At 61.0% G+C, this 50808-nt stretch carries 41 protein-coding genes and 1 pseudogene; 16 read left to right on the top strand and 26 right to left on the bottom strand.

The annotated features are described in order from the left end of the window. Positions 1-643: 643 nt before the first annotated feature. A complete protein-coding gene (locus tag AC629_RS15100) occupies positions 644-1126 on the bottom strand; it encodes an anthrone oxygenase family protein (protein ID WP_084805506.1) in 483 nt (160 codons plus the stop codon). Between the two features lie 95 nt (positions 1127-1221). Between AC629_RS15100 and AC629_RS15095 the strand changes: the two genes are divergently transcribed. The 3 genes from AC629_RS15095 (at position 1222) to AC629_RS15085 (ending at position 3681) form a co-directional block, all read left to right on the top strand. After that, on the top strand, positions 1222-1899 hold the full coding sequence (locus AC629_RS15095) for a TetR/AcrR family transcriptional regulator (protein ID WP_084805505.1): 678 nt from the start codon (positions 1222-1224) through the stop codon (positions 1897-1899). Positions 1900-1971: 72 nt separating this feature from the next. Next, the gene (gene argE / locus AC629_RS15090; RefSeq protein WP_084805504.1) at positions 1972-3144 is read left to right on the top strand and encodes an acetylornithine deacetylase; all 1173 of its coding nucleotides are present in this window, start codon (positions 1972-1974) and stop codon (positions 3142-3144) included. 240 nt (positions 3145-3384) lie between these two features. Further along, positions 3385-3681, top strand: coding sequence for a GIY-YIG nuclease family protein (locus tag AC629_RS15085; protein ID WP_084805503.1), 297 nt, complete (start codon positions 3385-3387; stop codon positions 3679-3681). Positions 3682-3797: 116 nt separating this feature from the next. Here the strand turns inward: AC629_RS15085 and AC629_RS15080 are convergent, their stop codons facing one another. Together AC629_RS15080 and AC629_RS15075 are read right to left on the bottom strand one after the other, a co-directional pair. Beyond that, complete coding sequence (locus tag AC629_RS15080) at positions 3798-4856, bottom strand: phosphotransferase family protein (protein ID WP_084805502.1); 1059 nt, start codon at positions 4854-4856, stop codon at positions 3798-3800. 133 nt (positions 4857-4989) lie between these two features. Next, positions 4990-6225 (bottom strand): acyl-CoA dehydrogenase family protein, encoded by a 1236-nt coding sequence (locus AC629_RS15075; protein WP_084805501.1) that lies wholly within the window; start codon positions 6223-6225, stop codon positions 4990-4992. Between the two features lie 212 nt (positions 6226-6437). Here AC629_RS15075 and AC629_RS15070 point away from each other — a divergent pair, with 212 nt between their 5' ends. Further along, on the top strand, positions 6438-7100 hold the full coding sequence (locus AC629_RS15070) for a TetR/AcrR family transcriptional regulator (protein ID WP_084805500.1): 663 nt from the start codon (positions 6438-6440) through the stop codon (positions 7098-7100). A gap of 75 nt (positions 7101-7175) precedes the next feature. On the opposite strand, the gene AC629_RS15065 is transcribed toward AC629_RS15070, so the two are convergent. From AC629_RS15065 to AC629_RS15055, 3 genes are all read right to left on the bottom strand, one after another. Further along, positions 7176-7568: a RidA family protein gene (locus AC629_RS15065; RefSeq protein WP_084805499.1), complete on the bottom strand. Its 393-nt coding sequence runs from the start codon at positions 7566-7568 to the stop codon at positions 7176-7178. A 96-nt stretch (positions 7569-7664) separates the two neighbouring features. Then, entirely contained in the window at positions 7665-7880 is a 216-nt protein-coding gene (locus AC629_RS15060; RefSeq protein ID WP_084805498.1) for a hypothetical protein, read from the bottom strand. Positions 7881-8004: 124 nt separating this feature from the next. Next, positions 8005-10527 carry an autotransporter outer membrane beta-barrel domain-containing protein gene (locus AC629_RS15055; protein ID WP_084805497.1) on the bottom strand — a complete coding sequence of 841 codons (2523 nt, stop codon included), beginning with the start codon at positions 10525-10527 and terminating at the stop codon, positions 8005-8007. A 331-nt stretch (positions 10528-10858) separates the two neighbouring features. On the opposite strand from AC629_RS15055, the gene AC629_RS15050 reads away from it, so the two are divergent. Beyond that, positions 10859-11782 carry a helix-turn-helix domain-containing protein gene (locus AC629_RS15050; RefSeq protein ID WP_168195494.1) on the top strand — a complete coding sequence of 308 codons (924 nt, stop codon included), beginning with the start codon at positions 10859-10861 and terminating at the stop codon, positions 11780-11782. A gap of 5 nt (positions 11783-11787) precedes the next feature. Here the strand turns inward: AC629_RS15050 and AC629_RS15045 are convergent, their stop codons facing one another. Next, a complete protein-coding gene (locus tag AC629_RS15045) occupies positions 11788-12666 on the bottom strand; it encodes a beta-keto acid cleavage family enzyme (protein ID WP_084805495.1) in 879 nt (292 codons plus the stop codon). Positions 12667-13402: 736 nt separating this feature from the next. On the opposite strand from AC629_RS15045, the gene AC629_RS15035 reads away from it, so the two are divergent. Continuing rightward, on the top strand, positions 13403-16777 hold the full coding sequence (locus AC629_RS15035) for an AAA family ATPase (protein ID WP_084805493.1): 3375 nt from the start codon (positions 13403-13405) through the stop codon (positions 16775-16777). Positions 16778-17113: 336 nt separating this feature from the next. On the opposite strand, the gene AC629_RS15030 is transcribed toward AC629_RS15035, so the two are convergent. From AC629_RS15030 to AC629_RS48675, 6 genes and pseudogenes are all read right to left on the bottom strand, one after another. Further along, on the bottom strand, positions 17114-18343 hold the full coding sequence (locus AC629_RS15030) for a CaiB/BaiF CoA transferase family protein (protein WP_084805507.1): 1230 nt from the start codon (positions 18341-18343) through the stop codon (positions 17114-17116). Positions 18344-18515: 172 nt separating this feature from the next. Next, positions 18516-19721 (bottom strand): MFS transporter, encoded by a 1206-nt coding sequence (locus tag AC629_RS15025; RefSeq protein WP_084805492.1) that lies wholly within the window; start codon positions 19719-19721, stop codon positions 18516-18518. A gap of 119 nt (positions 19722-19840) precedes the next feature. Beyond that, complete coding sequence (locus tag AC629_RS46820) at positions 19841-20011, bottom strand: hypothetical protein (RefSeq protein WP_168195493.1); 171 nt, start codon at positions 20009-20011, stop codon at positions 19841-19843. Between the two features lie 39 nt (positions 20012-20050). Next, positions 20051-20254, bottom strand: coding sequence for a hypothetical protein (locus tag AC629_RS15020; RefSeq protein WP_084805491.1), 204 nt, complete (start codon positions 20252-20254; stop codon positions 20051-20053). 80 nt (positions 20255-20334) lie between these two features. Continuing rightward, complete coding sequence (locus AC629_RS48680) at positions 20335-20619, bottom strand: DUF3626 domain-containing protein (protein ID WP_245331873.1); 285 nt, start codon at positions 20617-20619, stop codon at positions 20335-20337. Between the two features lie 170 nt (positions 20620-20789). Continuing rightward, positions 20790-21065, bottom strand: a pseudogene (locus AC629_RS48675) (DUF3626 domain-containing protein); the annotation flags it as partial. A gap of 412 nt (positions 21066-21477) precedes the next feature. Between AC629_RS48675 and AC629_RS15010 the strand changes: the two are divergent. Beyond that, positions 21478-22179: a phosphatase PAP2 family protein gene (locus AC629_RS15010; RefSeq protein ID WP_084805490.1), complete on the top strand. Its 702-nt coding sequence runs from the start codon at positions 21478-21480 to the stop codon at positions 22177-22179. A 132-nt stretch (positions 22180-22311) separates the two neighbouring features. After that, positions 22312-24147: a polysaccharide biosynthesis tyrosine autokinase gene (locus AC629_RS15005; protein ID WP_084805489.1), complete on the top strand. Its 1836-nt coding sequence runs from the start codon at positions 22312-22314 to the stop codon at positions 24145-24147. A 15-nt stretch (positions 24148-24162) separates the two neighbouring features. Here the strand turns inward: AC629_RS15005 and AC629_RS15000 are convergent, their stop codons facing one another. Continuing rightward, the gene (locus AC629_RS15000; protein WP_084805488.1) at positions 24163-25479 is read right to left on the bottom strand and encodes a polysaccharide biosynthesis/export family protein; all 1317 of its coding nucleotides are present in this window, start codon (positions 25477-25479) and stop codon (positions 24163-24165) included. Positions 25480-25838: 359 nt separating this feature from the next. On the opposite strand from AC629_RS15000, the gene AC629_RS14995 reads away from it, so the two are divergent. After that, positions 25839-27167: a glycosyltransferase family 4 protein gene (locus AC629_RS14995; RefSeq protein WP_168195492.1), complete on the top strand. Its 1329-nt coding sequence runs from the start codon at positions 25839-25841 to the stop codon at positions 27165-27167. Positions 27168-27169: 2 nt separating this feature from the next. Next, positions 27170-28996: an asparagine synthase (glutamine-hydrolyzing) gene (gene asnB, locus AC629_RS14990; RefSeq protein WP_084805486.1), complete on the top strand. Its 1827-nt coding sequence runs from the start codon at positions 27170-27172 to the stop codon at positions 28994-28996. A 62-nt stretch (positions 28997-29058) separates the two neighbouring features. Here asnB and AC629_RS14985 read toward each other — a convergent pair whose 3' ends face one another. Beyond that, the gene (locus AC629_RS14985; protein ID WP_084805485.1) at positions 29059-30306 is read right to left on the bottom strand and encodes a glycoside hydrolase family 5 protein; all 1248 of its coding nucleotides are present in this window, start codon (positions 30304-30306) and stop codon (positions 29059-29061) included. A 246-nt stretch (positions 30307-30552) separates the two neighbouring features. Here AC629_RS14985 and AC629_RS14980 point away from each other — a divergent pair, with 246 nt between their 5' ends. Continuing rightward, positions 30553-31317: an FkbM family methyltransferase gene (locus tag AC629_RS14980; protein ID WP_168195491.1), complete on the top strand. Its 765-nt coding sequence runs from the start codon at positions 30553-30555 to the stop codon at positions 31315-31317. A 146-nt stretch (positions 31318-31463) separates the two neighbouring features. On the opposite strand, the gene AC629_RS14975 is transcribed toward AC629_RS14980, so the two are convergent. The 10 genes from AC629_RS14975 to AC629_RS14930 all read right to left on the bottom strand — a co-directional run bounded on the left by AC629_RS14975 (position 31464) and on the right by AC629_RS14930 (position 44303). Then, a complete protein-coding gene (locus tag AC629_RS14975; RefSeq protein ID WP_143199147.1) occupies positions 31464-32789 on the bottom strand; it encodes an acyl-CoA synthetase family protein in 1326 nt (441 codons plus the stop codon). After that, the gene (locus AC629_RS14970) at positions 32776-33933 is read right to left on the bottom strand and encodes a hypothetical protein (protein WP_143199146.1); all 1158 of its coding nucleotides are present in this window, start codon (positions 33931-33933) and stop codon (positions 32776-32778) included. The genes AC629_RS14975 and AC629_RS14970 overlap by 14 nt, the downstream gene beginning before the upstream one ends. A gap of 105 nt (positions 33934-34038) precedes the next feature. Next, positions 34039-36330, bottom strand: coding sequence for a glycosyltransferase (locus AC629_RS14965; RefSeq protein ID WP_084805481.1), 2292 nt, complete (start codon positions 36328-36330; stop codon positions 34039-34041). Between the two features lie 192 nt (positions 36331-36522). Continuing rightward, positions 36523-37506 carry a glycosyltransferase family 2 protein gene (locus AC629_RS14960; RefSeq protein ID WP_084805480.1) on the bottom strand — a complete coding sequence of 328 codons (984 nt, stop codon included), beginning with the start codon at positions 37504-37506 and terminating at the stop codon, positions 36523-36525. Then, on the bottom strand, positions 37496-38269 hold the full coding sequence (locus AC629_RS14955; protein ID WP_168195490.1) for a class I SAM-dependent methyltransferase: 774 nt from the start codon (positions 38267-38269) through the stop codon (positions 37496-37498). The genes AC629_RS14960 and AC629_RS14955 overlap by 11 nt, the downstream gene beginning before the upstream one ends. Before the next feature lie 9 nt (positions 38270-38278). Continuing rightward, positions 38279-40072, bottom strand: a complete 1794-nt coding sequence (locus AC629_RS14950; RefSeq protein ID WP_168195489.1) for a heparinase II/III family protein — start codon at positions 40070-40072, stop codon at positions 38279-38281. A 237-nt stretch (positions 40073-40309) separates the two neighbouring features. Beyond that, positions 40310-41524: a glycosyltransferase family 4 protein gene (locus tag AC629_RS14945; protein ID WP_245331874.1), complete on the bottom strand. Its 1215-nt coding sequence runs from the start codon at positions 41522-41524 to the stop codon at positions 40310-40312. A 37-nt stretch (positions 41525-41561) separates the two neighbouring features. Next, the gene (locus tag AC629_RS14940; protein ID WP_245331871.1) at positions 41562-43001 is read right to left on the bottom strand and encodes a nucleotide sugar dehydrogenase; all 1440 of its coding nucleotides are present in this window, start codon (positions 42999-43001) and stop codon (positions 41562-41564) included. Beyond that, a complete protein-coding gene (locus AC629_RS14935; RefSeq protein WP_143199145.1) occupies positions 42980-43888 on the bottom strand; it encodes an exopolysaccharide biosynthesis polyprenyl glycosylphosphotransferase in 909 nt (302 codons plus the stop codon). The genes AC629_RS14940 and AC629_RS14935 overlap by 22 nt, the downstream gene beginning before the upstream one ends. After that, positions 43869-44303 carry a Rossmann-fold NAD(P)-binding domain-containing protein gene (locus tag AC629_RS14930; RefSeq protein ID WP_084805474.1) on the bottom strand — a complete coding sequence of 145 codons (435 nt, stop codon included), beginning with the start codon at positions 44301-44303 and terminating at the stop codon, positions 43869-43871. Before AC629_RS14930 ends, AC629_RS14935 begins: the two co-directional genes overlap by 20 nt. 429 nt (positions 44304-44732) lie before the next feature. On the opposite strand from AC629_RS14930, the gene AC629_RS14925 reads away from it, so the two are divergent. Next, a complete protein-coding gene (locus AC629_RS14925) occupies positions 44733-45446 on the top strand; it encodes a Crp/Fnr family transcriptional regulator (RefSeq protein WP_084805473.1) in 714 nt (237 codons plus the stop codon). A 163-nt stretch (positions 45447-45609) separates the two neighbouring features. Here AC629_RS14925 and AC629_RS14920 read toward each other — a convergent pair whose 3' ends face one another. After that, positions 45610-46443, bottom strand: coding sequence for an FkbM family methyltransferase (locus tag AC629_RS14920; RefSeq protein ID WP_084805472.1), 834 nt, complete (start codon positions 46441-46443; stop codon positions 45610-45612). Positions 46444-47014: 571 nt separating this feature from the next. Between AC629_RS14920 and AC629_RS14915 the strand changes: the two genes are divergently transcribed. The 4 genes from AC629_RS14915 (at position 47015) to AC629_RS14900 (ending at position 49997) form a co-directional block, all read left to right on the top strand. Further along, the gene (locus AC629_RS14915; RefSeq protein ID WP_084805471.1) at positions 47015-47413 is read left to right on the top strand and encodes a VanZ family protein; all 399 of its coding nucleotides are present in this window, start codon (positions 47015-47017) and stop codon (positions 47411-47413) included. Between the two features lie 26 nt (positions 47414-47439). Beyond that, on the top strand, positions 47440-47934 hold the full coding sequence (locus tag AC629_RS14910) for a GNAT family N-acetyltransferase (protein WP_084805470.1): 495 nt from the start codon (positions 47440-47442) through the stop codon (positions 47932-47934). Between the two features lie 408 nt (positions 47935-48342). After that, entirely contained in the window at positions 48343-48621 is a 279-nt protein-coding gene (locus tag AC629_RS14905) for a hypothetical protein (protein ID WP_084805469.1), read from the top strand. A 722-nt stretch (positions 48622-49343) separates the two neighbouring features. Further along, positions 49344-49997, top strand: a complete 654-nt coding sequence (locus AC629_RS14900; protein ID WP_084805468.1) for a recombinase family protein — start codon at positions 49344-49346, stop codon at positions 49995-49997. Positions 49998-50808 lie beyond the last annotated feature (811 nt).

The raw sequence follows: 50808 nt of genomic DNA, 5'->3' as shown, positions 1-50808 counted from the left end.
GCCCGTTCGCACATTCTGGCAGATTTTCAGGACACAAGGGCGCAGGGAAGACCGGGAGCCGGCTGGCTCCCATGGACCGCCATGCCAAGAGCAGATTGCGCTACAATGCACGGTGGGAAACAGGGCAACCGGAGACATCCCGGCCTTCCCTGCGCGGATGGTTGGAACGGCTTATGTCGCGCTCTCCCCGGAGAGCGATGCACTATTGCCCCCGTCACCTCGCGGATGGCTGACGCGCGCGGTCCGGTCGGGCCGCAACATCACCGCAAGACTTGACGCACAGACTCCGGGCGCCAGGACCACACGATTTTGGCCGTACGCGGATCACACCGGTCGTGCGCGCGAGGTCTCCGCTCACAGTCGCCTGCCCTGCGAAGCCAATCGCGCCGATATGGCCCACGTCCACCGCCGTCCGGCCCGCGTGTCGTGACGATCGCGATACGCCCCTCCTCCTCGGGCCGGAGTGAGGCGACAGATACGCCATTTCCGAAATTCGGTAAAGCGGAATATATTTGGTGAGGTGCGTTGACCGATGGTTTGGGTGTTTTGCCCGTCGGGCAACGCAAGGTGTTGTAGCCCGGTGAGCGAAGCGATATCCGGGATTCCTGTCGCGGCTGTCCCGGGTATCGCTTCGCTCACCCGGCTACGAAGTGAGCGCCGCGATAAACAGCGCGCTCGCCACCGCCGACGTGACCGTGCGCACGTGGTTCCAGAACGTCCAGTCCTTCAGATACGTCGCCCACAATGCACTTGCCTCTGGCCCTAACGGCCCCACGGCAGCGAGCGTATTGTTGAGCGGAACATTGAAGACCATCGTCACAACGAACATGCCGATGACGTAGAGTCCGCCGCCGACGATCATGCTCACCGCCCCCGGCTCGCCGACGCGCATCGCGCCCATCACAACCAATACCGCGCCCGCCATTGTCGTGCCGAGGAAGAGCGGCATGAACAGCGAGCGCACGATGTCGACATTGATCGCGTTCATCGCCGCGATGCCGGCGGCCTGATCGAGGCGGCCGAGTGCGATCATGATGAAGGTCGAAAAAGCGAAATAGATGCCGGCCAGGAGGCCGCAGCCGATCGCCGAAAACCAGAGAAGCCCGGTCGTGAAAACCTGACGCATGCCGCACCTCCTCAGAATACGATAATCTCTCGTATTTGATAAATGCGATAAACTCCCTTATTTTAACCGTCAAGCACTATCAGCGGGAACTACGGATGCCGGAACGGAAAGGCAGGACGGACAAGAGCACGCGCCCGGCAGCGCGGCGCACGCCGCTGGTGCCGACGCAGGAGCGAAGCCGGGAGCGCTTCGATCGCATCCTGACCGCTGCGGCCGAGATCCTCACCGAGAAGGGCAGCGACGCCTTCCGCATGAGCGACATTGTCGAGCGAACCAGCATCGCCTTCGGCTCGCTCTATCAATATTTCCCGGACAAGAGCGCCGTGATCGGGACGCTGGCCGAGCGCTGCAATGCCATCGGCCGCGACTGCGTCCAGCGCGACCTCGCCGAGATGAAGAGGCTGTCCGACCTGCACGCCACGCTGTGCCGCATCACCGACGGCTATGAGCAGATGTTCCGCGAGCATCCGGTGATGCATCACATCTGGCAGGCGACGCAGGCCGACAGGACGCTGCAGAAGATCGACGAGGACGACGTCGCGTTTCTCGCCGGCCTGCTCTGCGACGCTCTGCGACGCGTCGCGCCAAACGTCCCGGCGGCCGCCCTAGCCTCCTTCTCGCAATTGACGATGGTGCTGATCGCCGCCGCGGTGCGCCACGCGCTCATCCTGCCGCCTTCGGAGGGCCGCCGGTCGCTCGCGCTGTTCAAGCAGATTCTGCCGCATGACCTGGCGGCCGTGGAACAAATCGCAGGCAGCAAGGCCAGGCGCTGACATTTGCCCGTCAGGAGAAGCTGTTGCTATGCTGCACGCGCCGGCAAACCTCCTCTTTTTCCGTGACCTCTGATGCAAAGCTCAAGACCCGACCGTATCCGCAAGCTGCTCGCCGACCTCGTCGGCTTCGACACAGTCAGCGACCGCACCAACTTGCCCCTGATCGCCCATATCGAGGGCTATCTCGCCTCGCTCGGCGTCAACGGCGAACGCATTGTCGACGAGACCGGGCAAAAGGCTTCGCTTTGGGTGACGATCGGACCCGAGGATCGCCCCGGCCTCGTACTGTCGGGCCACACCGACGTGGTGCCCGTCGCGGGCCAGGAGTGGAGCCATGATCCGTTCGAGCTCGTCGAGCGCGACGGCAAGCTCTATGGCCGCGGCACCACCGACATGAAGGGTTTTGTGGCGGTGTGCCTCGCCATGGTTCCGGAGATGCTGGAGGCGAAGCTCGCAACGCCGATTCATCTGGCGATCTCCTATGACGAGGAGATCGGCTGCGTCGGGGTGCGGCCGATGCTCCGCGAGGTCGCGAAAAAGCGCGTGAAGCCGCTCGGCTGCTTCGTCGGCGAGCCCACGCAGATGCAGGTCATCATCGGCCACAAGGGCAAGCACGGCGTGCGCGCGACCTTCAGGGGGCTCGCCCGCCACTCCTCGATCGCGCCCGATGGCGTCAACGCCATCGAATACGCCGCCGAGATGATCACCGAGATCCGCCGCCGCGCGGTAAGGCTTGCGGCCGCGGCGTCGCAGGACAGCCTCTACGACGTTCCGCACTCGACGCTGCTGACCAGCATCGTGCACGGCGGTGCGGCGCTGAACATCGTGCCGGATACCTGCACGGTGGATTTCGAATGCCGCGGCATCGGCATCACCGAGTCCCGGCAGGTGACGGATGCGATCATCGCCTGGACCAAGGCCGAACTCGAGCCGGCGATGAAAGCGAAGCATCCGGAGTGCGGCATCGATTTCGAGGAGATACTCGATTATCCCGCGCTCGACACAAAGCCCGACGCCGCCATCGTCACGCTGGCCAAGAGTCTCGCCGGCCGCAACGACCACGCAAAAGTCGCCTTCGGCACCGAGGCCGGCCTGTTCGTCAGCATGGCCGGCGTGCCGTCCGTGGTCATCGGCCCCGGCTCGATCGCGCAGGCGCATACGCCGGACGAGTTTGTGGAGATGGCGGAGCTGGAGAAGTGTGCGGGGTTCGTGGAGAGGCTGATCGCGTATTGTGCGGCGTCGTGATTGGAGTTCGCAATTGATTGGGTCCCGGCTCTGCGCAGCAGCGTTGCACGCTGCAGCGCGTCCGGGACACGAGACGAACCTACGACTACGGAATTGGCCGCGGAGGAAACACCGGTCTCATGTCCCGGACGCAGTGCGGCACGAAGTGACGCGCTGCAGAGCCGGGACCCAGAGCGCTTGGCGACAGCATCGAAACATGCCGCCCTAGGTGGTGTCGCTATCAGCGCTGGTTGCAGAGCCATGTCGTTCTTCGTTTACATCCTTGCGAGCAGACGAAACGGGACCCTCTATGTCGGAGTCACCAACGACCTCGCTCGCAGAATGACGGAGCACAAGGCCAAACTCATACCCGGCTTCACGCGGCAGTATGGAGTAAGCTTGCTCGTCTATTTCGAAACCTTCGAGTCAGTACTCGAAGCTCGCGCGCGCGAACATACGCTGAAGCGCTGGCGACGCGATTGGAAGCTTAAGCTGATCGAAGATCTCAATCCGGACTGGCGCGATCTCACGGACGAGCTGAATACCTTGGCGACGTAACTGGGTCCCGGCTCTGCGGAGCAGCACTTCGTGCTGCACCGCGTCCGGGACACGAGAGACGCGCAAGCACCACAAAGAAAAAAGGCGCGGCCTCGACAGCCGTGCCTTCGTTATTCCTAAACCGCGCCTGCCTTCTGCGCGTATTCCCATGAGGCCTTTGACAGCGGCACGGTGCGCTTGGCGGATTCGAGCGCCTTGGCATTCGCCGCGGTGCCGTCGCGGACGCGGCCGGCGATGCCCTGGGTGATGCCCGCGAGGCGGAATAGATTGTAGGCGAAGTACCAGTTGAGATCCGGCACCGTCATCTTGGTGACATTGCAATAGATCTGCGCGGCTTCCTCCACGCTCGGGATGTTGAGCGCCTTGAGGTCGGCGCCCTCCAGGCCCGGCATGATCCACTGCATCAAGAGATAGGTGAAGTCGGCCATGGGATCGCCGAGCGTCGACAGCTCCCAGTCCAGCACGGCCTGCACGCGAGGTTCCGTCGCGTGGAAAATCATGTTGTCGAGTCGATAGTCGCCATGGACGATGGAGACGCGCGCCTGATCCGGCACGGTCTTCGGCAGCCATTCGGCGACCTTCTCGAACTCCGGAATGTGTTGCGTTTCGGAGGCGCGATACTGCTTGGTCCAGCGGTCGATCTGGCGCGCGAAATAGTTGCCGGGCTTGCCGAAATCGCCAAGGCCGATCGCGACGGGATCGTACATGTGGAGCTTGGCCAGCGTCTCGATCTTGCTGGTGAAGATCTTTCGGCGCGCGTCGGCATCCTGGCTTGGCAGCGTCGGATCCCAGAACACGCGGCCCTCCTCCATCGACATGATGTAGAAGGCGGCGCCGATGATGCCATCGTCCTGGCAAAGCGCATAGGCGCGCGCGACCGGAAAGCCCTGCTTTCCAAGCGCTGCGATCACGCGGTATTCGCGATCAACCGCATGCGCCGACGGCAGCAACTTGCCGAACGGCTTTCTGCGCATCACGTAGGAGCGCTTCGGCGTGTTGAGCCGATAGGTCGGGTTGGACTGGCCGCCCTTGAACTGCAGGACGACCAGCGGGCCTTCAAAGCCTTCGACGTTGTCGCGCATCCAGGCCTCGAGCCGCAGCTCGTCGAAACGATGCCGCTCCTCGACCGGCTTGGTGCCCGAGAATTCTTCGTCTTTCCTGACGCCGTCAGCCACGGTGACGCTCCCTCTTCAGTCTGAGCATGATCCTAATCGGTAACCGCTGGCGCACTTGCGTCAAGCGGTCATTCCGAATGCGGATCATGCCCTGTCGTTTCTTCAAATCGGGAGCGCCGCAGGACTCTCCCTCTTAATGCTTGGGAGAATTTGCATACTTCCGAACTTCGAGCCTTGCAATGGCGCGATTGTGCACCTCGTCCGGACCGTCGGCGAGCCGCAGCGTGCGGATGCCGGCATAGTCCTTGGCAAGTCCCGCCTCGTCGGACACGCCCGCGCCGCCGAAGGCCTGGATCGCTTCGTCGATGATCTTCAGCGCCATGTTCGGCGCTGCGACCTTGATCATGGCGATCTCGGCCTGCGCGGTCTTGTTGCCGACCTTGTCCATCATGTCGGCAGCCTTGAGGCACAAGAGGCGCGTCATCTCGATGTTGGTGCGGGCTTCGCCGATGCGCTGCTCCCAGACCGAATGCTCGACGATCTTCTTGCCGAAGGCGGTGCGCGACATCAGCCGCTTCACCATCTTCTCAAGCGCTTCCTCGGCCTTGCCGATGGTGCGCATGCAGTGATGGATACGGCCCGGTCCGAGACGGCCCTGCGCGATCTCGAAGCCGCGGCCTTCGCCGAGCAGGATGTTCTCCTTCGGCACCCGCACGTTTTCGAGCAGCACCTGGGCGTGGCCGTGCGGCGCGTCGTCGAAGCCGAACACCGGGAGCATCTTCTCGACCTTGATGCCGGGGGTGTCGAGCGGAACCAGGATCTGCGACTGCTGCTGATGCTTGGCCGCGTTGAAATCGGTCTTGCCCATCAGGATCGCGATCTTGCAGCGGGGATCGCCGACGCCGGACGACCACCATTTGCGGCCGTTGATGACGTAGTGATCGCCGTCCTTCTCGATGCGGGTCTCGATGTTGGTGGCGTCGGACGAGGCGACTGCCGGTTCCGTCATCAGGAAGGCCGAGCGGATCTCGCCGTCCATCAGCGGACGCAGCCATTTGCGCTTCTGCTCCTTGGAGCCGTAGCGGATGAACACTTCCATGTTGCCGGTGTCGGGCGCCGAACAGTTGAACACTTCCGAGGCCCAGGAGATGTGGCCCATCTGCTCCGACAGCAGCGCGTATTCGAGATTGGTCAATCCCGCTCCGCGGAATTCGTCGTCCTCATGCTCGCTCGGCGGCATGAACATGTTCCAGAGGCCTTCGGCCTTCGCCTTCTTCTTGAGGTCTTCCAGGATCGGGATGACCTTCCAGCGGTCGCCGCTCTTGTCCTGCTCGTTGTAAACAGGCACGGCCGGACGCACGTGCTTGTTCATGAAGGACTGCACGCGGTCGAGCCATTCCTTCTGCTTGGGCGACATATCGAAGTCCATGGGACGCTCCTCGGTCTCGCTTTGAAAGCCTGTTTTGCGCCGGACTGTCCTCCCGCATCGCGCGGCCCGCAAGCGCGAATGCGTGCTTTGCGAGCCCCGGAACCCGTTCGCGAATTGCGAACGAGTCTCGATTGCGGATTGACTTTCTCCGGCCTTCAAACGATAGTTTCATACAAGTGTTTGAATTGCAACTCCCTCCCCTGAGGGCACCCATGGCCAGCGATCATACCCGGTCTGCCATTCTCGCCGCCGCCGAACGGCTCTACGCCGATCGCGGCTTTGGCGACGTGACGATGCGCGACATCGTCGCGGAGGCCAATGTCAACCTTGCGGCGGTGAACTATCATTTCGGCTCGAAGGACGAGTTGATCGCGGAGCTGTTCGTCACCCGCTCGATCGCGACCAACCGCGAACGTCTGCACGAATTGAAGGCGGCGGAAGAGCAAGGCGGCGGCCGCGCACCGATCGAGGTGATCCTGCGCGCGCTCGTCGGCCCGACATTGCGCGGCTGCCTGGGACCTGAGAACCAGCGCTCCACCGCGGCACGCTTCATGATCCGGGCGTCGATCGAATCCGTGCCGCCGATCCGCCGCATCAAGAACCGCGAGATCGATCACTTGCGGAAGTTCGTCGGCGCGATGCGCCGCTCCCTGCCCGACCGCAGCGACGTCGATATCTACTGGGGGCTGAATTTCGCGCTCGCGATGGCGCACCACACCATCCGCGAGAGCGAGCGGCTGACGAAACTGTCGGAAGGCAAATGCGATCTCGACGACGTCGAGGACGTCGTCGCGCGCGTGGTCAGCGTGGCGACGATGGCGCTGACGGCGGGACGGACGGAGACAAAGGCGCCGTCAAGGCTTGCTGCGCGTTAGCGCAAGTCCGTCGCCACGCCGACGCTACGCTCCCTCGCCCGTTCTTACGGGGCGAGGTAAAGTAACTGACAGCCCTCACGTCATCGCGATGCAGTCGATCTCGACGTCGAACGGGCCGAACCATTCCGGCGTGCAAACGAAGATCCGCGCCGGCGGATCATGCGGGAAGTAGCGCGCATAAACCGCATTGAACGCGGCGAAATGTCTTGTGGAGGTGCAGTAGACGTTGCACTTCATGACGTTGTCGAGGCTCGCGCCCGCCGCCTCCAGGCACAGCTCCATCTGCTCCATCACGATCTCGCTCTGCCGCTCGATCGGCACAGACGCGATCTCGCCCGTGTCCGGGTCGAACGGCGGCAGGCCGGACACAAAAATCATGTTGCCGGCGCGCGTCACTGGCGAGGCCGGCGCCTTCCACCGATCGAGAAATGTCGAGATCGGTTCGACGCGGAGCGCTTGGCGTTTCATGGGCGGCCACCATCGGTTCGAGCGAGAGTGGCGCCTTGCTACATCATCTTGCAGCCGGCATGTTTCGCTTCTGACCGAAGTGTGCGCGCCAGCGGGCTAAGCCCGCTGCGGCATCTCCTCGGCCTCTTCTTTGGCGAGCAGCAGCAGCATCTCGATGCCCATGTCGCCTTCCTGCGGCGAGCGGATGAATTTTATTTCGTCGGCGCTTTGCCGCAGCGCGGCAATGATGGCGACAGCCTGATTGGCCGTTGCCGCCTCGGTCGCCAGAATTGCCTTCTGGTCCTTGGCCTGAAACCCGATCGTGTAGGACATGCGCTTCCCTCCCAAACCCAGTGGAGGGATGGAATCAGAGTCGCGCGCGGAGCGGAAGCCTGTGCGAGTACGGATCGGGATTCCGCGCAAGCCTCGGGAAAGCCGCGCGGGCGTCACGCTGACGTCACCAACTTATCCGCAACGATCCGGTTCCGGCATAGCTCTGGCTCACATTCGAGAACTCACCGGTGAAGCGCGCGGACAGTTCCGACCAGGCGTTCAGCACGAGGCGCGAGCCGAGCTCAACGCGGCCCGCGTCGCTTGCCGCACGCGCGCCCTCGACGTTGAAGCCGGCAACCGGCAACGATATCAGCGCTGCGGTGACGCTGCGGGTCGGCGAGAACTCGTGCACCCAGGCGACGTTGGCGAACGGCATCCACATCAGGCCGCCTCCGAGGTCGTAGCGCGCATCGAACTTGCTGCCGAGGAACAGCGGCAGCGACGACACGTTGCGCGCGGTATAGCTGAGGCCGAGCACGCCGGGCCCTGCGCCGGTGACGCTGGTCTCGGTATAGCCCGCCTGCCATAGCCTTGCGGCCTGCATCGCGGCGAACGGCGTCACCGCGACTGTGTTGAAATCGTAGGTGTGGCCGATCTCCACCCGTCCGCCGAACTGGTCGCTACCGAACGATCCCTTGGCGATCTCATCAGGGCCGACGCCGGCAATGGTGCGCGTCGTCGAATTGTTGAAATGGCTGTAGGCGAGCTGCGCGGACACGTAGGTCGCGCCAAGACGCTGCATCGCATAGGCACCGACATGGGCGCCGTCGAGCCGGCCCGAGGTGGCGCGATCGTCAACATTGAAGGTGGCGCTGGAGCCGCCGGCGGCGATGCCGACCAGAAGGTCAGGATTGACGAGGCGATCGACGCCGACCGCGCCGCCGCCGATCCGGTCGCTGAAACCGGCACTGCCGGTCGCCGCATCGCCCGTAAGCGACTGCCCCGCGCCGAAACCGGAGGCCCAGGCGTGCCATTGCGGCTGCACGAGCGGCGGTGCCTTCAGGGCGTTGAACGCCGAGGTCACCGGCCGGGCCTCGGCATAGCCGAGCGCGCCCGATCCCGCCGCACCGCCGCGGCTGCCGGTGCGCCAGGCGTTCATCTGACCGTCCATGGTCTGGCCGAACATGGCGGCAGCGGCAAAGGCGGTGTTCTGGGTGCCGCTGGTGCCCTCGCCCGAAAGCTTGTCGAGCACGCCCACCGATCCGGCTGCCAGCAGCTGCGAATAGAACGCTGCCGCCGTGCCGGTGAGCGCCGGCGAATAGCCGGCCTCGAGTGCGTTGCCGACCGCGCGCTGGTTGGCCGTTTCCCCTGCAACCGCACCAAATCCCTGGCGCGCCAGGGTCACATCGACGGAGTTGGCGTTGTAGGTCGCAGCTGCCGTGAAGAACGCGGACGATGAGGTGACATTCGAGAACTGCCCCGTCACCGCGCCTCCGCTCAGGACCACGTTCGTATAGGTCGTCGTCGACTGATAAAGGCCCGCCTGCACCACGGCACGGAAGGTGCCGCCAAGCTGGGCGGCATCCACGGCGTAGAGGCCGTCCCGATTGCCGGCACTGTCGACGCGGAGGGCGAGAACGCCCTGCCCGTTCTGGATGAACGTGCCGCCGAAACCGATATTGGCCGGAAATAGCGGCGTCGCCGGATCGGTAATGATGATGAGCCCGTTGTTGGTCAGGCTGTTGCCGGTGCCGATCACGGTCATGGCGCCGTCGAGCGTCCCGTTGTTGGTGATGACGTTGCCCGTCGTGCCGAAGGAGAACAGGGAAGAGCCGTTAGCGGTGGCCTTTATGAGGCCGCTGTTGACGATCGTATTGCCGCTGCCGGCGAGGCCGACCGCGATGCCGTTAATGCCGGTCGCGATGATGGTGCCGCTGTTGGTCACGGTATTGCCGGTGTCCCACACACTGAGGCCGACGCTATTGATGCCGACGGCAGTGACGGTTCCGCTATTGGCGAACGAGTTGCCGGTCATCAGGAAGACGGCCTGACCATTGGTGCCGGTGGCGCTGCCCACCGTGATCGTCCCGGAGTTCTGGATGGTGTTGCCGATGCCGTTGCCGGCGATGCCGGTCGAGCCAGTGCCGGTCATGGTGATCGAGCCGGAGTTGGTCACCACGTTGCCGGCGCCGAGAACGTCGATACCGACGCCCGTGTTCGTCGCGCCGCTGATCGAACCCGTGTTCGACACCGTGCTGTTGCTGCCTTGCATGAACATACCGGCGGCATTGGAGCCGATCGCGATCGTGCCGGTATTGGTGAAGACGTTGTTGTCGGTCCCCGCCATGCCGAACGCGTTGTCGCCGACCGAAATCGCACCGTTGTTGGTCGCGGTGTTGCCGCTGCCGAGATTGATCGCGTTGACGTTCGAGGGGACCGTGATCGAGGCGCCGGACTGAACGGTCACGGCCAGGTTGGTCTCGACGCCAGTGCCGAAGCCGGTGCCGCTCGCCCCGCTACAGGTGACGACATTGCCTGCCTGCAAGCAGGCGGCCATGGCCGGCGCCGGCGCCAGGCTGGCGAAGGCGACCACCGACAGGGACGCAGCGATCGTCAGCCCTGCCCAAGATCGGCTCAAGGACTGCCGCGCGTCAAATGTCGCCTGTGGCCGCAGCCCATGGCGCGTCCGGCCGATCGTCGTTTTCATCAGTCATTCCCGAGTCTTGCAGCTCAAAGTCTTGCAGCCGAAGCAGCCGCGCGGCCCACTTGACCCGGGGAGGTTCTGACTGTCTTGGCCTCGGCGGCACCGCATCAGCTCATGCGGCACAGCTGTGAGTTTTCTTCAAATACCTGTGGCCTTCGCGCCACCATCTCGCGGAAAATATCGTCCTAGACGGAACGGCTTCGAACGCAAAGACGCGACGGCGCGTCCAAGGGCTCGACGCGATGTTTTCTGGCGGGGGCCAATGCAGAACACGGGATCGCTTCGGCGCGCACGAATCTCTACTGACGCTTTTCCGGAAGCAAGGCGGCTTCAGATGTGGCGCGAAGTCTATGGGCGCGGCATCGCCACCGTCGATATCGAGCCGATCGGAGACACCCCGTTCCACGCGGACGTGACCTTCAGCCAGCTCTACGGCGTCAGCATCGCCTCCGGCTCGCGCTCGCCGGCGCATTACCGCGCCTCCAGGGAGCTCGCGACGAGAGCCAAGGATCTCATCGTCGTGAGCGTGCTGCGCTCAGGCCGTGCCAGCGCCACCCAGTTCGGCAGGGAGCTGATCTCCGGCGTCGGCAGCGCCAGCGTGATCGCCCCGCTCGATCCCTCGACCAGCACCATGCTGACGGAAGGCAGCTTCGTCACCTTGCTGTTGCCTCTGCCGACGATCGCGCGCCGTGCTCCGCACTATACACAGGCGTTCGGCCGGCCGATTCCGAGCTCCAACGCCGCGCTGCGCCTTCTGACCCGCTACGTCGACATCGTCGCCGCCGACGGCTCGGCGACCGATCCGGCGATCGCGCGCAGCGTATCCGAGCACACGCTCGACCTCGCCGCGCTCGCGCTCGGCGCCCATGGCGACCATGCGGAGTTCGCACGCTCGCGCGGCGGCACCGCCGCACGGCTGACCGCGATCAAGTCGGACATCCTGAAGGCGCTCGGCGACAGCGGGCTTTCGACGGAAGCCATCGCGATCCGCCACGGCATCTCGCCGCGCTACGTGCGCAAATTGTTCGAGCAGGACGGCTCGTCGTTCTCGGCCTTCGTGCTCGCCGAGCGGCTGGCAAAGGCCCACCGCATGCTGGTCGACCAAAGTTTTGGCCATCTCAACATCGCGCAGATCGCCCATGAGAGCGGCTTTGGCGACGTCTCATACTTCAACCGCGCCTTCCGCCGCCATTTCGGCAGCCGCCCTTCCGATTTTCGCGAGGCGGCGAAATGCGTGTGGCGCGAGCAGCGCGAGTAGCAGCCTTACGCCAGCCCCAGCATGGCGCGCGCGTCCTCTGCTGTCGCGACCGTCGCGCCGAGGCTCCTGAGGATGCCTGCGGCATGGGCGACCAGCTCGGCATTGGTCTTCGCCAGCACGCCCTTCGACATATAGAGATTGTCCTCCATGCCGACGCGGACGTGGCCGCCGAGCAGCCAGGCCTGCGCCACCATCGGGAATTCGGCGCGTCCAATGCCGAAACCGGACCAGATCGCGCCTGATGGCAACAGGCTGCGGGCATAGAACATCGTCTCCGGCGTGGCGGAGAAGCCGTACTTCACCCCGAGCACGAGGGAGAACAGGCCCGGCCCCTTCAGCGTGCCGTCGGCGAACATGTCGCGCGCGAGATGGCAGTCGCCGGAATCAAACAGCTCGATCTCGGGCAGCACGCCGGCGGCCTTCATCCGCTCGGCCATGATGCGGACGTTGCGCGGCGTGTTGATCACGACCTCGCCGCCGGAATTCATGGTGTTGAGGTCGAGCGTGCAGATGTCGGGCTTGAGCAACTCGATATGCTCGACGCGCTTTTCCGGCTGGATCAGCGTGGTTCCGGGACCGGCAACGCGGGGATCCTCGACCGAGGGCACGAAGCGCCCGCCGGGACCGGTCGTGAGGTTGATGACGAGGCTCTTGTTGCGGGCGCGGATCTTCTCCACCACCTCGCGGTAGAGGTCGATCGACATCGAGGGCCGGCCGGTCGCGGGGTCGCGCACATGGATGTGGGCGATGGCAGCGCCGGCCTCGGCCGCTTCCAGCGCGGATGTCGCGATCTGCTCTGGCGTGATCGGCAAGTAAGGCGACTGCTCGGGCTTTGTCAGGTTGCCCGTGATCGCGCAGGTGATGATGGTCTTACCAGTAGTCATGTGAAGTGCCCCTTGCCCGTATACTCAACGCGACCGCTGCCCTCTTCCTTCTCCCCTTCCGGGAAAGTGTTCAGCGGAAATAATCTAGCTGATGCGTCGTCATAAACGCCTGAAGAATCTCAAGTAGAATGCTGCGAACACCAAGACAATGCCAACATTCACCATCAGTCGTTCCCAGAAGCGGTTTCTGAAGAACGCTAGATCTACACTGACTATCACGCTGCCATCACCACGGCGTAGAGCGCGCCAGCTACTGGTCTGCCCATTTTCGTACCCTTCGGCGGCGTCCCTCGTTGAGCCTGCCGCACCGTCGCGGTGACGGCAAGTGAACATCAGATGGCGCGGCGCCGAAGGGCATTCCTCGGCACGCGCTGGCTCGGGCGGCACGCGGACGCGGCGTTTGCCGGGATTGCCCTTGAGCAGGCGGAGATGTGGGTGTTCAGGCGGCGGACCGGGCACGAGAGCCTCCTTTCCGGCCGCAGCGGGACGAAATCTACCGCAGTTTTCGTCAGATCGGGCGAGGTCCGTGTGTGAGGTCATAGCGGAAGTTGAGCTCAGCGCGGGCATATCGCATTTTGACTATGTCCAGGAGAATGGCGACCCGGTCATGCTCGTGCACCCGCTTACCGCCGACCATGCAAGCTAGCATCGCGACCTCGGCGACTGCAGCCGATGACTTGAACCATTTCGCCAGCCAAAACCACAAACATAGCGGAGACGCTCGTGGGCAGAGCCAATGCAGCAGATTGCGGACTGGCTCGACGAACTTGGGCTTGGGCAATACGCGCAGCGTTTTGCCGAGAATGGGATCGATGTTAGCGTCCTTCCCGAACTGACGGACGACGACCTCGACAGGCTCGGGGTCCTGCTCGGCCATCGCCGTAAAATGCTGCGCGTGATCGCCGAAATCAATCGGGCCGAATTGGTCGCCGAGCGGGCGCGCCGACACGATGCCGAACGCCGTCATCTCACGATGCTGATCTGCGATCTGGTCGGCTCGACAGCCCTGACGGCCCGACTTGATCCAGAGGACATGAGCGCCGTGATCGACGCCTATCATGCCGCCTGTGCCCGTATCACGCTATCCTATGACGGTTTTATTGCTGATTTCCGCGGAGACGGGATATTGGCCTATTTTGGCTATCCCCGCGCGCACGAGGACGACGCCGAGCGAACCGTTCGAGCAGGGCTCGATATCATTGCCGCTGTTGCGCGGCTCGAAACGCGCGCTCGAGAACCTCTCTCGGTGCGCATTGGCATCGCTACCGGCCTGGTCGTGGTGGGCGACGTTGGTGGCGAAGGCAAGCTGCGGGAGCACGCTGTGGTCGGCGACGCGCCGAACCTTGCGGCTCGCCTGCAAACGTTAGTCGAACCGAATACCGTCGTCGTCGCGGAGTCCACGCGCCGGCTGCTGGGCGACCTTTTCTGTCTGCGCGACCTTGGCCAGCACGAGCTTAAGGGTATTGGCGAACCTGTCAGGGCATGGGCGGTCGAGGGCCCGTCGGCTCCCGATAGCCGCTTCGAGGCGGTCCGTCCGACCAGCCTGTCCGATCTCATCGGTCGCGAGGCCGAGATGGCTTTCCTGCTGGAACGCCAACGCCTGGCCTGGAAGGGCGAAGGGCAAATCATTTTGATCTCAGGCGAACCTGGAATCGGCAAGTCCCGTCTTGCAGCAGCTCTCGCCGATCGTCTCGCCCGGCAGACGCACACGCGCTTTCGTTACCAGTGCTCACCCTACCATGCCAATAGCGCGCTTCGTCCAGTCATTGACCAGTTGGAACGAGCGGCGGAGTTTAAAGCAGAGGATGCGCCCGGGGTACGCCTCGACAAGCTGGAAGCCCTACTCGCCTCAGGCACAACGCAGGTTCAGGCTGTGGCTCCGCTTTTTGCCGCATTGCTGTCAATCCCCTTCGGCGACCGATATCCCCAACTGATGTTCAGCCCCGCGCAACAGCGCCGCCGGACGCTCGCAGCGCTGCTCGATCAGTTCGAATTTCATGCGCGCCGGCAACCCGTCCTGTTGCTGATCGAAGACGCGCAATGGGCCGACGATACCTCACTGGAGCTGCTCGATCTCATCGTCGAGCGAGCACGCCAATTGCCGATCCTTGCACTGGTCACCTCCCGATCCGAGTTTGAGCCACCTTGGGCTGGTCTCGCCAATGTCGGTACCTTGGTGCTCGATCGGCTCAACCGTGAGAACGTCGAACGTATAGTTACACAGGTGGCCAACGGCCGCGCGCTCCCCACCGAAGTGCTGACACAGATCGTAGCAAAGACCGATGGAAATCCGCTGTTCGTCGAGGAACTCACCAAGGCTGTTCTCGAAGCGGACATCCTGGTTGAGCTCCCCGACGGCTATCGACTCGATACGCCGCTTCCGCCTCTGGCGATCCCGGAAACCCTTCAGGATTCCTTGATGGCGCGGCTCGACCGCCTGCATTCGGTGAAGCAGATCGCCCAAGTTGGTGCCACCATCGGGCGCGAGTTTTCATATTCGTTGATCCGTGCGGTGATCCCACGCGACGAGACCGTGTTGAAGCATGCACTCACCGAGCTGGAGCAGGCGGAACTGGTGTACCGCCACGGCGAGCCGCCGGAGGCCGTCTACAGCTTCAAGCACGCATTGGTACGCGATGCGGCGTATGAGAGTTTGCTCAAGAGACGGCGGCAGCAACTGCATGGTCAAATTGCGCGCACACTCGAGGAAAAGTTTTCGGATGTCGTGATGAACGAGCCGGAAATCCTGGCGTACCATTTCACTGAAGCCGGCTTCATTGACCTCGCCACCAACTACTGGCTCAAGGCTGGTAATCGTGCGTTGAGCCGCTCGGCGAACGGTGAAGCCGTCAAGCATCTCAGACGAGGAATAGAGCTGACTCGGCAATCGGCACAATCGCCCGAACGCGTTCGCAAAGAACTGGATTTTTACCTTGCCCTTGGACCGGCAGTGGCGGCAACCGAGGGCGATGCCGCGCACGAAACGTCCAGGGTTTTCTCACGGGCTCGCGAGCTGCTCGGCGACACTGGCACGTTGAAAGAACAGATGACGATCCTCTGGGGCACCTACCTGGCTCACAGCATGCGAGCGGAACATACCGCGGCGCTGGAGGTTGCCCAGCAATGCCTAGCCTTGGCTTCAAAGCATGATCATCCTGGGGTGTCGGCGCTGGCAAACCGGTTCATGGGCCAGACCTTGCATTACATGGGCGCGCTCGTCGATGCACGCGTTCATCTGGAGCGAACGCTCACACTGTGCGCGACCAATCCAGATACGGTCGCGACGTATCGTCGCTTCGGTGTCGACGATCAGGTCAATACCCTGTCGATGCTCGCATCAGTGCTGTTGCTGCTTGGCTGTCCAGAGCAGTCCGCCGCCGCTGCGGAACAAGCCGAGAAGCGTGCCCGAGCGATAGGACGCACTTTCACGACCGCCTTGTCCTTCACTAACATGGCTGTCCTCGGCACGATCGGCGGCGATCCGCAGCGGGCCTTGGCCCACGCTGATGAAGCGATAACCCTCGGCGTCGACAACGAATTCGCTGCTCTCGTTCGAAGAGCACGTTTCTTTCGAGGGTCCCTGTTAGCCCAGGCTGGTGATCTCCAACTTGGCATCGAGCTCATGCGAAGTGCTTTGGCGGCGGCCGATTCGAACTCTGAATGGAACCGGCGCACTCTTTATTTGTGCCATATCGCTTCTGCCCATGCGAGCCTTGGTCAGCCTGAAGTTGGCCTCGCCTTGTTGGACGAAGCCGTTCAACAGACCGAAGCAACAAGCGAACGGTTTTTCGAAGCAGAACTGTATCGTTTGCGAGGAGAGATTCGCTTGAGTTTGGGCGAGAAGCGCGATGCGGAAGCCGAACTGCAGCGGGCATTGACGATTGCGCGGCGGCAGCAGGCCCGTTGGTGGGAACTGCGCGCCGCCACCAGCCTTGCGAGGCATTGGCATGACGACGGCAGATATAGTGAAGCCATTTCCCTTCTGGAGCCGATTTACCTCTGGTTCGTCGAGGGTTTCGACACGCCTGACTTGAAGGATGCCAAACTGCTCTTGGACCGGCTGAACACCGTGTCGCGTACGCAAATCCGATCGGCCGGCGGCACCGGATGAGGGGTCTGTATCCGCAAACTCAGTGAACGGTAGTAGCGGAGCCAGCCCCCTCACCCGTCTCGCCGCTGGGCGGCGAGCCACCCTCTCCGCTTGTAAGGCAGGGCTATCGCACATGGGGAAAAGCGTGGCGGGAAGCTCGCCTGCGGCCATCCTTCGAGACGCCCGCCTACGGCGGGCCCTCAGGATGAGGTCGCGTTTCGCGGCGAGATATCAAACCTCATGGTGAGGAGCCCGCCGAGGCGGGCGTCTCGAACCATGCAGGCCGAGCACGTTCGGCAGCCTCTCAACCGTCATATGCGATAGCCCTGCCTTGTAAGGGGAGAGGGTAAGAACGCGCTAGATGATACCCTGCTTCTTCAGCGTCTCGATCTTGTCGGCATCATAGCCGAGCTTGCCGCCGAGAATTTCCTGCGTGTGCTCACCCAAGAGCGGCGGAGCGCGGTAGGTCTTGATCGGGGTCTCCGAGAAGGTCAGCGCGTTGCGGATCAGCGACAGCTCCGGCTCGAACTTGTGCTCGGTCTTCACCCGCATGCCGCGCGACTCGACGTGGGGATCGCTAAACACCTGCTCGAAATTGTTGATCGGACCAGACGGCACGCCGGCCTCCTCCAGCTTTTCCAGCCAGTAGGCCACCGGCTTCTTCAGGAACAGGCCGGCGAAGATCGCCATGATCTCCTTGCCGTGCACGACGCGGTCGTTGTTCTTGATGAAGCGCTTGTCATTGGCGAGCTCGGGCTCGCCGAGCACCGCACAGGTGCGCTGGAACTGGCCGTCATTGCCGACCACCAGCATCAGCTCGCCGTCGGTGCAGCGGAATACGCCGGCCGGCATGCCGCCGTTGCCCCAGGTGCCGCGGCGCGGCGGGGTCTTGCCGTTGACGAGATAGATCTGGAGCCAGTGGCTGAGCGAGGCAATCACGGTGTCGAACAGGCAGACGTCGAGATGCTGTCCTACGCCACCATTGGCGTCGCGATTGTAGAGTGCCGAGAGAATCCCGATCGAGGTATTCATGCCGGTCATGTAGTCGACGATCGAGGGACCGACCTTCATGGGGCCCTCGCCCGGTTCGCCGTCCATATGGCCGGTGACGCTCATCAGGCCGCCCATCGCCTGCAGGATGGCGTCATAGCCGGCCCGCGGCGCGTAGGGGCCGGTCTGACCGAAGCCGGTCACCGAGCAATAGATGATGCGGGGATTGAGCGCCTTGATCGTCTCGTAATCGAGGCCGTAGCGCTTGAGATCGCCGACCTTGTAGTTCTCCATGAAGACATCGACGTCCTTGGCGAGCTCACGGATGATCGCCTGCCCCTCGGGCTTGGCGATGTTGACGGTGACCGACTTCTTGTTGCGGTTGGCGCAGAGATAGAACGAGTTGTTGTTGTTCGCCTTGCCCTCGGGGTCAGTCAAATAAGGCGGGCCGAACGCGCGCGCGTCGTCGCCGGTGCCCGGCCGCTCGATCTTGATGACCTCCGCACCTAAATCGCCCAGCATCTGGGCCGACAAGGGCCCGGCAAGCACGCGGGTGAGGTCAAGGATCTTGATGCCTGAAAGCGGCAAGGCCGACATGTCGATTTCCTCCGGAAACTGATATTGGCGCGGCGCGCTCGAAGCGGACCGCGCTTCCTGCGGATACACTATTTTGGCCTTCTGAGCACTGCACTCCGGGAATACGGCCATCCTCCGCCGGGCAGCCGCGATCCCCTGGCCGCGAATTTCCGCGCCGTGAATATTACCGTGCTCAGGTCGCGGCCGCCGCGGCGATTTGCGGACGCCGGCGGCCGAGCAGGACCAGGATGAGCACCGTGGCGCAGGAAAAGGCAAAGGTGAGACCGAGCGCCCCGCGGCTGCCGAACTGTGTGAGCAAGCCGACAAGGAGCGGCGGAGAGATCGCGGACGCCAGATTGAGCGGCAGCGCGATCATCGACATCGCCTTGGCGAACTCGGCCTGGTCGTAGAACACGAGCGGGATCGTCGCCCGCGCCACCGCCATCGCACCGCTGCCGGCGCCGTAAAGCAGGATGAAGGCCGCGACCGCCCAGGTCGCGCCGTCGCTCATCATCAGCAGCAGCATGGCCACGGGCAATGCGGTGCCCGCGACGAGCCCGGTCGTGATCCCGTCCCATCGCCCGCCGCCGAGGAAATCCAGCCCGCGGGCGCTGACCTGGATCACGCCCAGCATCGAGCCGAATGCAAGGGCCTGGGCCGGCGCGAGCCCCTCCGCCCTCAACAACTCGATCAGAATGGCGCCGATGCCGAAATTGACGAAGGCATTCATCGTGATCGCGGCAACGACGAGGCTGAAGGTGCTCTTCGGGATCGCAGGCGGCGGCGCGGCCTTGACCGGCTCGTCACCATCATCCGTCGCAATCTTCCGGCGCGGAGCGAGGAACGCATAGAGCGGAAGGTTGATGACGAGCATCATGGCTGCATAGACGAGGCACGTCCCGCGCCAGCCGAGCAGACCGCTCAGGAACGACGTGGTCGGCCAGAAGATGCTGCTGGAGAGGCCCGTCACCAGCATGAGCGCGCCGATGGCGTTCTTGGCCCCCCGCCCGGCGACCTCGTTCAGCATGATATAGGCGCCGGTCGAGAGCGTGGCGCTGCCGGCCATGCCGAGGACGACCCAGGCGGCGAAATAGAGCAATGGTTCGCGGGCGAAAGACAGGAGAACGTAGCCGGGTATGGCGACGACCGTGCCTGATATCATGACGTTTCGTGCGCCAAGCCGCGCAAAGGATTTTGCCAGCCAGGGGGCGCACAGCCCCATCGAGACATAGAGGACCGACGTCCCGGCGAACACCACCGGCAGGCTCATGCCGAGATCGGCCGCGAGATCGCGCCCGACGATGGCGGGAAGCCCGATCGTGCCCCATCCGACCAGTTGGGTAACCGCAAGCACCAGCAGGACACCAATGAGCCTGCTGTCAGATTTCAGAAACCGCATTCCAACCGTCGCCTGCCCGGCAGGCGCGGATCACGCCCGTAAGGCAGTCTTACCCCCGGATGCGACGGCCGGGAATATCGGTTCCGAATGGCACCGCAGCGCCAGCCGCAGACCGGATGTCAGGAAACGTGGCCGGGATCGATATGCTTGGGCGTCTTCTTCTCGCGCTGAGGCGTCATCCTGGCGGGATCAGGCGCACCGGGCACGCCGCGCGGACCGAGTTGATCGCGCTGGATGTCGTCTTCGGACAGAGGCGGCTCGACGCCGTTTTGCTCACGAGGCTTGGTCATCGCGACCTCCTTTCGTGCTCTGCGTGAAGTGCGATCACGCTAGCTGCCGAGCGCGGTCTCGCGCGTTTCGCGGCCGGGCACACTGACATGGACCTCATGACCCTGTCGGAGTGCCAGCGAGGCGGCGGCGACTGCCGATTCGAACGCCGATTCCTTGGTGGCGTATCTACCGTTGACGTTACCGTCGTGCAGCACGCCCCATTCGTCCTGAACCGGCACGACCGCGTATTGAGCAAGGCCCATTGTCGAACTCCTCAAGCTTCACGCGTGTGGATCAGCGCATTGACGATCGACCGGCCAACTCGTGCTTGAAGTGATGGTTCCTATGGTAGAGCTCGCCCGCCGCGCCCACAGGTGGACTTTTTACCAGCAACCGGGCTGCCGAACTTCGCCACGCAGTGCCACACGCGCTTGAGAGACTGCGGGTCGGCTCTGTTGGATTTCAGGGCCAGGCCAATCTCGCGGGGCGTCACATAACCGTCAGTCGAGATGGAGGCTGCCAACTCCGCAAATTCCAGCCCGCGGTAGGCCACGCAGTCCTCAACCCTGCTGACCGGCATACGAAACCCGGTGTGCCATTCGAAGGCACAGGGAAGTGTCGTGGCCACGGCTTCAATCCTGGTGTCGCGATAGCACGGATCGAGCACAATGGCTTCGACGTCATCGGGTGGGCTTCGATGTAATTGTCGAGCACGTCTATCGAAGCTCTTCCCTCCTCTGCCAAGGCAATGAGGCTCATGCGATCAGCCACACCAAAATCGACTGGATCGAGGTAGCTGTCGGGATAGCAGAACGTGGTGCGGGCCAGGACGTGAGGTCGCAGCCGCAGGTGAGCGGAGCCGAAACGCGGCGAACCGCCCGTCACGCGCCGGAGATGGTTCAATGCTCCGTATTTCGGCCGCAGCTTCGCGTCGGCATTGTCATAAGCGGCTCCGAACATACGGCTTTCCCAACGCCAGCGGTCGCCGCCAGGGTGAGCTGTCAGACCGCCATTGCTCGTGCCGGTTTCGAATTGCGAGCGATAGATGCCTTCTTGTGCGAGGACGTCGATCATCAACCGACCCTGATGGAGGGCATCGGGATGGAAGTTCAGAGTCACCGGAAGTCCATCCGGGAGTGGGGTGCCTTCTGATCCGCTGCGAACGTGGCAAATCGCTTCTTCAATGCACGGATCTGTCACTGGATACATTCTCTATGTCAGCGAAGCTGCCTGTTTGCGGATCGCAACCGTCGCAAAGGCAGCCGCAGCCGTGCCGATTCCGAATCTCGTCCCTGATTACCCAAGGATTCAGACCCCGCAATCAATTGCAACTGTACTGGGCTAGAAAGAGCGTCAGGGCCGCACCCAAATGGAACTTTTTGCTCGACGCGCGGGAACCCGGGACTTTGCGAAGTTATTATGACAGGCAGGCCGACCCTTGGTGCGATCGCCACGGGAGACGCGTCCGAGGGAGGGCATTTCAGCCGTGGCGGATTTCCTGGGCGGACTTGATGTTTCAGTTTTTCGGGCCTTGAACGACCTCTGCGGCTCCAGTCCGACGCTCGACCGGATTGCCGTCCATGTCGAAATCATCAAGGGTCCCCTCTTCATGGGGATCATCGGATTGCTCTGGTATCGACCGGGCAAGGAGACGCCGCGACGCCGCGAAACGCTGATCACCATGATCCTGACCGTAGCCCTGTCGCTGATCGTCAGCCGTATCATCTCCATGCTGCTGCCGTTCCGTTCTCGCCCGATGTACAGCATCGGAGCCAACGCACCCAGCCTCGAGTGGCACCCCGACCTTGAGCACTGGAGCAGTTTTCCCAGCGACAACGCAACCTATCTCTTTGCGATCGCTGCAGGCTTGTGGCTGGTATCGAGATGGTGGGGATTGTTATACGGCGCTTTGGCCGGGGTGGTTGCCCTCGCGAGAGTCTATCTTGGCATTCATTATCCAAGCGATGTCCTGGTGGGCGCCCTGGTCGGTGTCGCGACTAGCGTGGCGGTCAACCGCGAAACCATCAGAAGGCGGATCGCGGCCCCCGTCCTCGCATGCGAGCCGCTGTACACGCCCTATTTTTACGGTCTGTTCTTTCTGACGTTAGGCGAGGTATCCGGCGGGTTCCAAACCACACGGCGTATCGCCGTGGCCATCGTCCACTTCTTTACCAGCTACAGCCGATAGCAAACCGCGGGGAATTCAGACGCCGGACCGTACGGATCGTGCACCTTTGGTCGCCAGCTGGTCCGCCCTTCGGAACCTGTGGAACGTGGAAGCGTTAGCGCGGGTACCGCACCCATAAGGCGTTGGTCCCTGATGTTAGAAGCTGGTCATTCGAAGTTCGTCACCACTTCGGAGGAGTTTCCGGCGGCTATTCCGCCTGGGGAAGTCCTTGCTTCCGCCTTGGCATTTGTCCGGCGAAACCGTGGGACGATTCTGACCTGCCTCGCGATAACGTCCGTGGCGTCAATCGTCTATTTGCTGACCGCGACGCCGCGTTTTACGGCCAGGGCAGCGCTGTACATCGACGCTCCAAAGGTTCGAGTCATGGAGCCGGAGCGTCCGATCGAAGGCACGATCGATTCAACGACAATCGAGAGCCAGGTGGAAATTCTGCAATCCGACGCAATCGCCGCGGCCGTGGTGACGAAACAGGGATTGGCAGAAGACGCAGGTTTCCTCGCAGAGGGTCGGAGTATCCTCGGAAGCGTCCTGGGTTTCCTGAACGAAGCCTTAAGTTCGCCGACCCACAGATCAGTTCTCAGCCCGATCCAAAGGGCGATGCGGGTCGTACAAAACAACCTGGGCGTAGCACGAAGCGGCGTTTCTGCCGTCATCAGGGTTGATTACGTCGACTCGGATCCAAATCGGGCCGCCCGGATCGCGAACGCCGTGGCCGAGGCGTACGTGGACAGCCGCATCGACGCGAGGCGAAAAATCGCAGAGAGGGCCAGCGCCTGGCTGCGAACCAATCTCAAGGAGCTTCAGCAGAAGGCGGCGGCGGCTGAGAGCGAACTTCAGGAATTCCGGGCCAAAAACGACATTAGTGCACAGGCGAAGTTTAATGACCTTCAGGCCACTGCAAACACCTACCGGAAGCTCTACGACAGTTCGCTTCAGCGGTATGCCGAGACGGTGCAGCAGGAATCGTTGCAACTGACTGACGCGGATGTTGTCAGTGCGGCGCTGCCTCCTCCGGTCAAGAGCCACCCCAAGCCCTCTCTGGTGCTGCCCATCGGCCTATTCGCGGGGCTCTGCCTCGGGCTCGGAATTGCGCTCTGGAAGGAACTGACCGATCAGACCTTTCGGACGACTGAGCAGATTCGCGAGAATCTGAAGACGGATTGTCTCGCGGTTCCCGAGACAATCACGACATCCTATTGGCGGCGTCGTTCCGCTCTGTTCGGCTTCTTTCGACGGGGAAGTCCGCAGAACATCAGAAATATCGGGATATTCGCGCACGTGCTGTCCAGTCCGGTGTCGCAATTCGCCGAATCCCTCCGCGCCCTCAAGGTGAACTGCGATTGCCAGATGACCCAAGCCGAATCCAAGATCGTCGGGGTTACGTCCGCACTCGAGAAAGAGGGAAAGTCGACGATCGCGGCGAATTTCGCTTTGCTTCTTTCGCGTGCGGGAAGGACGACCCTGCTGGTGGACGCGGACTTTCACACGAGCGCGTTGTCCCGCGTGCTGGCGCCCGACGCCACCAAGGGATTCTGCGAGGCCGTGCTCGGACGCGCCAAGCCGGACGAGGCAATCCGCCGATATTCCAACTGCAGCCTACACTTTCTCCCGGGCGTTCCCCAGCCGCAGCCCTTCGAAACAAGTGAATTTCTCGGATCGGAAGCCTGTCGCGCGTTCCTGGAGACGCTGCGGCAGCAGTACGAGTACATAGTTGTGGACCTGCCACCTCTTGCGCCGGTCGTTGACGTGCAGGCCGGCAGCGCCATTGTGGACGGCCTCATCCTGGTCGTTCAGTGGGGTAAAACGCCGATCCCGACCGTGCAGCGTGCGCTGGAATCGGCGCAATCGGTGCAATACAAGCTGCTGGGCGCGGTCCTCAACAACGTCGATCTTCGCGCAATGCGCAGGTATGGCTACGGCCAGCAGGAAAGCGAGTTCTACGGATCTCGCGCCTCGATAGCCAGATAACCAAGCCTCGTTGGCTTACTCTCGCTGTTCCGTTCCGGTGGTGCCCTCTTGTGCCGGCGAGCTGTCCAGCCGGAGTTTGACATCGACCACATCTCCCGGCATGAGTTCCGTCTGGTCGTTCGCGACTATCGTAGCCGTAGTGTCGTGGTCTTTTCGGAACACTTTGACGTCCGGCTCGCCACCTGGGCCGCGGGTAAGCTGGGATCTCGCCATTCCCGCATACAACAACTTCTCACTGACGGACTTAAGTCGAGCCCGAACATTGTTGAGCCGCACCGTCGCATCCTGCATATTCTGCAGCAGCTCTTTCCGCCTTTTGTCGTCAATGGCTTCCAGGGATCTGGCGAATTCGGAGCGTTTGCGCTCGACGTCCTGGAGCAGTGCAGTTGTCTGAAGTACCCGGGTCGCTGATTCGAGCGTCAGCCGTCGCGTTTCCGACACACGCGTTACAGGCAAGATGCCCTTACGGAAGTTTGACATGACCTCCTTGTAGTCGGCGGCGTCGGCGTCCGCATCCTGCTGTTCCGCCTGCCGTTGCTGACCAAGCACCGCAATCCGCTGATCTTCCTGAGAGATGGCTTCGGACAGATATTTTTTCTCCTTGGCCAAATCCGCAATGTCGACACTAAAGTGTTGTGATTCCAGGTCGATGATCTTCGACGTGACCGGGGTTGGAAGCGGCACGTCACCCAAGCCCGGCGCCTGGAACGCGCTTCTTCCGTCCAATTCAGCCTGGAGCCGCGCGATTTCAGCGCTGACCTTCGCAAACTCGGTCCACAGGTCATAATAGTCGCTGCGGAAATCCGCGGAGTCCAGGAACGGATCTCGAGAGCGGAAGCGCATCGTGTCGTAACCGCCCGCGAGGGCAATGGCCTGGCGTACGGTCATTCCCGGCCGATAAGTCTCCGCGCCCGGTTTTGCCACATCGCCATTGAGATAGACCGGCCGATACTCCGCCACCTCGACGATCACCTCCTCTGGAGAAATCGTGACCACGTCATTGTCATGCGTGGCGAGCGAACGTCCACGCGAGTCCGTCTCGCGCGCGCGAAACGCTTTCGTTGACAGCAGCGACTTTACTTGCTTGCCGAGCTCGGCGACGGTCAGTCCGGCTGCCTGGATGCTGCCAAGCAGAGGAAAAGAGGCACGGCCGTCCACATCGATGGTGGCCCGATGCCGCAGGTCCGGCACACCAACCACCCCAATCTCCACAGCATCTCCGGGTGCCAATATGTACTCGGCGTGCGCGCGAACCGGAACAAGCAGGAAGAAGACAAGTAACAGGAGGGGGTTAGCCTTAAACAATGCACTCCAACTAGCTGAAGCTGGCATGCCTGACTTATCCTTGATGATTGTGAATGCTCAGCATCACAACGAGGCCGCCGGCTTCGAGTTCCCGGGAACGCCGGCAGCATTCCAACTCTGATTCTCGTATCCGCGCGCCTCTGCGCTGGGATCGCTGTATGCGTCAACCAATGGCCGAACGTTGGACCATTGCCACCGTTTTTGGCTTTCGCTGCGCCCGCGCAAGGCGATCGCATCTCGGAACCATTTCAGTACTCCTCTTGTTTGTTGGTGAAGATCGCTCCTGGGCCCAGACATTGCCGGCGAACCGGCAACTTCGGCTCGCTCGGGCGCTCACTTGTGAAGTGGATCGGCAGCACGACAGGCGAGCGAGAGGGGATCGATCGATGGGCGACGGAACCAGCAGGCCGTACTGGATGTCGCAAGACCCTTCCCTGGCGAAGCTCCGACAGGCGGAGCGCGCTTACGAACCGGAGACGCAAAATCCTGCCGGGCCTCCCCGAAATGCCACGGCAGCCACTCTGGTCCCGCCCTTGATCTCCGATGCGGCGGCACCTGAGCGGCGGCCAACCGAGGCGGGCATTGATCCAAAGATGACGCGCGGTATCACCGTGGCCTTTATCGGCCCGATCGCGGACGAAGGTGAACCGGCCAGGGGCGGCTTTGAATCGGCCAATCGACGCACCATCACGTTGCTCAGGCAGCATGGCGTCGAGGTGCTGGAACTACCCTACCCCGTGGCGCGCGGTCCCGCGTGGATCAAGGCACTACTCTATGTCCGAGGTTTCGTGCGGATAGCCTTATCGCTCGTGGAGCACGCCGGCACATTTCAACTGGTCCACTTCACTCCGTTCCGGCGCCAATTCATTCTCCCCGAGACGCTCCTCTGCCGACTGGTGCAGATGCTGAAAAAGCGGCTGTTGCTCGACCTACGAGCTGGAGACCTTGTGATCTCCTATCACGAGCGAGGCATGTTCCATCGAAAATGCCATGCGGTCATGGTTTCGACTGCGGATGTCGTTGGCTCCGAGGGAAATTGTTACGTGCGCTTTCTCGTTGAAACACTGAAGGCATCACGGGTCGTCTATCTACCGAACTTCACGACCATTCCAAGCAAGCGCAACGAGCGTCGGTTCGAGGACCTCGACCACCGGATAAACATCGTGATGCTGGGGCGCGTTGCCCCTGAAAAAGGGACCGGCCTTGGTATCGAGATCGTCCGGCTTCTCTGCAACGCCAACGTTCCGGCCAGACTTACGATCATCGGCACCGGCTCCCCTGCCTACATCGATGTTCTCGTGGAACAAGGAAGGGATCTTCCTGTCCTGTTTGCCGGAAGCCTGAACCCGCTCGAGATCGAGGCTCGACTTTCGAAGGAGCACATCTTTCTCTTTCCCACGCGTCACTTTGGAGAAGGTCACTCAAATGCGTTGACCGAAGCGATGGCTTCCGGGTTGGTTCCTGTCTGCAGCAATCATGGGTTCAACTCGGACGTCGTCGGAGACTGCGGATTCATTGTGCCTGCTGACGCGACCGCCGAGGACTATGCTGCCGTCCTGCTCGCAGTTATCCGCTCTCCGGGTCTCCTGAAGGAGCTGTCGATCCGCGCACGATCACGTACAGAAAGCCTGTTTTCGGATGCGCGCGTCGTTCCATTGATACTCAAGCAATACAGGCTGTTGATCGAGCCTGCCCCTGCAGCATCTGGAGTGTAGTGATGTGCGGAATTGCAGGAATGGTCACTCCTTCGCCGGAGCCTTTGCTGGAGACCTTTTTGTCTCAAGCGAAACTCCATCTGCGAAGCCGGGGTCCCGACCACTTCGATTCCGCGAAGCTCGACCAGGGCGTGCATCTGCTGCACACCCGGCTCTCCATCATCGATTTGACCGGCGGCGTTCAACCAATGCAGGACGAGGACGGCGCCATCGTCTTCAACGGTGAAATATACAACTATCAAGAGCTTCGCGATCGGCGGATCGAGTACAGGACGACCTCGGACACGGAAGTGCTTCTAAAGGGTATGGCTGCAAGGGGTCTCCCATTCCTCAATGACGTCGATGGCATGTTCGCGTTTTGCTATTTTGATCGGCACCGACGACGTCTTACGCTCGCGCGCGATCGGTTTGGGATTAAGCCGCTCTATTACTACCGCAGCGCCCGGTGTTTCGCCTTCTCATCGACGCTTCAGTCCCTCATGGTGTTTTCGCGCAAACGAATCAACGAGCGCGGCCTGGCCGAATACTACTCGTTTCGTGCGTGTTGTGCGCCGAACACGATTTTTGACGATGTATACGAACTCAAGGCCGGGGAAGCCCTTGTGTTCGACATCGCAACCATGAAGATAGAGCAGATTGTCCGGTGGGTTCATCCGAAAACGCATCAGCGACAGATCAAGGACGAAAACGCCGCATTGGAGCTGCTGGACAGCAATCTCCGGCTCGCGATCAAACGTCACCTGGTTTCGGACGTCCCGGTAGCCACGTTGTTGAGCGGCGGCGTCGATTCGAGCATTGTGACGGCGCTGGCCGCGCAATATGCCCCCAGCATCTCCGCGTTTACGATCGGATTCGAAGAGGATGGATTTGACGAGAGCAGATATGCTGCCGCGGTATGCAGGGCGCACGGAATTCGTCACCACGTGGAATACTGTAACGCCGATGCCTTCCTGCAGCACGTCGACGCGTGGCCTGCGGTCATGGACGATGTGGTTGCCGATCCGTCTGCCGTCTTCTTGTACGCGGTGGCGCAATTCGTAAGAGATTCGAGCTACAAGGTCGTACTTTCGGGGGAAGGCGCCGATGAGATGTTCTGTGGCTACAATCAATATTTCCGGTTCAAGTTCGCCAAGCAGTTTTACAAGGCAGGCAAGTACCTTCCCTTATTGCCGAGCCTCATAGGTACAGTACGCGGAAGCAAATCGCGGGAAATACATTTTGCACGACAGCTTTCGCTCATCCCGCACTACTATGGAGCTGGACTGATATTCGAGCCATATCTCATATCCAGTCTTCTGGTTAGGTCCTTCGAAGTCGTTGGAGTTGACACGCTCTCGGCCGCGCTCGATCTCGATGTCGCGCGACGGCTGCCAGACGATATTCTCACAAGGACGGATCGCGCCACGATGCACGCTTCGGTCGAAGCGCGCGTCCCGTTCCTGACGCAGTACGTCTGCGCCGTGGCCGATCGTTGCAGCGAAGATCTGCTCCTGAACGGACGCCAGCGAAAATACATTCTGAAGAAACTGGCTGAACGATACGTTCCGGCTGAATGCCTCTATCGCCGAAAAGTCGGCTTTGACCTTCCGCTCGCGAAATGGTTCCGCAACCAGTTGAAGGAGAGACTGCTCGATAACATGCGCGGGTCCTGGCAATACGACTTCATCAACAAGGACTTCTTCCACGGTATTGTCGAAGACCACATGGCCGGACGCAACGACAATGCCGACAAGCTCTGGGCGTTTCTGCTCCTCGAGCAGAATGTTGAGTTCCTGCGGAGCCTGCCGAGCCAGGCCCACGCCGATAGGTCCATGATGGCCGTCAACTGAAAAGATCGCACTCACGCGCGGCTCGATTCAGCGGCTATGCCAGGCAATGCGGTCAGGCCAGATCAATAAACGTTCATCCCAAGCGCATCAAGAATGATCGGGTCCAACGCGCCCGTGCTACGATCGAGCTCCAGGCCCGTGAACTCCGGCTGCTCCAGGCTCCAGTACGCCCACGGCATCTGCCGCCGCCCAGCCGCCTCGCGGACCGCCTCGAGCCAGTTGTGGCGCGACTTCGGATCGACATTTGGACGCATGACGCCGAATTCTCCGAGGAAGACCCTTTGCGGCGATACGCCGTGAGTTCTCGCCCAATCCAGATTCTTGTCAAACACGCGCACGATGTCGGCAACACTTGAGAATTGCCGCAAGTCGGAAACGGCCACGTCGATTCCGTGCTCGGCCCGCAGCCGGGTTTGCAGGTCACCAATATTCTCGGCCTCCAGCCTCGTACGTGCGCGGCCTTCCACGTCCGCGAGGCCGGCGGGATCCAGTGGAAAGGGCACGTTGTTCACGAACCGGGTCGATGCCAGAAGATCGCTGCGATCGAACGCGCCTTGCTGGGTAAAGGCATGCGGCGCATAGAAATGAAAAGTGAAGTAGACGTTCCGGCCGGGATAATTGGAAGGATCGAGCGCCATCAATTCAAGGCCACAGCAACTGCAACAGCCAGTCACCATCACAGTCAGATCGGGCGCAACGCCGCGGATCGAATCGAAATAGCTCTTCTGCGTGAGCTGCCAAAGAGTGATCTCACTTTCGCCCCAGTTGCGCGTGGTCGGCTCGTTCAGGATTTCGAGGACAACCTTGTCCCGCGGTAGGCGCGACAAGTTCGCGGCGGTCCGCATCAGGACGTCGCGAAAGGCTTCGACGAGCGGCTGGCCCGGGCCGCGCGTGAAAGCCACAGGAGGGAACCGCGGGTCCTGGTTGATCGGATGAAAGTCGACAATGACGGTGAATCCGGCGGCGATCAGTTGCGATACGCGATCGATCGCGATGGCATCGAGCTCAGGACGCTGCTCCGCATTCGCCGACAGAAAGATGCCGAGCCCGACCGTCAGCCTCACGGTATCGAAACCAGCTTGTTTCAACCGGGCCAGCTTATCTTGGCGCGGAGCGTAGGGCGCGGCGGCGAACGGAGGCCAGACGTAAGAGGGCTGTGCCCCCCGCGTCATCTGAGGCCAGTTCATCACTCCGTGAATAGAGATGCCCCGCCCTATTCGGGCCTCCGGCAACAACTCAGCTCCGTATGCCGTTACGGCCGAGATCGCGAACGTAACCAAGCCGGCGAAGAGCCACTTCAGTTTTCGCATTTCCCGTTCTCCCGCTTACCATCGCCGACATCTTGCTACTCCCCCGGAGGATCGACGTAACAAGGCGGATTGGCGATTGGTTCCAAATGGCTGTCGACCGAGCGTCTCCTGCTTTCCACGCCGCCGCCTCAGCGCAAGCACCAACTCTTGATCTAAACACTTCCGTAGTGCACGATCTAAACACTTCCGTGGTGCACGCTTTGAAGCCTCAGCAGAGGTCAGCGCGAAATGGCAGTCAGGAAGCTCTTGATCGACGCCAAGGAGAACATCAAGGATGTTTTCTCGCTTGGTCCGCAGTTCTTGTTTCGCCATCTCAATCACGCGCCGGCACGATGTGTATCGATCGCCGGCTACGGCAATATTCATTTGCGCCCGGGCCAGAGCGACTGTGCGGTGATAAGGCAGGTCTTCCGTGAGCGGCAATATGATGTCGGCACCACCGCGGGAATTAACCAGCGCATTTGGCGCCGCTATACAGAAATTCTGCAACGCGGCGAGATCCCGACAATTGTCGACGCGGGTGCGAACATAGGAGCCGCATCGCTGTGGTTCTTGAGCACATACCCGCGAGCCGCGGTTGTCGCCATAGAACCCGAACCTGACAATCTCGCTATGCTGCAACTGAACGCGCATGGGAAAGAGCGTTTGTCCGTGATTGGCGCGGCGATTGGATCCACCGAAGGCTTTGTTTCAATCAAGAGCGACGGCCTTCACTGGGCCGCACAGACGATCAGAGCACAAACCGGAGTGCCGATCATAACGATGAACAACGCGTTTCGTTCAGTGGAACACGGCGTGCCCTTCATTGCCAAGATCGATATCGAAGGATTCGAAAAGGACCTGTTCTCCGAAAATCTGGAGTGGTTGAACGATGTTTATGTCGTCTATATCGAACCACACGATTGGATGCTGCCAGGCCAAATGACCAGCAAGCCATTTCAGCGCGCGTTGGCACAGCACCCGTTCGAACTCCTGATTAGCGGTGACAATCTAGCGTTCGTTCGCGTATAGCGCGCCGCGACCTGCCAGAAGCAGACTAGATCATTTTCAGTTCTGATTGAATCAGAACTGAAGCCTCGATTCTTGTACTGCGCGTTTTCTTCACACGAACCGTTGGCCACTTCACTCGAAAACGCTCCAGCGCTTCGGATGATTGATCATTGCCCACAAGTCCTCACCACCAGAGGCGCTTTTCCGCGCGCGGTGCGCTGCAGGCGGTCAACTACGACGACGTCGATCTTCATGCTTGCGGGAATCTTCTGCCGGGCCTTCTTCATGATCAACCTCTCCGTCTGCTCCGAATAGGTCGCCAAGGGCACCACATGAATTTCTACTTGAACGCGCGAAGGTTGAAGAACCTGCATTTGCGCCACATCGGGCACGCCGCGCGGTATATGATTTATACCGATCAGATGTCCGCCTTCCGGCGACACCAGATAGTCCGATTGCCGGCCGGAAATGCCGGCATGAGGACGGAGTCCAAGCGCAACGTCTTCGATCTCCACCTCGCTTTCGCCTTTCGGGATGCGAATGAGATCGCCGGTGGCATAGCGCACGAGCGGTTGCGCAGCGTTCCAGTAGGATGTCCCAATGATCTCATGCAGGCCGTACGTCTCGTCATCGTAAGAGTGGCGGAGCTCTACACGCCCGTAGAGAGGCATAAAATAATGGCTCTTGCCATCGACCGAATAGGAAAAGCAAACGCGTTCTGCCTGCCCGTAGTAGTCGAGAACCGGAACCTTGAACGCGCGCGCGGCTTCGGCATGTAGTTCCGGGGTTAGAACCTCGGACGTCAAGACGACAATCTTGAGCCCGGGAATGACCGGCGACGTCGATCCGGCCAGACGGTACAGGGCTTCAAGCGAGCTCGGATATGCCCATAGAATGTCGGGGCGAAATTCCTTGAGGGCCTCGATGTAATCAGCCACCGTGGCCGCATGAAGGTGGTTGGACGAGAGCGCCAGATAATTTCCGCCATGCTGATGCTGCCAAAAAGGCGGCGTCATGTCGGACGGATCCTTGATCGTGTCGCCGCGCAGTACCGCGGTCCGAGCGCTCCGCCAGTCGACGCCTCCATGCCGCTCTACGATATGATCCAGTACGGCCTGCTCGAACACGACGGAGGACCACGAGCGCCGCAGCGCAATCGGAACGCCCGTGCTTCCGCCGGTTTCAGCCCCGATCGTGTGAAGCCAGGCACGTTGGCGCAATGTAGATCCCTCATCTCGCAGAACGTCCTTTTCGAGGATCGGCCACCTCTCGTAGAAACTATCCGCGCCGCGGGTCCGTGCGTAAACCGACGTTCGGGCTTGCCGCAGGGTCCGCGCTGTCAGCCGATCACGGGTTGAGAGGCGCGCGGCTGGTGAAGCGTCCTCCGACCGGGAGAGAAGTCCGCGAAACCGCGGGTAAATCCCCGGCGTGCGGCGGAGCAACACGTCGCCAAACCGAGAGGCCTTCAAACCGAACACGTCATGCCATTTCATTCGGTTTGACTCCTGTTCTTGCTGCCTGGGCACGTCGTCGCCGCTGTTCTACAAACTGGCGCTGGACCCAATAGCCGCACAAAGCAATGGCAGCGGGGATCATGTTCTTTGCGCCAAATCCGAGCGTGGTTGTCGCAATCACGACCAGTATGACGACGAAGGTCAGGCTGTGACGCATGGCGGGCGCGTGCACGATGAGAAGACAGATGGCCATCATCAGAGCCGCCGGGAAGCCAGCCTGCAAGATCACGCTCACAAGGGCATTCTCTATCTGTTGGTCACCAGTCAACTGGGTCGCAAGGAACTTGCCAACGTCATACCCATCGACGCCGTTCCAGAACTGGTGTCCATTCAGCAGATGTATCGTGTCCAAAATGGTATAGCGCGATTGTGCGCTCTGGTCCCAGATCCCCAGTGCGACGATGCGATCGAAAGCGTCGGACGAGAACGCCACCAGAATGGCAACAGGTGCGAGCAAAACGAGACCAAAATCGAGCACGTAGTCGGACATGCGTCTTCTCGGGACGGCAGGGCTGACGATATTCATCAGGAAAATCAGCCCGCCCACCAGTAGCGGCCCGCGCACACGACATAGCGCAATGCCCACCAGAAAGAACAGCATAAGCGCGCGCATTATCCCGGAGGAGACCACGCCGCGCGAGGTCAAGAACATGGCGCAATAGAACAGTGAGCCCGCCATGATCGGATGTGCAAACACACCGGCCGGCCGGAAAAAGGGCTCATAGCCCTCGCGTGGCAGCAGAGCTCTTTGTGAAGCGAACTCAATGGCCACGATGAAAACGTTAAATGCCGCCAGCGCGATGAATAGCTTGAGCAGCGAGCGCACTCGCTCTGTGGGAAGCCTAGACAGTGCCAGTAGCAGGATGGCTGGGACGAGGTAAATGTCGATAAAGGTCGCCGCCAACGCGCCCTTCCCCCGCATCGCCAGCCACAAAATCAAAGAACCCAGGAGACCGATGCCCCAGGTGAGATGTCCAACCGGCACCTGCCATCCGACCGCATAGTCCTCCCAGACGAGCAGGAGCAGAAGAGGTGCCAGCCAACTCGCCGGATGAAATTTTGCCAAGAAATTGCCGCCAGACACAGCGTAGGGCATGAACAGGTCGAGAATCGGCGCACCCAATGTGAAAGTCAGGAGTATCGTTGCGCCGCATAGAAAGGCGATTGGTCCCTCGAGGTCCACAACACGCGCGGGATACGAACGGGGGGGCGGTGGCGATGACCTGCATCAGCTCGCCTCCACAAGCCGCAAGGTCTCAGCGGCCGCGTGGTCCCAGGAATAGAGCCGCGCGTTGGCGGACGCAGCCCGGCTCAACCGCGACCGCAGAGCGGAATCGCTCATCAGCTTTCGCATGGATGCCAGCAGCATGTCTGGATCGTGGGGATCGAAGAAGAGAGCACCTTCGCCTGAAACCTCACGCAGCACTGGAAGATCGGACGCGATCACCGGCACGCCGAACGCGTGAGCTTCGAGCACAGGAAGGCAAAAGCCCTCTTTCCAGGAGGGTACAATGAGTGCCAACGCGCTCCGGTAGGCCCTGCGCAGTTCCGCCTCGGGCAGCGAGCCCAGTGGGTTGAAGCCGTGGGGCGCGCCATGCCGCGCGATCCACTCCTTGACGATGCCTGCCGGGTCCCAGCCGATCCAGTCCACCTCTATGTCTGCGTCGGCACGCCGCAGCGCCTCGAGCAGGCATTCGATGTTCTTGGTCGGCTGGATGTTGGCCACAAACAGGAAACGTGCAGGATCAGCTGATTTCAACGCATCCTCGGGTGTGAACCTGGACGCTTCCTTTATGACGCACATCTTGTCGGCGGCGAACGGCAGCAACATTCGCGCCTCCGTCGCCGTGCTCGCGGACACACAGATAATCCCCCGCGACACCAAAGCCAGCCAGCGCCACAGCGCATGGGCATAGACGACTGTACGCCACGGACGGAAGCGTCTCTCGACATCGTAGAGATCGTGCAAGGTTACGAATTGGTCGAGCACCGGGAACAGCGCGCCCGCCGCCGTCGCACTCACATAGCAGCCGCAGCCTTTCAGGCGCGCACGTGAGCAGGCCACATCATGAATAATCAGGCTGTAGAGCTTGTAGGGGAAGCCGCGCGGACAGGCCGGAAGCATCACCCATTCAACACTGCAATCGCTGGTAATTCTGGCAAAAAGCTCCCGCCGTGCATTCGTCAGCAGCACAAGCGTCGGGCGCTCGCGCGGCCGAGCCATTGCCTCAATCAAGCTTTCCGCGTAGCTGGAGACCCCCGTGACTCGATCGGGGTTTGGCGTGATGAAGGAAATGGCGACGTTGTTGCCCTTCGGTTGCTCCAGGATCAGCGCGAGAAGCAGCGACACTCCCGCTACCAGAACACCAATTGTCGTCAGAACCCCAAGCAGAACAGGACTGGGAAGCACATCCTCCAGAGCCGCCTCGAGGCCTGATCCTACGGCCCAGACGCCGAGGCCCGCGCCCGTTGCCGCGAGGATCGACAGCCAGGGAATCCGAACGGGCATGAGAGACCAGGTCAGCGCAATGCTCACTATCAACGCTGCCATGCTGCCGCTGGCGAACATCACGGCCGCGCCCAAGGCCGGTTTAGACGGGATCAGGAGAAGACCGACGACCGCCGATACGGCAACACTCGCTATGCAGCTTGGAATCTGGCGCAGATTACGCAATTGCATGTGGAAGACATTGTCGTAGACGAAATTCTTGATATTGAGCGTGATCGCCCCGAGCGCGATCCACGGGACTGCGATCACGAAAGTGTCCAGATAGGCGGGCGGAAAGAGAATGCGGGCAATGACGTATCGCGATGCGATCAGAATCCCCGCGGCCGGCAGCGCGATCGCCAGAATGCAGGCCATTTGTCGGGATAGCAGGCGGCCGGCCTCCTGACGCCGACCCGCGTTGAACATCGAGGACAATTGTACGAACGTCCCGATATTGAAAGCCGCCGCGATAACGTCGAATCCGTTCCTCCCGACCGCGTAGGCCGCAGCATAAAAGCCGAGCATGGCCGCGTCGTGATATGATTTCAGCAGAGCCTTATCGAGACTGCCGGCGACCTGCGTCAGGAGAGCAAGCACGACCATGGGAAACGCAAACCAAAACAGGACGCGGGCCGCTGTTTGCTCGGTTCGCGACGCATCGGTACGACGAAAGCCGGTCGCGACCGCGATCCAACCGATCCCAAGATTGACGACGCTTGCGGTGAGCGACGTGATCAGGAAGTCACCGGTTGCAATCATGGCGATGATCACCGTCACAAGCACGAGGACAGCGCGACTGCCTTCGAGAATCGATGCGGTGCGTCCGTTTTCCATTGTTTGGTGAAGCATTACGCCGAAGCGGACCACCGCCGCCGCGGCGATATACACCGCCACTGCCACACCGACCGCCATGACGTTTTCGACAGCGAGCAGCCAAGCCGCGCCTGCCGAAAGCGCGATTCCGACAAACGTGCAAATTGCCGAAAGCCGTGCGACCTTGCTGGCGAAGGCGCGCGGCAGCTTCCCCCCCATGCGCGCCGAACCGCGCCAGCACCAGACGCGTCCAGTTCGTCGTTGTGGTCTCGGCGAACTCGCCAATGATGATGACCAGGGAAAAATATCCGAACTGCTTCGAGGACAGAAGATGGGTGCCTGCGACCATCGTCAGGAATGCGACCGCCCTCATCAGGAAAGTAGACGGCAAGTAAACGAAAAAGGATTTGATCATGGTCGGAGGCGCTGTATCAGGTCGCGGACTTCCCCCAGTTCGCATCCGGCGACTATGAAAAGTATGTTCTTGATCTGCTTCCATGCCCCATGGTGGCGGGCGCGCCAGAACTTCGCCGTGCCCTGGCGACGGCAGAGTGTCCATGAAAACTCTGGATAGGCGCGGTCTACGAGCTTGAAGTAGAGAATGTTTCGCCATCCATACGCACTTATCAGATCGTGCCACGAGGTCGGCGAAACCTGACGCGCGTCCAGCCAGGCATAGAGATGGCGGGCATGATCAAGCGCATAGTTATTGTTGTTGTACAACCTCGCTCGATCGCATCCGCCCGACGTGGACACGTTCCCTCCATGCACACCATAGCAACCGAGCACCGCCTGGAGACTCACGACAGCGTCGGTCGAAGCGGCTGCCCATGACAAATAACCGTCGCAAAAGGAGCTGGAAGCACTCACGAACTGAAAGGCGCTTCTCAGAAAGTCGGTCCGGTAGGCATTGCCAGACGTGGGTGGCGACGGGACATAACCGTGGAGCAGGACAAATTTGGACAGGTCTGCCGTCTGGAACGGTTCGTTTGGGAAAACTCCGACGGCGCGGCCGTTCGCATCGATCATCGCCAGCCGATACATCACCGCATTCGGAGTAGTTCTTGCGGCAGCCTTCGCGACAGTCTCGCACGCGTGCGGGACAAGCCAGTCGTCCGCGTCAAGAATGATGGTGTAGTCGCCCTCGACATAGGGCAAGGCATGCGCAATAGCAGAGTTCTGCCCGCCGTTTTGCTTGCGCAGGAAAAGATAATTAGGGGCGGAATAGCGTTGCGCAACCTCTGCCGAGGAGTCCGTGGATCCGTCGTCAACGACGATGATCTGGACACGCCGCCAAGTCTGACTGAGCGCGGATTCGATCGACCGCGCCAAGAAGGCGGCGTAATTGTAGTTATTGATAAGGACCGTGATTGACAGGGGACGATCAGCCGGCATCTTCCGCCTCCTCTGTTCGCCCACAAACCTGCTCCAGGTCAGCACGCCGCTCGCTCCCCTCACCTAGGTGCGGGCATTTGCGTCCTACAACATAGACGCACGGCAGTATGCGCTCCTTGAGGGCTGGCGCCAACGCGAGTAGTCCGAATAGGCGCCGCTGGCTTGCGTAGACCGCGCTGTAGTAGTCATCACTGACAGCTTGGGCGGCACCAAAGTGAAGCTGGCAGCGGAGCAGAAGTTCGTCTGCATAGTAGCCCGCATGGGCGCCATAGATGTTCTCCCACCGCCCGCGAAGCCGGCACGAGTAGTCGGCAAGATTCCATGCAAGCTTGTTCCGCCAGGAGGTGTCTGATCCGAGGTAGCCGATCAATCGTTTCTTGTTCGGGGTTCCGACGCAGAACGCTCCACCTGGGGCCAAGACACGCGACATCTCTGCTAACGCCTGCTCGGCGTCGGGCATATGCTCAAGTGCGTGAAAGGAGTAGACGAAATCGAACGAACCGTCGCGGAACGCCAATTTCTGCGCATCCATGATCAGGAGTCTCGCGGGCCGCGCACCCGGGTGATCGAGAGCGAACTGACGGCCGATATCGATTCCGATCGTGTAGGAGTTGGGGTAGTGCCTCGCCAGTGTGCCCGCTTCCTGTCCGGTTCCGCAGCCGACAACCAGGATTCTCGACGGATTGGGCGACAGATGCTGTTCGACTACGGAAATAAGCGCTCGCGTCTTCGACTCGGAGATTTCGCTTACGGAATCGCTCACGATGCACTCCTAGATCCAGGCGCCTTGTGCAGCCGCGCCAGGCGCATTTTCATGGCATGTTGTCTCGCTCCCCTCCGGCGCAATACAACAAGCACTGATGACGGTTCTGACGTAAGGCTGCTTGTGCTGTGGCGAGCCGAATGTAGCTCCGACACGAAGCTGCTCGAGCGTCTCATCCCGGCAGTTGAACGCGGGTGAGTGCAGTGCCGGCATTTTTGCCCAACCCAGGTGGGAACTTCCCAAGCAAAAGGATAGCACCCGACCGGACTTCGTCTTTATCTCGGCGCGATGGCCATCGATCCGTATCGCGACATGCGGGGCCAGCAGGAAGCCGATCGACCAGCGCAAGGGTGTCTTGCTTGGACGGCCGACGAGGCGATCCTCGATCACCAGCATGTTGCGCTCGAAGAAGAGAGCACGCCGATGAATAACTCCGAACCGACGGAAGTAGCCGTCATGCTCACCTATGAGGCCGCTTGCGGTTCGCTCGATCACCAGCGCCCGGGCGTGGCTTGACCAATTGAAGGGGCCGGCGATCACGCTCTGGTCGGCACCCTCGACCTCCAGCGTGTTGTGCACGCCCGTCCCGCGGAAGAGGTCACGGTCCACTCCGCCGGAGTGATAGAGATATGTTCCGGCATCGATCAGGATCGGTTCGTCACCCCAGTGCAGCCAGATCGCCAGCGCGTCGGCATGGCCATGCGCTGCGATCGGCCCGAACCCGAGCGGTCCATGGTCGAACACGGTGACGAGCGAGCCGTGCGGCGTGCCGGTACGCGCGATGGTGTAGCCGCCCTGTCCGAATGCTTTGATCTGCGTGGTACTCGTGCCAGGGTCTTCGGCGAGCCTGCACTCCGCCCTGACCGTAGCGCTCGCGTTTGCACGCCTGAGCGGCAATCGGTCCCTCAGGTGTGGATCAGACGCCGGTGGTTGCAGGGTGGGGTCGCCCAGCCAGCGCGCGAGCAGCGCCACGACCGACGCGACGTAGCGGTCCTCGCGCTGCAGGCAGGACGCGAGCACGCGACCTTCGTCGTCATCGCCGATGCGTGGCAGGCGGCCGCCATCGTCCATCATCCAGCGCAGGTGGCTCGCAGCGGCATGCAGGCGCGAGTGAAAAGTTGCGGAAAACGGCGTTCCCCTCTTGTCGGCCGCAAGGCTCGCCAGCGCGAACCATTCCAACGAATAGGCCGCGTAGGTCGGCGACTGCTCCGCGCCAACTCCGTCAGGATGGAACAAGTCGAGCACCGCTTGCTCCAGGTCCCTCCGGCCGTCGGCCAGATAGCGCTTCGCACCCGGCAGACCGGGTGCGCACGTGCCCGCGAGAAACAGCGCCGCAAGCTCGGCAACGCGATGATTGTTTGCCGACGAGTGCAACGACGGATATCGAGCTATCCAGTAGACGTGCGCCGACAGGAAACGGCGTGCCAGCGGATCGAGCCGGCGCCGCAGCTTCGTGTCGACCAAAGCCAGCACGACCAGAAGCGACGCGACCCGCGATGCGGCCTCTATGCCGTTCGTCCAGTTGATCCCCTCGAACGGAGGATTTGCCTGCATCCAGGATTCGATGATGTCTGGCACGGAGCCGTACGCGCCCGCAGCGGCGAGCACCTGGAGAATCTGCAGACGATTAAGCTCCCAGACGAACTTTACGTCCCCCCCGCCGTCGCTCGTGGCGGTACGGGATCTGGAATGAGAACGTCCCGGCACCCGGCCACAGATCGCCTGATACAGGGTCGCGATGCCAGATGCCGTCCTGGGCGTACCATGGGCGATCGCCCGCGGGCAGCCGCCATTGCTGGCCAAGCAGACAGAAGTTCCCGGCTTCAATGCTGGGCACTTCCGGGTGGGCACCGGCGCCTGCCGAAGGCGCGAGCCCGGGCAGTCCATCCAGCGGCCCTTCGAATCCAGAGAACCGATTCCAGCCGAAGCTCCGCCTTGCGTCGCTCAAGCGCTTCGAGAGTTCAACTGCCCGATGCGCGATTTCAGGCGCGGACATGCGCCCGATCCGGTGCGCGTACCACAGGAATTGCGAATGCCCTCTCATTCATTCGTTCCACGAAGCCTGCGCACCGGCGCCAACTCCGTCTCGGGCGCGAAGAGCGCATCATAGGCGGCGAGGAGCTTCGGTGCCTCATGCGACCAGGATAGTTGGCTCAGCACTCGCTTCCGTCCTAGCGCGCCCATTGCACTTCGCCGATCCGGATTGTCCACCAATTCCAGAATCTTCTCGCCGAAATCCGCGACGTCAGTATTGCGCGCGTAGAGCGATGAATCCTGCGCCGAAACGCGCCCCTCCTTGAGGTCGAACTGGACTATGGGCTTGCCCAGCGCCATGTATTCCATGACCTTGTTCATCGTCGACATGTCGTTCATCGGATTAGGGCGATCCGGATTGACGCACACGTCGGCCGTGGACAGGATGGTCATCAGCAGGTCGTCATCGACGCGCCCGGTGAACGTCACGTAGTCCGACAAGCCAAGGTTCTGAGAGAGTTGGCGGACGGAGTCCAGCTGCGGGCCCGCCCCCACGATGACCAGCTGCACATCTCTGCGTCCCAGCTCCCGGACGATGTGATCCATCGACCGGAGCAGGAGATCAACGCCCTCCTGCTCTCCGATCACTCCGACGTACGCCGCCATGTGGGCGCGCCGATTTCGCCATCCTTCGTCGACCGGGCGAGGTCTCGCCCGATCGAGGTCCGGTCCCGATCGAACCGTGAACACGCGGTTCGCCGGCATACGCCCGCGCGTGACAGCGATCCGCCGATATGACTCGTTCGTCGCGATGGAGATGTCGGCGACCGCAAACGTCGATCGCTCCAGGAGCACGAGAAGCCGCCAGAGAATACCGCGCCGCGCGAACTTCGCTTCAAACAGCTCGGGGTTCAGGTCATGATGATCGAACACGAACTTCTTGCCGAACAGGAACTTGAAGACCGCGCCGACGACGAACAGCACGTCAGGCGGGTTGCACGCGTGGATCGCGTCGAACCCCGTCGCACGGAACACCTTGAAGGCATACACGAATTCCCAGAACAGCGAGGCACCGTATTCCACGACGTAGGCCAGCTTCCCGGCCGCCTCGAGCGGCAAAGGGTGGCGATAGATCTGAATGCCGTCGATCACCTCGGCCGGTTCGAGCGCAAACTTGCCCCGGGGGCAGACCACCGTGACTTCATAGCCGGCCGCCCGCAAAGTCCGGGCCTCCGCCCAGACCCGGCGGTCGAACGGCACCGGCAGGTTTTCGACCATCATCAGCACGCGCCGGCCTTCTCTCCAAGATGCATGCATGTCACCAGCACAGTCCCTGGTACGATCCGTTGCTTGAGCGCGAGCGATCGACCCTGACGAGATCGATCACGAGCTTGTCCTCGTTTCCGATCGGATCGCGGATCCGCTGGAATTCACGGCTATTGCCGACAACGATAACTTCGCTCTGGGCGACGAGATCCTCGCAACGTTCAAGCAGGAGATCGGCGATGTGCCGAAGGTGCTCCAAGAGATAGGCGCGGTTCGCGCCGATCAGTGACGAAAGGCGAATGATCGGATCATAGATCTTCACCTGATATCCGCGGCCAATGAGCCGTTCCGCCAATTGGACGAAAGGACTGGACCGCAGATCATCAGTCTCCGGCTTGAAGCTCAGCCCGATGAAACCAATTCGGCGCTGACCGCTCTGCTCGATGACCCGATAGGCGGCCTCGAACTGGTTTTCGTTTGCTCTCCACACCCCGTCCAGAACCGGCGTCTCGACCTCCAGCATGTGCGCACAATAACGCAGCGCGCGCAGGTCCTTCGGAAGGCAGGACCCCCCAAATGCAAATCCGGGCCTCAGATACGCCGCCGAGATGTTCAGCTTCTCGTCGGCGCACAGGGCGTCCATCACGTCGAACGAGTCGACACCAAGGGCTTTCGATACCAAGCCGATCTCGTTGGCGAAGCTGATCTTCAAGGCGTGCCACGCATTATTAACGTACTTGACCGCTTCCGCCGCCCGAATGCTCATGAGCCGTGGCGTGACCGGCATATGCGAGTGAAGCTTCAGCATTCGATCGCACGTGATGGGGTCGTGAATTCCCAACACGACTGCACCAGGGTTGTCGTAGTCGGCGATCGCAGATCCTTCGCGAAGAAATTCCGGGTAATACGCCACACCGAAGCCGCCGCCTGCACTCTTGGTCGAGCACCGTTCGAACTCCGGGATGATCAGACTCTCCATGGTTCCCGGTAGCACCGTCGAGCGCACCACCACGGAATGAAAGTCATTCTTCTTCCTGAGGGCTACGCCGATCTGCTCCGACACATGGGCGACATGACTGGTGTTCAAGGAGCCGTTCGGCCGCGACGGCGTGCCCACGCACACGAACGAGAGTTCCGTGGCGGCAATCGCTTCATCAGCGCTACGAGTTGCGCGTAGTCGGCCGGCGGCCGCCGTCTGCGATATCAGCTCGTCCAGCCGCGGCTCCACGATGGGAGACCGACCGCAAGCAATGTCGTCGACCTTGTCGGGATTGATGTCGACGGCGAAGACCTCATGCCCGTCTCGCGCGAGGCACGCCGCCGCGACCGCACCGACATAGCCGATGCCGAAGATGCTGATGTTCATGCTGTCCTTCCAACGCTTCCAGTTCGCACCACGTTGCAAGAAGGACCCGATCGGCCTGGGCTCGATCAGTGTCCGGCGGGACGCTGCCCGGCTATCAGCTGCTGTCAGTACGCATTCTTCGCCCACACGGCAGTGAAGAAGGTTCGGGCCACGATCAATATGTCCAACCACAGGCTCCAATTGTTAATGTACCAGACGTCGTAATCGACCCTGCGCTTCATCAGCTCGATTTGCGCGGTTTCACCGCGCAGGCCGTTAACCTGCGCCCATCCGGTGAGCCCTGGTTTCACGTGATTGCGGAACGCGTAGTCGGCAATGCACGCCGAGTATTGGTCGTCATGCGCGACGGCATGCGGTCGCGGCCCGACGAGGGACATGTCGCCCAACAGCACATTCAATAGCTGCGGCACCTCATCGATGCTGGTTCTACGAAGGACGCTTCCTACGCGCGTTATTCGACTATCGTTCCGCTCGGCCTGACGGATGTTGGGGCCGTCTTCGAGTACGTTCATTGTGCGGAGCTTGTATATTGTGAACTCGCGACCATTGAACCCACGCCGACGCTGCTTGAAGATCAACGGCCCCGCGGACTCTAGCTTGATCAGTATCGCCACGATAAGGAGCAGTGGCAGCGCGACGATACCCCCGAGGATCGCCAAGATGAGATCGAACCCTCGTTTGACGAACAATTCCACTCGGGACAAGGCCGCGCGTTGGAGCTGGATCGCGGCGCTCCTGCCCATATTCATTAATGGCTGCGTCAGCAACATCTCCGACGACCTGTCGGGCAACAGGAAGATCGGGACTGGCAATATCCTCAGGCGTTCGCAAATAAGATTGCGCCGTCGCTCGTCATTCCAGGCTATTGCTATCAGCACTTTCTCCGCTTCGTGAGTTCGGGCGGCACGTATTGCATCTGCAATAATCTCCGAGTCGCGAGCGCAAACCTCCGCGCCACCGGGATTGCAACAGGAGAGCGGAAAGCGGCCGATATCATGCGCCCCGTAGTTCATTAACAGATTGCGGGGGGGAATGACGGGCGAGCTCCGCTTCATCGCCGATCAGAATGACCCGGCGTCCGTTCACTTGGCCTTCCGCGAGGGCATTCCGAAGCTGTGCGGCCAGAATAACTCGCCAACCAAGCAGAAACGTGACTCCGAGCGTAGCGAAGGTAATCAGCCCTCCGCGTGAATAATAGGCCGTCGACTTGAGCAGAAAGAGGGACCCAACAAGGGTCGCCATCGCCACTAGCCATCCCCCGGCCACTGCACGCAGTTGTCCGCGAGAGAGAAGAATGGATGCCCGGTACAACCCCAGTGAGTTCATCAGCAGCACGAAGAACAGACCTGCATTGCCCCCCTCTCCGAGGTATTCGCTAAGGCTGCCCACCTCGTTGAATGCCAATATGTGATAGGTGACGCCCCCCAACCAGGCTGGCCATCAGGATCAGCATCAGATCCGAGGCCGCCATGAATAATCCGATTTCGGAATAGGGGACAATGCTTGCAAGCAAACGGTCGTGCGGCGCCCGCCCACGCAACTCGACGGTTTGAGGGGAGACCGTCCGATGGAACATTGCTTCGAATCTCCTTTACGCGGCTTGCAGACGCGCAGCCGAGGCACGGGCTTCCAGGAAATTCCAAGACAACAAGAGCCTCAGAGACAAGGCTCAAACTCTATGCACGCGGACATGCACTCGCGGCGCGCCTTGTGTGCTCCTCCCGTTCGTCAAACGCACGTTATGGGTCACAGCATGCCATGCGCTTCCGCCTGCTTCGGTATGCTTCCGTACTTAATTTTGAACGAAAAATGAGACCGGGCGTTTGAAACGCTTCCACACCACTTGCGGGCCGAACGATGCTCTACTCCGGTACCAATCAAGTCATAAGCTGCCTCTCCGCACGGGAACGATCGCTGATCGTTCCTCACTTGCGGTTGTTCGAACTGATCCCTGGACACGCTCTTCACAGCCCGCACGAGCCCGTGAGCCACGTCTACTTCCCGCGAAGCGGCCTGCTTTCCATCGTTGTGGTATTCTCCGATGGCAATTCAGCCGAGGCGGCTGTAGCAGGTTCCAATACGATTGTTGGAGCGATCGCGGCGTTTGGCGATGGGACCGCTTTGAATCAGGTGATGGTTGCGGCCGCAGGAAATGCGGACCGGATCGAGGCTGGTGTCCTGCGGCGGTTGGCACGGGAGAGCGAGGCTCTTCGCGAAGTGTTGATCCGACACTCCCAGGCATTGGCAGCGCAGTCTGTCCAGATCGCCGGATGCAACGCCATACATCCGCTGGAAGCGCGACTCTGCCGGCTGCTTCTGCAATGTAGAGATTTGGCAAGCGCAGATACCCTGCCCTTCACTCAAGATTTGGTGTCTTCCATGTTGGGGGTTTATCGGCCGAGCCTGACGCACGTCTTGCGAAAGTTGGAAACCGCCCGGCTGGTTTCGGTTTCGCGCGGCAAGGTCCGCATCGAGGACGCCGCAGCGCTGGAAGAATGCTCGTGCGAGTGCTACGGCGCGATCAAGGAACAGGTCAAGCAAATCGTCGGCGCGCGCAGTTTGGCCGCCTGACGAGCTGCTTCCAAACTCTCACAAAGTATTCAGGCCAAATGGCTTTATATGCCTGAGGCGATGACCAGGACGAACGGTTTCCCTTCGACCAAGCGGCAATTCAACGTTACGACGACGGCAACCGTAAAGCATGATTCACAGTTCAGCCTAGACAGGCGGCACGCTATAGCCTCGCATGTGTATCGTACCATCCGGGAAACGCCCCGAAGCATGCCATCAGCAACCGGTGAATGAACGTTCCACCTCTTAGACGGAACATCAAGCCATTGTCTCCGAACAGCTTGTACTGGATGAAAATGAAGGCGTATCTCGCAGCGGCTTCGGCAAAGCAGATCCAACGCCCATTCAGATCGTCGCCGAACGCTCCCGATGCATCGTCTTCGAAAACATAGTTGAAGATAGAGCCATTGCGATCGCGCGTGCGGATCGACGAATTCGGAATGTGCACTTGGGGCACAACCTGGAAACGTCGATATCCAAGGTTACGCAGCTTTTGGAGTTCATGGATCAGTTTTCGAAAGTCAATCTTTTCGCTTTCCATGGAGATAAAGGCTGGCCTGCCGGAAAGCTCGGCAAGGGCGTCAATGATGACATCTTCTCGCCCCTCAATGTCGAGCTTGAGATAGTACGGAACGCCCCATCTCTGGAAAGCTTCGCGAATATCGAATATCGGCACTTCGATCTCGTGATGGGTGGACCCGAGGCGCACGTTGCGCGTGGCCCAGTCTGGATCGACCGTCCCCCAGGTGGATTGCTTGTCAACGAAGAAGCGAACATTGCCCTGGCCTTCGGCGATGGCGCCAAAAATGATCGTGATCCGCTCATTTCCGGCGAACCGTTTCCTGTTCCACTCTATCAGATCAGGATTTGCGTCTATGCCGACAACACGAAACCCCTTTCTGAGGTAGTAGGCGGCGTCCTCGCCTTTATGGAGACCCACATCAAATATCAGATCTTCGCGGACGCAATTTTGCTGGACGCGATTGGACGGAGCCATTGGCAAATTCCCATTCGGAGTGTCGGGAAGAGCGGGCGTTCACGCAAATAAGCCCAGACTACCCACCGATCTTCCGTCTTGAGGTCAGGTGGAATGCACGAGTGGAGCATTGTTGCTAATGCCCGGCACCCGCACTGCCGAGAGCGTGGAGTGACACCGAAGCGAGACGGGCAGCGTTCCCATCATCATCCAGCGCGTTCGTCGCCGACAGCAATGATCAAGGAAAACGGATATTCGTCCCGAATTGTTCTGCAGACCGACGCAGGCCTCTGTCGAACTCCAACGGTGAAAAGGATAGGCAGGAGGCGTTTGGGACGGAGCCCCCGGACTATGAAGGTGGATACGTGCGGCCGTCGGACATACTTCTCAGTGCGCTACTAATCTGGCTGTGCGCACAACGAAGAACCTAAGAATGAGTTTCTTATGGCTTCAAGAAGATCATATTTCAGCCCCAGGTGTTTTTTTTAGTGCAAGCCACCGCGCCTCCATTCTGACATAGTCCCTCTCCTCCGGACGTATGACTTCAAAGGCAAAGGCGGCTATGCGCCCCACACGTTACATTCGGCGAAGGATGATCACTCTGATCCGCTTGGTGGCTTGGCTGCTGGCTGCCGCCGTTACCTTTGCGACGCTTGGACCACCGAGCCATCGGCCGCATTCCATCCTCGGGCAAGTCGGCGAGCACATCCTGGCCTTTGGCTTGGTCGCGCTGGCCTTCGCGCTTGCCTATCCGCGCCACAGGCTGCCAGCCACCGTGATAACTGTCGTCATGGTTGGCGTGCTTGAATATCTGCAGTTGTTTGTCCCCGGCCGTCACGCGCGGTTGGAGGACTTCATCGTGGGCGCAGTAGCTACGCTGGCGGGTTTTGCAGTCGTGTCCGTGCTGGATCTCGCGAACGACCGTGTGACGACGCCAGGCCGGGCTCAGCACCAGAAGTCCGTCAACCGATCCGGCGGTAGCTCGGTCTAGCGCACAGTGGGTTAGACAAGACTATTATGCTCAGCATCCACGCTCTCACTCGCGACTCAGTAAGCGACGCTGCGCAGGTCTTGCGCGTCTTTACGGAAGCGCCTTCGTACACTCAATTGGTCGAGGGCCGCCCGCCGTCGAATGCCGACGTCGATGATTTTTTCAACGGGATGCCCACCGGGAAGGCAGCAACCGACAAATTCACAATTGGATTTTATGTCGGTACAGACATGTTAGGCTGCGCTGATGTGATACGGGCCTATCCAGCCAGCGACTGTGTATTCATCGGATTGCTGATCTTCTCTGAAGCACATCAGAGTCGGGGTTACGGAGGGACCGCATTGCGGCTGATTGAGGAATTGGCACGAGGCTGGGGTTCCACGATGATTCAGCTAGCTGTGATTTCGACGAATCCGCGCGCATTTGCGTTCTGGCAACGGGAGGGTTTCGAAATCCTGTATCGCACAAGCAATCCGAGATTTAGTGGCGATGTCATCGTGATGAAGCGCGCCATACAATAGCCTTCCGCCGAAGCACGGACGCCAGACTTGGATGCTTGGCGCCGCTGCTAATCTTGTCCATCAATCCGGCAGCAGCTCAAACTGCCAAGCTGCACCCCCTGCATGATCGTCACGAAAAGTGCCTCGCACATGATTGCGAGAGCGTATTCGTCCAAGGATAGTTTCCGCATAGTGCGCTGCTCGCGCGTGACTGGCGCAAGCTGCAGGCGAGAGCACATGCAACACGTTGTTTTATCGTGATTTTTAGTGGAGAGGGGCTAGAGCGGGTGAAGGGAATCGAACCCTCGTATTCAGCTTGGAAGCCTGTCGTAGGCTGAATACTTTCAACGCCTGTTCGGACAAAACAGCCCCAAACTCCGCACTGAGCGATAACGACAATTCTCGCTTGTCCGAACCGGGGAGTCGGTGATGATGCACCCTCCCCTCATCGCCCCACCCTCCCGCGAGCAATGGCTGCATTCGCTCGACGCTCGGCATCCTGCGAGCCGTACACGCTCTCTGCTCTGGCATTCGGCCGTCGAGCGCAAGATCACGTATGCGGAACTACAGCACCGTATCGCCGAGCTAAAGCAGCAGCACGCCAGCGACGCCGAGAACTTTCACAAGAACACCGTCTATGACCACGAAGGGTTGCCGGCGATGCCGCGTCATCTATCGCGCCGGCAGATGCCGACGAAGGCGACATAGGCTTTCCACCTCGACCACTTCGCCGAGACCAGGGCGGGCTTCTATTTCAAAGACCTCGACGAATACGGGATGTACAGCTTCTTCGCCGGCAACGATGACGATTTCATTGAGAGCTATTACCGGACGGACCACACCTTCCAGAAGGAGCGGATGCTACTGCACGATGACGATTGACGGTCTCACACCACGACCCACCGATGGGGCTGGATAATTTATCCCCCCCCTAGAATTACCCCCCGCACCCATCCACCGAACTGAGTATTTTTTCCTATCCCGCGACTAGCGGACCAGCATGACTGCGATGGCGGAGGCGTATCCAATCAGTAACAAGCTGGCAGCTGTTACCGTGATCCAGTCGATCTGGTGCAGATGAATGCGCATGGCGACCTCCACGCATTTAGCACCCTAAATCAATCGGCAATTTTCAAAGCGGTTCCACACTGGACGTCGGCTTGTCGGCCGGACGACCGGCCGCCCCTCTAGCCCCGATCAACAGCCGGCCGCCGGGCGGCCAGCCTCGCTCTCTGGGACGGCGGTGGGGAGCGAGCGGTCACCATCCCGATAATCACAGCGGTGGCGGATGGTTGCGGCGGCATTTCCGTCCGTTGGGGTATACCCATGCGTACACGCAAACGTGACGCTAGATTGCGTCCGTAAGGGTTGCTTCCGCCTAACGGACACGAAAACATACGGACACAAACCTAACGGACGGAGTGTCCACCATGGCAACGATCCTTTACGGCCGTGTCTCGACCATCGAGCAGACCAGTGGCCACCAACTCACGCAGGCTAAGGCGGCAGGCTTCAACATCGATGATGCCGTGTTCGACAACGGCACCTCCGGAGTCAGCACGCGGCTGGTCGAGCGTCCCGAGGGCCGGCGGCTGTTCGACAAGCTTCGCGCCGGTGACGTGCTGGTGGTCCGCTGGGTCGATCGTCTCGGCCGCAACTATGACGATGTCTGCGAAACGATCCGCGAGTTCATGTCCCGCGGCGTCGTGATCCGCACCGTCATCAACAACATGACGTTCGACGGTGCCACCAAAGATCCGGTGCAGAAGGCCGTCAGAGACGCGCTGATCGCGTTCATGGCTGCGACTGCACAAGCACAGGCCGAGGCAACGAAGGCCGCTCAACGGGCCGGTATCGAGCACGCCAAGACCAATGAGGCCGATAGCTACCTCGGCCGCAAACCATCCTACAGCCGCGAACAGTTCGGCGTCGTGCGCGACATGCTCGGCCAGTCCGCTGGCATCGCCGCGATTGCCAAGGCGTCCGGTCTGAGCCGGCAAGCGGTTTACCGGATCAAAGACGATCCAGCCGGTGCCGAGGCTGCGCTCGCATTGTGGGAAGCAAAGGCCAAGCAAGCCGCCTGATCTCCTCGACCTCGTTGATTTAGTTGGTGTCCCAATTTCAGTTTAGGATCGCCGGGATGACCAAGCCGCCCCGAGATTTACGAACGCTATTCCCGCCTCCACTAACGAGCGATCAGACTGGCGTGCTCAAGATTCTTCGGGATGGCGGAGAAACTGCTGATCTTCCCGACTGGATGGTCGAGGATTGCTTGGCACTAGGGATTCTCGAAGAAGGGCGACCCGGTTTCTATCGGATCACGGACATTGGCCGCGCCGCTTTGGAAGTAGAGCTAATCCGAGAGTAAGGCCTGGCCTCAGCACCGAACGGCCCGTCACCTCGGCGGGCCGTTTCGTTTTGACTCGCAAGAAAGCAGGTGTGTCATTTGGCACACCTGACCGCGTCACCGCCGCATTGACGGCTGCTTCCCCTGGGTGTTCCATCTAAGCCCTTGGCCGCGCGGTCCCGCGGGAGTGGCAGCCATGGTAAAGAACATCGTAGCCGGATCCGTCGCAGCGGCTCTGATTGTCATGGCCTTGATTGGCTACGCCCAAAAACACCATGAATGTTGGAACGGTCACGTGCTCAGAAATTGGCGGCACGCGCACGTGCTCATAACGCGTGAGCCATGCGGATCCGTGAGCCCGTCAATTTAGGAACCATTTTCCGCTGATCGCCTCGCCAGCCTGCGCTCGCGGGCCGTGCAGCGCGTCGTCGACCTCGGCCGGGGCTCCGACACCGGCAAGCGCAAAGGCCTCTCAGCGGCCGGTGGTCAGCCGCGGCGGGATCTGGGACATCATCCAGAGCTCGATCGCAGCCAGGATCGCGACCGCC

The organism is Bradyrhizobium sp. NAS80.1 (assembly GCF_001908205.1).
Classification (GTDB): Bacteria; Pseudomonadota; Alphaproteobacteria; order Rhizobiales; family Xanthobacteraceae; genus Bradyrhizobium.
The sequence above is the reverse complement of the archived record's forward strand: the minus strand, read 5'-3'. Positions and strand labels throughout refer to the sequence as shown.

Coding starts and splice junctions, on each gene's coding strand:
- AC629_RS15050 (WP_168195494.1), top strand. CDS start 10,859: ATGTGGCGCGAAGTCTATGGGCGCGGCATCGCCACCGTCGATATCGAG.
- AC629_RS15100 (WP_084805506.1), bottom strand. CDS start 1,126: ATGCGTCAGGTTTTCACGACCGGGCTTCTCTGGTTTTCGGCGATCGGC.
- AC629_RS15035 (WP_084805493.1), top strand. CDS start 13,403: ATGCAGCAGATTGCGGACTGGCTCGACGAACTTGGGCTTGGGCAATAC.
- AC629_RS14960 (WP_084805480.1), bottom strand. CDS start 37,506: ATGCCGGCTGATCGTCCCCTGTCAATCACGGTCCTTATCAATAACTAC.
- AC629_RS15020 (WP_084805491.1), bottom strand. CDS start 20,254: ATGGGCCTTGCTCAATACGCGGTCGTGCCGGTTCAGGACGAATGGGGC.
- asnB (WP_084805486.1), top strand. CDS start 27,170: ATGTGCGGAATTGCAGGAATGGTCACTCCTTCGCCGGAGCCTTTGCTG.
- AC629_RS14925 (WP_084805473.1), top strand. CDS start 44,733: ATGCTCTACTCCGGTACCAATCAAGTCATAAGCTGCCTCTCCGCACGG.
- AC629_RS15095 (WP_084805505.1), top strand. CDS start 1,222: ATGCCGGAACGGAAAGGCAGGACGGACAAGAGCACGCGCCCGGCAGCG.
- AC629_RS14965 (WP_084805481.1), bottom strand. CDS start 36,330: ATGGGGGGGAAGCTGCCGCGCGCCTTCGCCAGCAAGGTCGCACGGCTT.
- AC629_RS14975 (WP_143199147.1), bottom strand. CDS start 32,789: ATGAAATGGCATGACGTGTTCGGTTTGAAGGCCTCTCGGTTTGGCGAC.
- AC629_RS14935 (WP_143199145.1), bottom strand. CDS start 43,888: ATGAACTACGGGGCGCATGATATCGGCCGCTTTCCGCTCTCCTGTTGC.
- AC629_RS14900 (WP_084805468.1), top strand. CDS start 49,344: ATGGCAACGATCCTTTACGGCCGTGTCTCGACCATCGAGCAGACCAGT.
- AC629_RS15005 (WP_084805489.1), top strand. CDS start 22,312: ATGTTAGAAGCTGGTCATTCGAAGTTCGTCACCACTTCGGAGGAGTTT.
- AC629_RS15025 (WP_084805492.1), bottom strand. CDS start 19,721: ATGCGGTTTCTGAAATCTGACAGCAGGCTCATTGGTGTCCTGCTGGTG.
- AC629_RS15060 (WP_084805498.1), bottom strand. CDS start 7,880: ATGTCCTACACGATCGGGTTTCAGGCCAAGGACCAGAAGGCAATTCTG.
- argE (WP_084805504.1), top strand. CDS start 1,972: ATGCAAAGCTCAAGACCCGACCGTATCCGCAAGCTGCTCGCCGACCTC.
- AC629_RS14905 (WP_084805469.1), top strand. CDS start 48,343: ATGATGCACCCTCCCCTCATCGCCCCACCCTCCCGCGAGCAATGGCTG.
- AC629_RS14995 (WP_168195492.1), top strand. CDS start 25,839: ATGGGCGACGGAACCAGCAGGCCGTACTGGATGTCGCAAGACCCTTCC.
- AC629_RS15070 (WP_084805500.1), top strand. CDS start 6,438: ATGGCCAGCGATCATACCCGGTCTGCCATTCTCGCCGCCGCCGAACGG.
- AC629_RS15085 (WP_084805503.1), top strand. CDS start 3,385: ATGTCGTTCTTCGTTTACATCCTTGCGAGCAGACGAAACGGGACCCTC.
- AC629_RS15030 (WP_084805507.1), bottom strand. CDS start 18,343: ATGTCGGCCTTGCCGCTTTCAGGCATCAAGATCCTTGACCTCACCCGC.
- AC629_RS15000 (WP_084805488.1), bottom strand. CDS start 25,479: ATGCCAGCTTCAGCTAGTTGGAGTGCATTGTTTAAGGCTAACCCCCTC.
- AC629_RS14985 (WP_084805485.1), bottom strand. CDS start 30,306: ATGCGAAAACTGAAGTGGCTCTTCGCCGGCTTGGTTACGTTCGCGATC.
- AC629_RS15055 (WP_084805497.1), bottom strand. CDS start 10,527: ATGAAAACGACGATCGGCCGGACGCGCCATGGGCTGCGGCCACAGGCG.
- AC629_RS15065 (WP_084805499.1), bottom strand. CDS start 7,568: ATGAAACGCCAAGCGCTCCGCGTCGAACCGATCTCGACATTTCTCGAT.
- AC629_RS14910 (WP_084805470.1), top strand. CDS start 47,440: ATGCTCAGCATCCACGCTCTCACTCGCGACTCAGTAAGCGACGCTGCG.
- AC629_RS14920 (WP_084805472.1), bottom strand. CDS start 46,443: ATGGCTCCGTCCAATCGCGTCCAGCAAAATTGCGTCCGCGAAGATCTG.
- AC629_RS46820 (WP_168195493.1), bottom strand. CDS start 20,011: ATGACCAAGCCTCGTGAGCAAAACGGCGTCGAGCCGCCTCTGTCCGAA.
- AC629_RS15045 (WP_084805495.1), bottom strand. CDS start 12,666: ATGACTACTGGTAAGACCATCATCACCTGCGCGATCACGGGCAACCTG.
- AC629_RS15075 (WP_084805501.1), bottom strand. CDS start 6,225: ATGGACTTCGATATGTCGCCCAAGCAGAAGGAATGGCTCGACCGCGTG.
- AC629_RS14945 (WP_245331874.1), bottom strand. CDS start 41,524: ATGATGGTCGAAAACCTGCCGGTGCCGTTCGACCGCCGGGTCTGGGCG.
- AC629_RS14915 (WP_084805471.1), top strand. CDS start 47,015: ATGATCACTCTGATCCGCTTGGTGGCTTGGCTGCTGGCTGCCGCCGTT.